We start from the raw sequence: 56,183 nt of genomic DNA, 5'->3' as shown, positions 1-56,183 counted from the left end.
GCCTGCCCGCGATCGAGACCCTGGGTTCCGTCTCGGTGATCTGCTCCGACAAGACCGGCACGCTCACCCGCAACGAGATGATGGTGGCGTCTCTGGCTGCGGCGGGGCATATCTACTCCGTCGGCGGGAATGGCTATGCGCCCGAGGGCGCGGTGCGCTGGCGCGAGGCCGACGTACATCCCGATGACCATGCCGTGCTGATGGAATTCGCGCGGGCTGCGGGGCTTTGCAACGACGCAATGCTGCACGCCCATGAGGCGGGTTGGCGAGTCGAGGGAGATCCCATGGAGGGCGCGCTGATGGCGCTCGCCGGAAAGATCACCCGCGAGGGAGGCGCGCCTTTCCGGCACTGGACCCGCACCGATGCGATCCCATTCGACACCGCCCATCGGTACATGGCCGTCCTCCACCACGACCACGAAGATCGCGCCTGCATCCACGTCAAGGGCGCGCCGGAGGCGGTGCTGGCGCTCTGTGCCGATCAGCGCGCCGCTGATGGCGGGTCCGAGCCACTCGACGCGGATCACTGGACCGAGATGGTGGAGGATCTGGCAGCCGAGGGGCAGAGGGTGATCGCCGTGGCGGCCCGGGCGGTGCCCCAGGAGCACACGATCCTGAACACCGCGGATCTGGAGGGGCGACTTACGCTCATCGGACTGATCGGGCTGATCGACCCGCCGCGCCCCGAGGCCATAGAGGCGGTGGCGGAGTGCCACGCCGCCGGCATCCGCGTGAAGATGATCACCGGCGATCATGCCGCCACCGCGCGGGCGATTGCAGGCATGATCGGCCTCAAAAACCATGACCGCGTCCTGACCGGCGCCGATCTTGAAGCGATGGACGATGCCGCGCTCGCGGAGGCAGCGGTGCAGACCGACATCTTCGCGCGCACCTCTCCCGCTCACAAGCTGCGCCTCGTCACCGCCCTTCAGTCGCGCGGGCTGACCGTCGCGATGACAGGCGACGGCGTGAACGACGCGCCCGCGCTAAAGCGCGCCGATGCCGGCATCGCCATGGGACTCAAGGGGAGTGAGGCGGCGAAGGAGGCTGCCGAGCTCGTGCTCGCGGACGACAACTTCGCCTCGATCGCCGCCGCCGTGCGCGAGGGGCGCACCGTCTATGACAACATCAAGAAGGTCATCAGCTGGACGCTGCCCACAAACGCGGGCGAGGCGATGACGATCATCGTGGCGCTCTTTGCCGGCATGGCCCTGCCGATCACGGCGGTGCAGATCCTGTGGATCAACCTTGTCACGGCGATCACGTTGGGGCTCGCCCTCGCCTTCGAACCGTCCGAGCCCGGCACCATGCGCCGCCCGCCGCGTCCCCGCGATGAGCCATTGCTGACCGGTGGGCTGGTTTGGCACATCGTGCTTGTGTCGACGCTGTTTCTCGTCGCCGTCTTCGGCATGTATTACTATGCGACGGAAAAGGGTTACTCGGTTCCGCTCGCTCAGACCATGGCAATGAACACGCTTGTGGTCCTCGAAATCTTCCACCTCTTCTTCATTCGCAATATTCACGGAACATCTCTCACTTGGGCGGCGGCACGGGGAACGCGGGTGGTCTGGGCCTGCGTTATCGCTGTCACCACGGTCCAATTCGCCGTCACCTATATGCCGCCGCTTCAGGCCGTGTTCGGAACCGAAGCCGTGCCGTTGTTCGACGGGCTGCTTATCGTCGCAATCGGCGTCGTCTTTTTCGGGCTGATCGAGACCGAAAAGCAGATGCGGCTGGCCTTCCGCTCCGCCAATGGTGCCGCGGCAGGATAGCAGCGGAAATGCGCCGGCGACCTTGAACATGTCCGCAGGTCAGATAGCTTTCCGTTCATGACAGCGATGACCTGCACCCCCGCGACCCCTTTCCTTCCCACTGGCCTCGGAGCAGCCGTCGCCAGCCTGCGCGCAGTTTTCCCGCGCCTGCCTTTGAAAGACGCGCTTGTTGCAGCGTGGCTCGTGCTGGCCGCCTCGGCGGTCGTCTACGCCGACGAGCACCTGCAGGACTGGATTCCCGACGTGCTCGCGATCCCGGACGATGCGGAGGTCATCACGGACCGCGCCATCGGCTCGACCGTGCGAATTTTCTCCATCACGACGGGCGCCGATGTGGAGGCACTCTTTGCGGATTGGGAAGAAAGCCTGAGCGGCAACGGATATCCCGTGACGCAGGGCGCCGACGACCTGCTGGACCGGTCGATCGAGTTTTCCGGCCCGGGCATCACCAACGCGAAAATCATCGTCGCGCCGACGACAGACGACGGACGCAGCATCATTGAATTCGACGCGACCCTGGACTGACGTTACCCCGACGTTCGGTCTTCTGGCGGGCGCACGACGTTCGTGCCGTCGAACAGTTGGGCCGGGTCGACCCCGCGTTTCCCGGCGCTCGCGCGGACGGCATCCTGAAGAGCCTCGCTGCGCTCCAGCAGGCGGCGAAATCGCGCTTCGTCGAGCACCAGCAGCGTCGAGGGCGCGATGGCGCGCACCTCGGCGCGGCGGGCCTTTTGCAGCAGGATCGCCATCTGCCCGAACATCTCGCCCCGCCCGAGTCGCCAGGTCTGGCCGGCGGCCTCGATCTCCACCGCGCCCGAGGCGATGAAGAACACGCTTTTCGCAGCACTGTCCTTGCGGATGATGACCTCGCCGGCGTTGACGTAGCGCGTCTGGAGCGCACGACCGAGGCGCTTGAGCACGGCATTGTCGAGTTCGGCAAAGAGCGGGAACTGCCGGACCAGTTCGGCCCGCTGGAGCGCGATGTCGAGATGCGGACGTTCCTCGGCGACCGCCCTGCGCGCATCGAGGTCCTGCATCAACGTGGTGTAGACCTCGGCGCCGATCAGCCCGTCCTCGCGCATCGCGGTGTATTCCCGCTCCTCCAGCCGAAGCGCCGTGCGCCGGATGAACCGGCGTTCCAGTTCCTCGGCATAGCCCGGGTATTGCAGGCGTAGCCCCTCCAAAGAGGTCTCCACCATCTCGATCCGGCGGGCCAGCAACTCGTGCAGCAGCTCCGCCACGCGCTTTCCGTGAATGCGCCGGATGCGACCGTCGATGAAGGCGCCGAGATCCCGCAGGATCAGCCGCTGCGAGAGCAGAAGCTCGAACCGGTCGGCGGTCATGCGCGCCAGCGGCCCCGACAGGCGCAGACGGCCGTTCAGCACGACGGCGATGCGGAACCCCCGGCCGTAGGCGACGCTGCGCCGCGCGGCGCGGTTGTAGCCGCTGCGCCCCTGGCTGCGGGTGCCCTCGATCAGCCGGTCGGCGTCTGACAGGACCTGTTCGGCCATCCGCGCCGAAATCGTCCGCTCCCGCACGCGGGCAAGGATCGTGTCGCGCTCATGGCCGGCCAGTGCGATCAGGCCCAGCGTGACACGATCGCGGTCGAGGATGTCCGCGCTGTCCTCGGCCGACTTCACCGCCGCCTCCAGCCGCTCGCCGAAGCGCTTGGCCTCCGAGCGCACGGTGTCGTGGCTCAGTTCGTAATTCTCGGTCGTGCGCGCCACGTCCTCGCGCACGGTCTGCAGCGCCACGGCGACGACCTGCCGCGACAGCGCCTCGTCGATGGGCGAGAGCCGGTCGAGCCCCAGCCTGCCGATCACCCACCTGAGCGTGGTGCCCTGCACGATCAGCGTGAGGAGCGTGAAGCCGGTGGCCAGGATGGCCACCACGCGCTGGATGCCGTCGGGCACGCGGAAGCTTTCCGTCACGGCGAGGGCCAGCGCCAGCGTCACCGCGCCCCGGAGGCCGCCCCAGAGGATCGCGACGCGGTAGGGGCGCTCGACCGCGGGCGAGAGCCTGAGCGCGGTCAGGAGCGGCAGAAGCCCCCAAAGGATCACCACGCGCGCGGCGATGGCGGCGAGGATCACCACGCCGACCAGAACGAAATCCCCGACGCGCACCTCCTCCAGCAGCCGCGGGATCAGCAGCGCAGCAAGGATGAAGATCAGCGCCCCGGCCCAATGCGCCAGCACGTCCCAGAGCTCGCGCAGGTTCGTCCAGGCCTGCGGCGGCAGGCGCCCCGGTCCGGTCAGGTTCAGCGTCAGTCCAGCGGCCACCACGGCGATGACGCCCGAGGCGCCGATGCTCTGCTCGGCCCCGATATAGGCGAGGTAGGGCAGAGCGACCGAGATCGAGATCTGCGCCAGCTCGTGGCGCGAGAACAGCGCCATGACCCAGACCGCCACCCGTGCCGCCAGCCAGCCCGTGAATGCGCCGCCGACGATCAGGATGGGGAAGCGCGCCAGCGCCGCGCCAAGGTCGGGATCGGGCATCCCCAGCATGACGAAGCCCATGAACAGGCCGAAGAGCGCGATGGCCGCGGCGTCGTTCAGCAGGCTCTCGCCTTCGATGATCCGCGCGAGCCGGCGCGGCGCCGAGATCGAGCGGAAGATGGTGACGACCGCCGAGGGATCAGTCGTGGACACGATCGCGCCGATCAAGAGGCACGCCGCCAGCGGCAGCGCGCTCGCCCAGGACAGCGCGTAGCCGACGCTCAGCGTCCCCACCACCACGGCGACGACGGCGAGCACCAGGATGGGCACCCAGTCGTCGAGCATCCGGCGCAGGTTCATCCCCAGCGTTGCCTGAAAAAGCAGCGTCGGCAGGAAAACATAGAGGAAGACGTTGGACCGGATCGGTAACCCCAGGATCGCCTCGGCCACGGGGTTGAGCGCATCGGTCAGCTCCGTCCGCAGAAAAAAGATCGCCGCCGCCCCGATCAGCACGCCCAGAACGGCGAGGATCACGCTGTAGGGCAACTTCAGGCGCGCGGCGAGCGGCTCCGCCGCCCCGATGACGAGGAACAGGGACGCGATGACAGTGGTGACGAGAACGATATCCATAAACCTGAAATAGCTGGAATTTCAGGCGCGGGGAATCAGTAAGGACGGATGGATGATTTATTACTGGATACTCCTTCGCACTGGAATTCGAGCACCGGCAAATACAACCGGGCAGGTCTGCACATTGCCAATTCGCCGTATGCTCGATCTCGCGCCTGCAGCGAAAGTCCGGTATGAAAGGCCTCGCCGCAGCGGCGCCCTGCGGCCTTAAATGACCGGTCAGGGCCGGAAGCTACGCCCGTCACCTGGGCGGACAGCGGAAGTTCGCTGCAAAGGTGCCTTATTCTGTAATCACCCGGTTGGGACCGCCGACCTGAAAGCGGCTTGATTACTTAAGACACCTGCACAGCGATGTCGCAAACGACGTGTCTGAGATTTAGGCCGCATGCGGGGCGAGGCGTTCGGGGTCGAACGCCGGCGGCTTTGGAATTCTGATGAGGGGCTGCTGTTCGGCCTGTTTCGGCGCTTGTTCCTCGACGGGCTGCTGGCCCTGCGTCGCGATGGGGAGCTTGCCTTCCATGGCGACCACGAACGGTCGGTCCCGGAGGTTTCGTTCGCGCAGTGGATCGTTCCGTTCCGCAGATCCGAATGGCTCGGCTACGCCGAGCCCCCCTCGGCGGTCCCGAGGCCGTACTGGCCGCCGGAACGGTGTGAGGCAGGAGTGTCCAGGTCCACGTAGCGGGACAGTGCACAATATGATGTGCAGCGTTCCGCAAATGTCCTATACTTGGTGCCATGACCAAGATTCTCACTCCAAACCAGATGCTCGGAGAGATCGGCGAGGCGGCGGTGCGTCGCCGCTTTCTGGACATGGGCTTTCAGTTCGACGGCCGCGGAAGACTCGAGGCCGGCATCGACGGCATCGCCGAAGTGATGATCGACGGGAAGCCGCGGGCGCAGATGATTGCCGTGCAGGTCAAGGCGACTGAGGAGGCGAAGTACACGGCCGAGACGGACCAAGGCTTCACCTATCTACTCAGGAGTAAGGACCTTGAATACTGGCGGCCGTCAAACCTGCCTGTCATCATCGTTCTCTACCGCCGCTCCGATGAGACATTCTACTGGAAGGAAGTTCCGCGCGGCGTCAGCGCGGAGGACCGACGGCTGCAGTTCGACAAGCAGCAGGACGTCCTCGACAGGAATGCCATCGACCGCCTCGCCGCGCTGACTGTGCCGAAGGTCGGCGCCGGCTACTACGTACCCCCGCTGGGCGACGGCGAAGAGGCGCTGGTCAACATCTTGCCACTCATTCTGCCGCCGGAAATCTACGTGGCGTCGACCCCGTATTCGGGGCGCAAGGCGACGGCGCTGCTTCTGGACAGCGACGAGCCCGCGCGCTTCGACTGGGTGATCCGCGGCGGTTCGTTCTGGTCGTTCCACGACCCGAGAACATCGCCATGCCGGGAGATCGTCGATCTCGATCAGGTTGAGGCCGTGGAGACGAATTACCTCGCCTTCCATGAGGACCTGAACGAGCAGCATCATTTTGCGTATCTCCTCAAGAACGCGCTCAGGCACCAGGTCCGTGCCGATCTGAACTGGCACAAGGAGAACGCGTTGCTCTATTTCAGAGCACTCGCTGCCGACACGCCGCGACGGTTCTATTACGAGTCAGCGAAGAACAAGACGCATGCCGACGTCGTCAATGTCGTGACCAGTAAGAAGGACGAGGGACAGGTTGCCTATGTCCGTCACCACGCCTTCGTGCCGCGCTTCGAGGTGCTCGGCGATCAGTGGTACCTGGTCATCACCCCGACTTATTACTTCACAACCAACGGCTTTACGCCACACTCGTATCCGCACGCGCTTCTGTCAGGCAAGAAGCGGCTGGATAACAGCGGGTCGCTGCGCGGGCAGGTCATCATGTGGCACAGGTTTCTGACCCAGAACGAGCGGGCCAGCGACGATCTCTTCGCGCCTGAGCAGGCTGAAGAACCGTGCCTCGCATTTACCGAGCCGCCGCAGATCACTCTGGATTCGCGGGTGCCGGAGGACGTTTGGGGCTCTCCGAAAAAGAAGGCGGAGGAGAGCACCGACCAGGAAAGGCTCGCAATATGATGAATTTCGAAAGCAAAATCCTCGCCGAGCCGGAGCTGGAGTTTGGCGACAAGCATCACCATCCGGACCCGCGGCTCGGTCTGGTCGAGGCCGGTCCGCTGCAGGCGCCGCTCGGTGATGTGATCAAGATCGGCGTGGTCGGCAGCGCTAAGACCGTCGAGGACACGGGAAGATTTCTCGCGGGCGCAACGGCAGGCTTTGCGGGCAAGTCGGCCAAACACCCGAACCTGCATCCAGATTTTCCGGGGCTGGGCAACGCCAACCCGTTCAACTGCCGGTTCGAGATCAGCGAGGAGGCATCATTCGCTTTGCCCCAAAGTCGGATCGAAAGGATCAGGAAGGAGCCTGATCACAAGAAAGCCGTCGAGATGGCTGTCGACGACATCATCACGCAACTCGAGACCCTGGATGAGAGCAGTCACAGCCCGGACGTCGCGATTGTCGCCCTGCCGGTCAGCTTGATCGAGCGCGTCTGGAGCGCGAAGGTCGATGCCAAGAGCTCGACCGAAAGAGAGGACAGCAGCGGTTCCGATGCCCCCAACTTTCGGGGCATGCTCAAGGCTCGGGCGATGGGGCTGAGCTTTCCGGTGCAGATTGTCTGGGAGGACGTCATCGACGATAAGGCCAAATTTTCGCAGAAGGTGAAGGAGAGCAAGGCCCGCGATATCCAGGACCAGGCGGGACGGAGCTGGAACCTTCTCACTACGCTTTACTATAAGGGCACGGGGCGCATTCCCTGGCGCCGCAGGGCTCGCGAAGGCGAATTTACGGCCTGCTATGTCGGTATCAGCTTCTACCGTGAGGCCGGCGGCCAGCAGCTCTTCACAAGCGCCGCGCAGATGTTCGATGAGCGCGGGCGCGGCTTCATTCTCAAGGGCAGGCGCGCCCAGACAGAGAGCCGTGGCCGTCACCCTTTCATGACCTTCAACGATGCCTACGATCTTATTTCGAAGGCGCTCTCGCAATACAAGAACCACCACAAGAACTTTCCGGCACGCGTGTTCTTGCTCAAGACATCGCGTTTCCGGGAAGAAGAGGCGGAAGGTGTCCTGAAGGCGCTTGAGGAAGCCGGAACCGAGCTCAGAGATCTGGTCTGGATCCAGGAGTCCGCTTCGGTCAAAATTCTGCGTGACGGGAATTATCCGGTGCTGCGCGGGACGTTCGTCGATTTCGGCGGTCGCGGTCTTCTTTATACGAACGGTAGCATCCCGTACTACGGCACATATCCCGGTCTCTACGACCCGCGGCCGCTACTACTCTGTCCGCACGAAAGCTGCGATAGCACAATCAGCCAGCTCGCCGAGGAGGTCTTTTCCCTGACCAAAATCAACTGGAACTCGACGCAGATGAACCAACGGCTACCCATCCCGATTAGGGCTGCACGCAAGGTCGGCGAGGTCCTCAAATATATCGGTGAAGGGCAGTCCATGAGTTCTGATTACAGGCGATACATCTGATGCCCGGTAACGACCCGCACGCACTCGCCGCAGAACTCTTCAAGACCTTCGCGCGCTTCGAGTATGCTTTGAAGGCTGCTGAATTTCACAAGGGTGAGGGCGAAGCGAAAGCCAACTGGCGCAGGTTTTCCGAGTCCGTTGCCGCGAGCTTCGAAGAGCCGGCAAGCGAGGAATTCGCGGAAGCAATCGCCTATATGCTCGCTAATCCACCGAAAAAGCAGATCGTCGAAGGCGGCGTTCTGGGATGGAGCGCGTCAACACCGCAGACTGATCTTCAGTCCGACAGGCTGCTGATCTATGTGCGCCGCGTGAGGAACAACCTTTTTCATGGCGGTAAGTTTAATGGCCGGTGGTTTGAGCCGGAACGAAGTACCGTGCTTATGCAGCATTCCCTTACTATTTTGAATGCCTGTCTGGCTGCTTCGCCGGCGGTGAGCGAAGCCTATCACAATGAGCCATAGTGCACTGTCTCCCGCTATCTTCAGCGTGCTCGATCGATGTTGCAAGAGCAAGCGACGGCGCACTGCTCCGAGAGAGCTGCAGCCGCACGCGGCCGCTCGTGTCGTGCGGGATATCGTCGTTGATCCAGCCATTCACCTCCGGCATAGCGAACGTCGGGTCCGGCCTTCGTCCTTATCGCCCCAATTGTTGCGGCGTCATCAAAGCACTCACGGCGAACGGCAAAAGGCTAGCACTCCGATTTTCGGACCCGTGAAAATTCTGCGCAATGCACGACTGGACGGTTCGGTTAAGCCGCGCCGCGGCGCCAACCTGTGCCTCGAGTGTCGGCTGTGGGCCGTTCGTGTCTTCGAGCGCGCCACGGGTGCAGTTTACTTGGCCGACTCCCTCTGTCGGTCTGCGCGTCGTGCACATCTCGGCCTTCGTAGCTCTTGACCTGAAGCGATGATGACGCCCCGACCAATGGAATTTCGTCCTCACCGGCCGACTCGCTGAATGTCAGGAGTCCATGAGGACAGAATGGTTTGGCTTGAGAGGCTCGCAGCAACGCTCAGACCTTCGGCTTTCAGAAAACGGCCACCGTTTTTCCTCTTAGAGGAGGCGCATCTGAAATACCCAATAGTATCAGTATTTTGTCACAATTCTGCGCGGTCATACCGATTAACGCTTGACACGGTGTGCAGCAAAAAGCGCCGTTTTGCGCACCCATATGCCCCATCGACACAATTTTGTTAATTGGCGATCCCGGGAGGACTCGAACCCCCAACCTGCTGATTAGAAGTCAGCTGCTCTATCCGGTTGAGCTACGGGACCGCGCGGCGCAAAGCTTTACCCGCGCCGGCCGCCAAGATCAAAGACCAAATTCACACGTCTCGGGCAAACGGGTCGGGATCGTAACAAACTCCGGCGAGGTACAGCCCCTGCGGCGGACAAACCGGCCCGCACGCCGACCGATCGCGCGCTGCAAGCGCCGACTTCACGTCTTGGGGGGTCCATGCACCCGCACCCACACGTTCCAGAGTGCCGACAATACTGCGCACCTGGTTGTGCAGGAAGGACCGCGCCCTCAGGCGGAAATGCAGTTCGCGGCCGGCCAGGGTTTCGGTCTCCGTGATGTCCAGCGCATCAAGGGTCTTCATCGGGCTCGCGGCCTGGCAGATCGACGACCGGAAGGTGGTGAAATCATGATGCCCCACCAAATGGCGGGCCGCGGACCGCATGGCAGCCACATCCAGCGTCCGTGGCACCTGCCAGACGAGGCCACGCATGTGGGTGGCCGGCGCGCGGCGCATCAGCAAACGAAACAGGTAACGCCGCTCCAGCGCCGAGAACCGCGCATGCCAGTCCGGTGCTACTTGCGCACAGTCCGTGATGGCCACCGGATCGGGCTTGAGGTGATGGTTGAGCGCCTCCGACAGGCGGAAGGGTGTCCAGTTCTTGGCCAGGTCGCAATGAGCCACCTGAGCAAGCGCATGTACACCGGCGTCGGTGCGACCCGCTGCGCCAATGCCGTGCGGACCCGGTTCCAGTCGCGCCAGCGCCGACTCGACCGCAGCCTGGACCGAGGGCTGATCGCGCTGGCGCTGCCAACCGGCGAACGGCGCACCATGATACTCGACCTTGAGGGCATAGCGGGGCATGCACGGACGCTTAGCCCGGCGGCTTTCTGCTGGCAAGCCAACGCAGGCAACGCCACGGATCCGGCACGGTACCAGAGGAAATTTTATTTGACCAACCGTTCCAGACGTGCATGATCGAAAGGGAACGAACAGTGTGAACCGCATGCCCTGGGAAAAATCCTACAACGAAACAGAAGTTCTGGACCGCGCCATGCGCGCCTTCTGGGCACGGGGATACAGGGCGACGTCGATGTCGGACCTGGTGGCTGTCACGGGCATCAATCGCGGCAGCATCTATGCCGGCTTCGAAGACAAGCGGGGATTGTTCCTTGGCGCACTGCGTCATTACGATCGCAAGCACCGCCACGAGTTCCTTGAGACTGTGGCCCTGAAGCACGCGCCGAGGGACGCAATCATCGCGGCCTTCGAGACGGCGGCGCACCCGCCGGTGGATGCGCCGGGGGGATGCCTTCTGGTCAACACGGCGCTGGAAGTTTCCCCGCATGACGCGCAGGTCGGCGCCTTTGTTTCAGATGCGCTGCAGGCGGTGGAGGATTTCTTTCGAGACCGGATCGAAGCGGCCCAGGCCGAAGGGTCGATCCGGGCAGACCTTTCGGCCACCGACACCGCGAGCGCGCTACTCGGGCTGTTTCTGGGGCTGCGGGTTCTGATGCGGGGCGGCCCGCCCGGCAAGGACACCCTGCCAGCCCTGATTGCACAGGCACGACTGATGCTGGACTGACTTCATTTGACCATTTTGGAATGGTCGTTCAAAACCCAGGGAGGAAAAGATGAGTGTTTCATATGTGGAAAGAGAAGAGGCCGGGCCGGAAACGGCCGAATTTTATGATGCCGCCGAGGAAAGGTTCCAGGCGCTGCTGAACATCTTCAAGGTTTTCGGACACCAGCCTGAATACGGGCGCGTCTTCACCGAAACGATCATGGCGATCCTCAAGGACGGTGTGCTGGACTGGAACACCAAGGAGCTGCTGATCCTCAAGGCGACCCAGGGCAATGACTGCCAGTATTGCGTTGTCCAGCATGAGCGCCTTTGTGACATGCTGGGCATCCCCGCCGAGAAGGTCGCCGATATCGACGGTGTGAAGTACCGCGACAGCCCTCATTTCACCGAAGGTGAAAAGGCCCTGCTGGATTTCTGCGTCCAGATCGGGGAGGACGCCAACCGGGTCTCGAAATCGCTCTGGGAGCGGCTGCACGCGAACTGGACTGAACCGGAAATCGTCGATGCCGCCTTTGTCATCACCACCTACATTGCTGTCTCGAAGTTCGGAGATGCGCTCGGCGTTAAGCTGGAACCGATGTTCGATGGCGTCACTCCGCAATTGTCCATCAATCACTGAGGGGGCGACATGCCGGAACTGAGCGATATCGAGATATTCACCGGGCCGGGCTGTCGCCACTGCGAGGCGGCAAAGGAGTTGCTTCGCGCCCGCGGCCTGCCCTTCGCCGAGCGGGACGTGAGCGACCCGGAGGTCATGTTGGAACTGCGCGAGAGGCTGCCGCAATCCAAGACCATCCCTCAGGTCTTTGCCAACGGTGACTACCTTGGCAATGAACAGGATCTGCGTGAACACCTCAATGCCTGAGCGCCTGCGCCCCGCCCGTGCCGGGCGGGGTTCCCATCGGGCGGGTTGAGCGGCCGTTCAAGGCAGACGGGAAAGGGCATGACGCCTCCCGCCGGATCAGCGTCCCAATGCCGCCACGGCATCATGCCGCGGACATGTCACGAGATGATCGTTGACCATCCCGACGGCCTGCATGAATGCGTAAACGATGGTCGGCCCGCAGAACCGGAACCCCTCGGCGCGCAGATCCTTCGAGATGCGCGCCGACAAGGCTGTCCGGGCGGGCACCTCGGCCAGCGTGGCAAATCGGTTCTGCACCGGCTTTCCGTCCACGTAACGCCACAGGAATTCGTCGAAGCCCCGGCTGGCCTCGATGCGTTGCCAGGCCCGCGCGTTTCCGATCGTGGCCTCGATCTTGCCTCGATGCCTGACGATGCCGGGATCGTTCAGCAGACGGGCGACCTCGGCTTCGCCCCAGCCGGCGACGGCGTTCGGATCGAAGCCGGAGAAAGCGGCGCGGAAATTGTCGCGTTTGCGCAGGATCGTGATCCAGCTCAGCCCGGCCTGAAACCCGTCGAGAACCAGCTTTTCCCACAACGCCCTGCTGTCATGTTCGGGCACGCCCCATTCCATATCGTGATAGGCCTCGTAAACGGGGTCCTGTCCCACCCATCCGCATCTTTCCATCCATCAGCCCTTTCTGACCGCAGCCGGATCGTTCAATTTCTAGGATTAATCACTCATTAGCCTGCCCGAGTCACCCTCCGCCATCACTCACGGAGGGTATGATGGGCCAGCAGCGCAGGCGAAAATGGGCGGATATCCCGGCCGGGCAGGACAGCCCTCTCAACGCCGCCCTCACACGGCGCGACGACTCCGTCATCGAAATGGTGGAAGCGGCTGTCCGCCATGGCGAGGTGATGCTGGCCTTTCAGCCTGTGGTCGCAGCCGGACACACGGGGCGCACTGCCTTTCACGAGGGGCTGATCCGGGTGCTCGACAGCACCGGGCGCATCATTCCCGCACGCGATTTCATCGACTCGGTTGAAAACCTCGAAACCGGTCGCGTGATCGATTGCCTGGCGCTTGAAAAGGGGTTGAGAACGCTGGCGGACCACCCCGGCCTGCGCCTGTCGGTGAACATGTCGGCACGCTCCATCGGGTATGCGCGATGGATGCGGATACTGCGCCGGGGTCTTGATGCCGATCCGACCGTTGGCGAAAGACTGATTCTCGAGATCACCGAAAGCTCGGCCATGCTGGTGCCGGAACTGGTGACTGGTTTCATGAAAGACCTTCAGAGGAGGGGTATCTGTTTCGCACTGGACGATTTCGGAGCCGGCAACACGTCGTTCCGGTACCTTCGTGACTTCTACTTCGATATTCTCAAGATCGACGGTCAGTTCATCCGCGGCATTGCCGCGGACCCCGACAATCAGGTGCTCACCGGGGCTCTCATGGCGATTGCACGGCAGTTCGACATGCTTTGCGTGGCCGAAAGCGTTGAACGGGCCGACGATGCCGCCCACCTCACCAACGCGGGGATCGACTGCATGCAGGGCTATTATTTCGCAGCTCCGACCGTCAACCCGGACTGGATGTCAGATTCCGCGCGGCGGATCCGGGCCTGAGCGGACCGGCGCGCCAAACCCGGAGTTGTGATCTTCGCCCCATTGCCGCGCTGCAGCATTTCTGCTATGCGTCCGGCAAAGGTAAGGGGGGCATTCCGGGCATGCAAATCTTGTACGCCCCATCCCGGCCCGGAAATCTTGTGGAGGAGATACCATGACCAACGTAGTAATCGCATCGGCGGGCCGGACGGCCGTCGGATCTTTTGGCGGTGCATTCGCAACAACACCGGCGCATGACCTTGGTGCGGCGGTCCTTGAAGCCGTCGTCGAGCGGGCCGGCGTGGACAAATCCGAAGTTTCCGAGACCATTCTTGGCCAGGTTCTGACCGCGGCCCAGGGCCAGAACCCGGCGCGTCAGGCTCATGTCAATGCGGGACTGCCCATTGAAAGCGCCGCTTGGGGCATCAACCAGGTTTGCGGGTCGGGCCTCAGGGCCGTGGCCCTTGGCGCGCAGCATATCCAGCTTGGCGATGCCGATATCGTGGCAGCGGGCGGCCAGGAAAGCATGACACTGAGCCCCCACGCCGCGCATCTGCGTGCCGGACACAAGATGGGCGACATGAAGTATATTGATACGATGATCCGCGATGGCCTCTGGGACGCCTTCAACGGCTATCACATGGGCCAGACCGCAGAAAACGTCGCCGAGAAATGGCAGATCGGACGTGAACAGCAGGATGAATTCGCGGTTGCCAGCCAGAACAAGGCGGAAGCCGCCCAGAAGGCCGGCAAATTCGACGACGAGGTGGTTCCGTTTACTGTCAAGACCCGCAAGGGCGATATCGTCGTCGACAAGGACGAATACATCCGCCACGGCGCGACCCTGGAAGCCATGCAGAAGATGCGCGCGGCTTTCACCAAGGATGGGTCGGTGACGGCGGCGAACGCCTCGGGCCTCAATGACGGCGCCGCGGCCACCCTACTGATGAGCGCGGATCAGGCCGAGAAACGCGGCATTGAGCCGTTGGCGCGCATTGCCTCCTACGCCACCGCGGGCCTTGACCCCTCGATCATGGGCGTGGGGCCGATCCAAGCAAGCCGCAAGGCCCTGGAAAAGGCCGGTTGGTCGGTCGATGACCTTGACCTCGTCGAAGCCAACGAAGCCTTCGCCGCGCAGGCCTGCGCGGTCAACAAGGACATGGGATGGAACCCGGATATCGTGAACGTCAACGGTGGCGCCATCGCCATAGGCCATCCGATCGGCGCCAGCGGTGCGCGCGTTCTCAACACCCTCCTTTTCGAAATGCGGCGGCGCGATGTCAAGCGCGGGCTGGCCACCCTGTGCATCGGCGGTGGCATGGGCGTGGCGATGTGCCTGGAGCGCGGATGAGCCACAGCAGCGCCGCAACGCTGCGGGATCGGTGGGGCGTCGTGACCGACGCCCCGATTTCTTGCCCGACCTGACGATTCCGGCGCGCAATAATATTGCCCGACCATTCATGAAATAGTAACAGCATTACTGAGCCAGTCGGCGATCGCCGTCGACGCAACAAGATGACAGGAGAATTGACATGGCAAGAACCGCACTCGTCACCGGTGGCAGCCGCGGCATAGGCGCGGCAATCTCGAAGGCGCTCAAGGCGGAGGGCTACGATGTTGCAGCAACTTATGCCGGCAATGACGAGAAGGCCGCCGCCTTCACCGAGGAAACCGGCATCAAGACATACAAATGGAACGTCGCCGATTACGCCCAATCCAAGGCCGGGATCGAACAGGTCGAGGCGGATCTCGGACCCGTCGACGTGGTCGTGGCGAATGCCGGAATCACCCGTGATGCGCCTTTCCACAAGATGACCCCCGAGCAGTGGACCGAAGTGATCGACACAAACCTCACCGGCGTTTTCAATACAATTCATCCGGTCTGGCCCGGTATGCGCGAACGGGGTTTCGGCCGGATCGTGGTCATCTCCTCGATCAACGGCCAGAAGGGCCAGTTCGCACAAGCCAACTATGCCGCCACGAAGGCCGGTGATCTGGGTATCGTCAAGACACTTGCCCAGGAAGGGGCGGCCAAGGGCATCACCGCCAACGCCATCTGCCCGGGATATATCGCCACCGAGATGGTGATGGCGGTGCCCGAAAAGGTGCGTGAGGCGATCATTGGCATGATCCCGGCCGGCCGCCTTGGCGAACCCGAGGAAATCGCGCGCTGCGTCACTTTCCTTGCCTCGGATGACGCGAGTTTCATCAACGGCTCCACCATTTCCGCCAATGGCGGGCAGTTCTTCGTCTGAAAAAGTCGACGATCAGGCGGAAACGAAGGGCCGGTCCGCGAACCGGCCCTTTTCAATTGCGGCATCGGGCAATCATCTTCCGGGGGATACCCCCGAAATGACGCGGCGCCATAACCGTCCGAATGCTTTTCCACGTGCAGCATGAGCAGCGGCATAGGCGGCACGGGTGCGGGGTGTCGCGGGGGCTTCGATCATCGTGAATCTCCTTGACGGCATCATCATTTCCGATCTCAATATGCGCTTGCCCGTGCGCCCGAACAAACGAGACTTTCTTACCCTTCACTCAAGTGATACTTAACCGAAATGTCGAAACGCATGCCGCCTCTCACCGCACTCCGGGCCTTTGAAACCGCTGCGCGCCACATGTCGTTCCAGAATGCTGCGGCGGAACTCAATGTCACGCCGGCCGCGCTGTCATTCCAGATCAAGTCCCTTGAGGAACATCTCGGGGCGCCCCTGTTCGTCAGGGGCAACCGTTCGGTTCGACTGACCGAGGCCGGCCGCGTGCTTGCCCCCGGAACCAAGGACGGGTTTGAGGCGCTTGGCGCTGCCTGGAGGGCAGCGTACCGCGTGAACGATCATGCCTCGCTTACTGTGACGGCCGGCCCGGCCTTCACGGCCACATGGCTGGCGCCGCGTTTATACAGTTTCGCGCGCGCGCATCCGGATATTGAATTGCGGCTCAGCGCCGGGCTGGGGCTTGTCGATCTGACCCGGACCGAGGTTGATGTCGCGATCCGCTTCGGGTACGGGCCTGACCCGCCCGAACTCTATTCCGAGAAGCTGCTGGATGACTGGGTCACACCGATGATGACCCCCGAGATGGCCCGACGCCACCCGACCCGGGCCTCCCTTTCAACAGCGCCTCTCATCCATCAGGAGGACATAGATTTCCTCGATCCGCCCTGCGACTGGCCTGCATGGTTCCGTGCCGCCGGCCTTGCCCCCAGGGATTGGACCGGTCAACGTTTTTCCCAGGCCGATCATGCCATCGACGCAACCCTTTCGGGCGCGGGAGTCGTGCTTGCCCGGGTCAGCTTCGCCACCCGTTTCCTGGCCGAGGGGCGCCTGGTCGCACCATTCCGCCCGGCGCTCAGGACACTGGCGCATTATCGTTTTCTATGTGCAAGAGGCTCTGAAACCCGGCCTCAGATCGCCGCGTTCCGTCACTGGCTTGTTGAACAGGTCGCGCAGGCCGCGGATCACGAGTCAGATCATGACCTGATCGACCCGCACGATGTCCACATCACCTAGGCGTTTACAGAAAGCCGTTCTATTTCTTCCTTGAGTCGCAGTTTCTGCTTCTTCAGCTCGGCGATTTCCAGATCGCTGGAGCCCGGAGAGCGTTGCGCTTCTTCCACCTTTTCCGAGAGCGCATGATGTTTCTTCTTCAGTTCCTCGATATGCGAACTCAAGTTCATGGACAGTCTCCTCTCTGATGAAATCCGAACATCATGATTGCATCATAAAACTGTCACGCTGTCACGCTGCATGCGCAGCATCGACGGCTGAAAAATGCCACCAATTGCATATGACCCGAAAATCAGAAATGCAGCGCGGCACCGTCGCGCAGGATCGCGGTGGTCTGTGCGGTATAGTCATCCCGATCGCCATCATGTGTTTCCCCATCGTGAAGCACCCAGGCATCCAGAAGCCTCGGGGCCGCCCGTCCGCCCTTGCGTGTCCGCAGCAGAACCAGCCGGGCCGCCCGTCCCCGCCGGGCAAGGACCGGCAGTATCTCGAAGCTGCCCAATCCGGCCGCGCTGACAGCAGCCATGAGGTCCGGCAGCCTTTCCGCACGCTGGATTACACTCACATGACCGCCAGGCAGGGTGCGACGTGCCGCCGCACACATCCAGTCATGCAATGGCGTCGGTCCGGCAAGGGCCGATTCGCGGCCCGCGTCATGTGCCGTGGTCCCCGCCGCCCGATCAAGATATGGAGGATTGGCAACCACATGATCGAATCGACGCTGTTTGAGCACTTGCGGCATCTCCGCCAGATCGCCGGTGACAACCTCCATCGCGATGTCGTTGCGCTTGGCGTTCCGGCGGGCAAGATCGGCATAAAACGGTTGCAGCTCCAGTCCGGCCAGATCGAGCCCCGGAACCCGGGCCGCAAGACAGAGCGCAGCCGCTCCTGCCCCGCACCCAAGATCCAGCACGGTTTGTCCGGTTCGTGCCGGCACAGCCGCAGCAAGAAGAACCGGATCAATCCCCGCGCGATACCCCTTGCGCGGCTGTGAGAGGCTGATCCGCCCACCCAGGAATTCATCGACACTCAGCCTGGCGGGACCATCATTCATCAATCTCGATCCCGTTATCGGTCAAGGCCCGGCGGGCGCGGGTGTAATCGGCATCGGCGACCATGATCCGGCGGGGCAGAATCCCGATCGACCCTTCCAGCACGCTCATATTTACGTCCATCTCAAAGCAGTCTATATCCTCGCCCTGAAGCAGGACCCTTACGAAAGCCAGCGTTGCCGGATCATTGCTGCGCATCAAGTGTTTCATGGGGATGACTTAAGCACAGGCGCGTCCCTTGTCGAGCCAAGGTCGGGAGTTTGATGGGATTGGACCAAGCCGTTTCTAAGCCACATGAGCGTCTTGCCTCGCATCTTGCGGGAAAACTGGATGCAGTGAACAGCCTCATCGCGGAACGCATGGCGTCGCGTCATGCGCCGCGCATTCCGCAAGTCACGGCCCATCTCATCGACGCCGGCGGCAAGCGCCTGCGCCCTATGCTGACGCTCGCGGCGGCTGACATGTGCGGATATTGCGGCGATCATGACGTGCGCCTTGCCGCGACGGTCGAGTTCATCCATACCGCAACGCTTTTGCATGACGATGTGGTGGACGAAAGCAGCCAGCGGCGCGGGCGACCGGCCGCAAACCTCCTGTGGGACAACAAGTCCAGCGTGCTGGTCGGTGACTACCTTTTTTCCCGTTCCTTTCAACTGATGGTCGAAACCGGGTCGCTTCGCGTGCTGGACATACTTGCCAACGCGTCGGCCACGATCGCCGAAGGCGAGGTTCTGCAATTGAGCGCGGCGCGTGACCTTGCCACGACCGAGGATATCTATCTTCAGGTCGTGCGGGGCAAGACGGCGGCGCTCTTCGCCGCGGCGACCGAGGTCGGCGGTGTCATTTCCAGCGCGACCGATGATCAGGTGCGAGCTCTTTCCACCTATGGTGACGCACTCGGGGTCGCCTTCCAGATCGCGGATGACCTCCTCGATTATCAGGGGGACAGCCGCGCGACCGGCAAGCGCATCGGTGATGATTTCCGGGAACGCAAACTTACCTTGCCTGTGATCAAGGCGGTTGCCGCCGCCGATACCCGGGAGCGCGCCTTCTGGGTCCGCACAATCGAGAAGGGAAAACAGGCAGATACCGACCTCGAAGAGGCACTGTCACTTCTGCACCGCCATGACGCTCTGGAAGCCACCCGCCGCGATGCTCTGGCCTGGGCCGGGCGTGCCCGTGACGCCATTTGCACGCTTCCCGGCCACCCGGTGCGGTCGATGCTCGAAGATCTCGCCGGGTACGTGGTGGCGAGGCTCAACTGATACAGGCCAATGATGGTCAGCCGGACGCGTTCAGGCGGGCTGTCTTCACCCACCAACTCGGAAATTGTTCGCGCAGCCTGCCTTCAGCCGAGGCCGCGGTCTCCGAATCATTGTAGATGCCGAAGCAGGTTCCGCCCGATCCCGACATTCTCGCCAGAAGGCATCCCGGCGTCGCCTCCAGAGTGGAAAAGACCTGCGCGATCACGGGTTCAGCGTCAATCGCGGCCTCCTGCAGATCATTCCGCATCTCCTTGAGCCATCCCGCAAGGCCGGACGCGTCCAGACCTTCGGGAAGGTCGTCGGGCATGGCCGGGTTCCGATGCTTTTCGAGGCGGCGAAAAACTTCGACCGTCAAAACCGGAACATTCGCGTTGACCAGCACAACATGCAGCATCGGCATGCCGTCCACGGGTTCGACCCGATCCCCAAGCCCGCGCATCCGCGCCGTGCGCGACAGCAGGCAAACCGGAACATCAGCCCCGATTTCCAGCGCCGCACCATCGGGCACCGGACGTCCGGAAAGACGCGAGAGCGCTCGCAGGGTCGCTGCCGCGTCACTGGATCCGCCCCCGATACCGGCGGCCGGCGGCAGGTTCTTTTCCAGTCTTATATCGGCGCTGACGCCCATCATCCGCGCCGCGCGCATGACCGTGTTCGTGGCATCGCCCGGCACGCCAGAGGCCATCGGCCCCTCGACGGAAAGCCAGGTCGTCTCGGCAGCCGCGGCCGACACGCGATCCCCGATATCGGCAAACATCACCAGTGAGTCCAGCTCGTGATACTCGTCGTCACGCCGCCCGGTGACATGGAGCGTCAGGTTGATCTTTGCCGAGGCGAAGGATTCAACTGTCGTCATTGGAAACCTTCAGGGGGCCTGCGCCCTCCTCTTCCAGAACCCGGTCAAGCCCGACCTCGAGCTTGCGGCGCATGCGTGCCGGATCCACGTCCGGGGAGGGATCATCCTTGTTCACGAATGAAAGGGCCCGCTTCCACTGAAAGCGGGCTTCGGTCTTGCGTCCGACGGCCCACAGAACATCGCCCAGATGGTCGTTGACCACGGGATCGACTGGCATCAGCTCGGCGGCGCGTTCCATGTGGCTGATCGCCTCGTCGTAGCGGCCCAGCCGGTAGAGCACCCAGCCCAGGCTGTCGACGATATAACCGCTATCGGGGCGCGCGGAGACGGCACGTTCGATCAGCTCCAGCGCCTCATCCAGCTTGGTCTTCTGTTCGACCAGTGAATAGCCAAGGTAATTCAACACTTGCGGCTGGTCCGGCTCCAGCTCGAGCGCGCGACGCAGATCGGTTTCGGCCCGGTCCCATTCACCAAGCCGTTCGAAGCTGATCCCGCGCACGTAATGCACGAACCACTGGTCCGTTCCGCGTTCCTCATAAAGATCCAGAGCCCGGTCATAGGCTTCGACGGCTTCCTCGAACTGCTTGAGCTGGCGGTGCAGATCACCGAGTGACACATGCACCGGCGGCTCATCCGGTTGAACTTGGGCAAGCTGTTCCAGAACCTCGACTGCGGCATGCACCTTGCCCGACCGGCGCAGCGCTTCGGCACGACCCAGCTCTGCGCTCTGAAACTTGGGATGGTCGCGCGGAATGCGCTTGTAAGCCTTGACCGCGAGGTCGAACCTCTCCAGCGCCTCCAGCAGTTCGGCCGACATCATCCGCGCGTCCATGTGCGACTCGCTGAGATATTCCGCAACGCGCGCATAAAGCAGCACGTAATCCTCTCCGGCTTCGGTCATCAGGGCCCGCCCGAGGGAATAATAAACCTCGGCAATTCCTTCGACAGCGCCGGTGATACGAGAGAACGGAATCCGCTCGCCCCGGGCAAGGCGCGCCCGCAACGCCGCAAGCTCGGGGTCAAGGCTGGCCCCGAATGTCTCGTCGATGACCGTGATGGCCTCGTCGTTGCGCTCAAGCTGGCTCAGTACTTCGGCCCATGCCATTGTGCCCCGCCGGGTCGTCTGCATCGGCCCTTCGGCATCGCCGGAAAAAATGGCGTCGGCGGCCTCGAAATCACCAACCGAAGCCAGCGCGAGCGCCTTGTGATAGATCGCGAAACTGTGCAGCCCACGCTGCGTGGCCACGTCGTCGAAACGATCCAGCGCCGTGGTCATGTCACCTTGCCCCAGGGTTGCCCACGCCGCCAGAAGCCCGTCGCCCAGTTGCCCGATGCCGCGGTTGTCGTCGATCCGGCGCAACACAGCGTCGAAGTCGCCTTGCCTGGCTTCCTTGCCCATGAGAACCATATGCCCGACCTGGCTGCGCAATCCGGCCTCCTCGAGACGCCGCGCAACCGGAAGCGCAAGATCGAACCGACCCAGAGAAACCTGTGCCAGAACCGTGCTTTCGAGGATGGCCGGATTCGCCGGATCATCGGCAAGGGCGCGGGTGTAGTATTCAGCCGCGGCTGCGAAATCGTGGACGTAACGGGCCTGCCGGGCGGCAAGATAAGCGCCGGCGGCCGGATCGGCCAGAACCGGCGCGCCGGTGCCCTGCAGCAAGGCGGCCGCTGCGAGAACGGCAAGAGGTCGGAATTTCAAAGCGGCAGCCCCCGGTTTTCAATTGATCACCGGCGGAACCTAAACCGCCACCACCTGCAAGGCAATGCACGCGGGGCATTTCCGCCCTCCCGGGCGCGCCGTTTTCACGCAGGCGTTACATGTTGGGGTAGTTCGGCCCGTCCCCGCCCTGCGGCGTCACCCAATGGATATTCTGGCTGGGATCCTTGATGTCGCAGGTCTTGCAATGCACGCAGTTCTGGAAATTTATGACGAAACGCGGCTCCTTGCCCTCTTCGCGGACGACCTCGTAAACTCCGGCCGGGCAGTATCGCTGCGCGGGCTCCGCATATTCGGGAAGGTTCACCGAAATCGGCACATCCGGATCTTTCAGGGTCAGGTGCACCGGCTGGTTTTCCTCGTGATTGGTCATTGAATAGCTGACATTGGTCAGCCTGTCGAAGCTCAGTGTTCCATCGGGTTTGGGATAGTCGATAACCTTGTGCTTGTCGGCAGGTTCGGTCGCCGCGGCGTCCGATTTGCCGTGCCCAAGAGTGCCGAACAGCGAAAAGCCCATCGTGTTGGTCCACATGTCGAGGCCGCCAAGGGTGAGGCTGGCGGTCAGGCCCCACTTGGACCACATCGGCTTGACGTTGCGGACCTTCCTGAGATCATTGCCGATGGCACCTTCGCGCACCTCGGATTCATAGGCCGCCAGTTCGTCGCTCGCCCGGCCGGCTTCCAGCGCCTCATGCGCCGCCTCCGCTGCGGCCTTGCCCGAGAGCATCGCGTTGTGGTTGCCCTTGATGCGCGGCACGTTGACCATGCCCACCGAACAGCCCAGAAGCGCAACACCCGGTGCAACCATCTTCGGCATCGACTGCCAGCCGCCCTCGGAAATCGCGCGGGCGCCGTAGGCCACGCGTTTACCGCCCTTCAACAGGTCCGCCACCATCGGATGATGCTTGAACCGCTGGAATTCCATGTAGGGATACAGGTGCGGGTTGCGGTAGTTCAGGTGAACCACGAAGCCCACGTAGACCTGATTGTTTTCCAGGTGATAAATGAAGGATCCACCCCCGGCGTTGCCGTTCAGGGGCCATCCCATCGTATGGGTGACACTGCCTTCACGGTGCTTTTCGGGGTCGACCTCCCAGATTTCCTTCATACCGAGGCCGAACTTCTGCGGCTCCTTGCCTTGGGAAAGGTCATATTTCGCGATCAGATCCTTGGCCAGACTGCCGCGCACGCCTTCGCAGATGAACACATACTTGCCGTGCAATTCCATGCCCGGTTCGTAGGACGGCCCCGGCGTGCCATCGGGGTTCAGCCCGAACTCGCCTGCAACCACGCCCTTCACATTCCCGGCCTCGTCATAGACCATCTCGGAACAGGCCATGCCGGGGAAAATCTCGACACCCAGTTCCTCGGCCTGTTCGGCCATCCAGCGGCACACATTGCCCATGCTGACGATGTAGTTGCCGTGATTGTTCATCAGCGGCGGCATCGGGAAATTGGGCACGCGGATCCGCCCCGCCTCGCCCAGCATGTAGAAGTTGTCGTCCTTGACTGGGGTGTTGAGCGGCGCGCCCTTTTCCTTCCAGTCGGGGATGAGCGCATCCAGTCCACAAGGATCAAGCACCGCGCCCGACAGGATATGCGCCCCCACTTCCGAGCCCTTTTCCAGCACCACGACCTCGCGATCGGGATCAAGCTGCTTGAGACGGATCGCGGCGGACAGGCCGGCCGGACCGGCGCCCACGATCACCACATCGTATTCCATCGCTTCACGCGTTGCGTCTGACATTCTGCATCCTTTCCCCGGGCTTTGCGGCTGGCTTTCGGGTTGCGCATCTGGTTAGCGCGGCCTCCACCGGAAGGTCAATTCAAACACGACGTAAAACACCGGCGAAAGCGGCAATTCCAGTCCGCTGACCGACCGCGGACGCATCAGCTATTGCATCGGCACGTGCGCTCGGGGCAATCTGTCGCGACAATCGCGAAACGATGCCGCGCGCGGCGGCTCCCTTGCCCGCGCGCCGCCAGACGAGTGGACGACCAGAATGGAAAAGATCCCGATGACGCGCGGTGGTCACGCCGCGCTCGAGGCAGAATTGAAACAGCTCAAGTCCGAGGAACGCCCGGCGATCATTCGCGCGATTTCCGAGGCGCGTGAGCACGGCGATCTTTCCGAAAACGCCGAATACCATTCCGCCAAGGAAAAGCAGTCCTTCATCGAGGGCCGCATCAAGGAGCTGGAAGGCGCGATCAGCCTCGCCGAAGTCATCGACCCCAAGGCACTTTCGGGGCCGATCAAGTTCGGCGCCACGGTCACGCTGGTTGACGAGGATACCGACGAAGAGAAAACCTGGCAGATCGTCGGCGAATACGAGGCCGATATCGACAAGGGGCTGCTGAACATAAAATCGCCGATTGCACGGGCCCTTATCGGCAAGGAAGAGGGCGACAGCGTCGAGGTGCGCACGCCGGGCGGTGAAAAATCCTATGAAGTGCTGAAGATAGCCTATACCTGACAGGACCCCGCAATGTCCGAGAACGAGGGTTCCCCTCCCACCCCGCTGGGCATCTACGACAAGGCCCGCAAGGACCGGATAACGGCGATCGAGGTCACGGCAATCGTTTTGTCGGTGATCTGGCTGGTCGCTTCGGGGGCGTATTTCATACTGGCCGGGCCCGCGGTTTCCTTCGACGCGCGGGGCTCGACCCTGCAGTTCCTGCTGACGATGCTGGTGGTCTTCATGCCCGTGGCGATGATCTGGGTCGCGGCGATGGCGGCCCGGGCAAGCCGCGTGATGCGCGAGGAAAGCGCGCGCCTTCAGGCCGCGATCGACGCCATCCGCAAATCCTACATTGCCGAACAGCGCAACCGCACCGCCACGGAGGAACTCTCCGTCAACCGGAAGCTGGACGAAATCGCGGCGGCACAGCGCAAAACGGAAACGGCGCTCGCCACCTTCTCGTCAACCCGCCGCCCCGCTCCGATGCGGTCCGCGCCGCCGCCCGCAACGGCAACGACGGACGGCGAGGACCAGGTTGATCTTCCATTGGGAACCCCGTCCGAGGAACTTGGGCCACCACTTGAACGGCCCGATTTCATCCGCGCCTTGAACTTCCCCGAAACCGCCGAAGACAAGGAGGGTTTCGCGGCCCTGCGCCGGGCGCTGCGGGACCGGCCGACCGCGCAGCTCGTCCGCGCGGCGCAGGACATCCTCACGCTCATGTCTCACGATGGCATCTACATGGACGATCTCCGCCCCGATCCGGCCCGTCCCGAAATCTGGCGCCGTTTCGCCAATGGCGAACGCGGGCGCGCCGTGGCCCCTTTGGGGGGGATCCGCGACCGGTCCTCGCTGGCCTTGACCGCGGCGCGGATGAAGAACGATCCCATCTTCCGCGATGCCGCACATCACTTCCTGCGCCGCTTCGACCGAATGATCAGTGAATTCGCCGAGACCGCCACCGATGCCGAAATCGCCGAGCTGTCCGACACCCGCACCGCGCGGGCCTTCATGCTTCTCGGAAGGGTGACCGGAACCTTCTCGTGACCGTGTCGGCAGGTATCGCGATCTACGCCCGGGGTCAGGGCCGGATCAGCGCCGCATAGGGCAGGAACCGAACCGCATCGCCCGGCGCCACGTCCTGCGCGGGTTCGCCCAGTTCCACAAGACCCTCGGCCCAGCTCAACCCGCTGATCCGCCCGGATCCTTCCGAGGCGAAAACCTCGATCCGGCCGTCGCGGAGGCGCGCGCGAAGATACTCGCGACGCCCCGGCTTCTTCGACTTTGCGAAACCCGCGGGTACCGCCAGGGCCTGCGCTGCCCGCCAGCCCTCCCCGGCTAACACCCCGAGTGCGGGGCGCGCGAAGATCAGCGTGCAGACCAGCGCCGCAACCGGGTTGCCCGGCAGGCCGAAGACAGGCGCGCCGTCCCACATTCCAAGCGCCAGCGGACGGCCCGGCTTGATCGCGATGCGCCACTGCGCCATGGCGCCGCGTTCGCGCAGCAGGGCCGATACGTGGTCCTCATCGCCCGCCGACGCGCCACCGGAGGTCAGGATCGCATCAGCATCCTGCGCCGCATGGTCAAGTGCGGCAGCCAGCTGCGCGCGGTCATCGGGGATGCGTCCCATGTCGACGGGTACGAACCCCGCCTGCCGCATCAGCGCCAGAAGCATCGGCCGGTTGGCATCGAAGATCTGCCCCGGTCCGGCCTCGCCGCCCGGTTCGACCAGCTCGTCCCCGGTCGACAGCACAGCGACACGCAATCGCGTTCGCACCCTCACGCGGCCCACGCCAGTGGCCGACAGGAGCGCCAGATCGGCGGGCGTCAGGGCGCGGCCCGCCTCCAGCAGCGGCGCGCCCGCCTCCACGTCCTCGCCAGCCTTGCGGGTGTTGGCGCCCGCCCGGATGCCACTGCGAAAGGCGATCTCGCCCGCGCCGCGGGTCACGTCCTCCTCCAGAACCACGGTATCCACCCCCGCGGGCAGGGCGGCGCCGGTGAGGATGCGGATCGCGTGGCCGGGCGTCACGGTGCCGGCGAAGGGCGCCCCGGCGGCGGCACGCCCCCCGACCAGCGGCAGAACGGGATCCTCCGGCGGCAGGGTGCCATGGGCAAAGCCGTACCCGTCCACAGCGGCATTGGCGGCGGGCGGATTGGCCCGTGCCGCCACCACCTGCCTCGCAAGGACCCGCTCGGCGGCTTGCGTCACCTCGATCTCCTCCACTCCCGTCACCGGGCGCAGCCGTTCGCGCAGCATCGCCAGCGCCTCTTCCACCGGTGTCCAGTCGACCCCTGCGGGCAGCGCGAAGCAATCGTCGCGCAACGGGGGCGGTCTCAAGGGCTCATTGCTGGCTTTCATAAATTCCTCCTCATGCCCGCCGCCCAGCACCCAGGCTTCCTCGGCCGCCTCGGGCGGCAGGTCCGTCATCATGCGCCCGAGCCGCGACGCGGGCAACCGTGCAAGCGCAAGGGCGAGCAGACGCACCTGGTGCGCGTCGCGGATCCCGCCCGCTGCCTCGGCGCGCTTCACCTCCCGCTCGATCAGGCCCGGCCAGGTCTCGGCCAGCACAACGCGCGCGCCCTGCCAATCCTCAAACGGCCATGCAGCGACCCCGTCCATGCGCCGCAGGCGCGACAGCATCGGCAACCCCATCAGGATCTGGCTGCCGACGGTCGGATTATAGCAGAGCTGGAAGCAACTGCTCGAGGTGCGTGCAACGCGGTCGCATGTCCGCTTCTCGGGCACCTCAGCGTAAACGATATCCTGCTTGCGATACGGGATGCCAGGCCAGCGGTCCCCGTGGGTCTTGCCCCAGAGCGGGCCGGGGCCATCAAGGGCCGCATTCATTTCCTCGGCCACGTCGAAGCGGTTGTTCACCCCATCCTCTGAGTCGGTGATGCGCGCGGCAAGCCAGTCCCACAGCAACAGGGGATCGTCCGACCCGGTGAGCCGACGTGCAAAGCCGCGCGGATAACCGAAGGGAAAATCGAAGGTGGCCAGCAATCGCCGCCCGGCTTCCATCTCCTGCCCGAATATCGCGGCAATGCGTGCCTCGGCCTCGATCCGGCTGCGGCAATAGACCGGCGCCTGCGGCTCACCATCCCTGACAAGCCCCATCCAGATCGCATCCCTGGACGGCCTCTCGGGCGCGCGTTTGCCCGCCGCCGACCAATCGACGACCAGAACGCTGTCGAACCCTGTCAAGGCCCCGCCTCGGCCAATACGAAATCGGCGATCCCCGCGGTATCGTTCAGGTCGAAAACCGGGCGATCGAGATCGAGCGGCACATCGCTGGCCACCGCGCGGATCGTCTGATCCCCGGGTGCGATCAGCGCATTGCCCGCCTCGGCGCGGAAGGTTTCGATCTTGGGATGAGGCGCGCGCTTGTAACCCTCGATCAGCACCAGATCGACCGGGGAGAGCCGCGCCAGAAGGGCATCGAGATCGGGCTCGGGGGCATCCCGCAGCTCCTGCATCAGAGCCACCCGCCGCCCCGAGGCGAGGATCACTTCCCGCGCGCCGGCCACGCGGTGGCGGTGGCTGTCGGTTCCGGGCTGGTCCACGTCGAAGGCGTGATGGGCATGCTTGACGGTGGACACCGTGTATCCCCGCGTCGTGATCTCGGCCACCAGCCGTTCCATCAGCCCGGTCTTGCCGGAGTTCTTCCAGCCCGCCACGCCGAAGAGCTTCATGCCTGCGCCTCCAGCCGCCGGCGCGCTTCTTCGAGGTCCTCCGGCGTGTTGACGTTGAAGAAGGGATCGCCACCGTCATCGAACAGTGCCTCGCGCCCGCCATGCGGCTCGGTCCACAGAACGACCTTGCGCAATCCTCCGGTCAGCGCGGTACGCAGGTCTTCACGCAGCGCCACCGGCCACAGCCCGAAGGTGGGGTGCCGGATCAGGCCGTCCCGGCTCATGGATCTGGTCTCTTCCGTGCCGCGCGGTGTAGCCGCCAGGGCCAGCGGATGCGCCATGTCCCCGGCGGCCAGTTGCAGCCGGGGCACCAGATCGCAGGGGAAGAACGGCGTGTCGGCGGCCACCGTCACTACGGCCTCCGCTCCCTCGCCCGCTGCCCAGTCAAGCCCGGCCAGAACGCCGGCCAGCGGTCCGGGATGCTGGCCGACCGAGTCCGGCAGGACGGGCAGTCCGAAGGGTGCGAACCGCTCCGGATCGCCATTCGCATTGATCGCCAGGCCGTTCACCTGGGGCGCCAAACGATCTATCACCTGATCCATGATCGTGCCGTGGCCCAGCGGCAGGAGCCCCTTGTCTCCGCCACCCATCCGGGTTGCCAATCCGCCGGCCAGAATGACGCCAAGCGGTTGGGTCATCCTGCGGCACCGTGCCCTGCCCCGGACGGAAATCCTTTCTCCGGAACCTCTTCCACAACGCGCTTCACGATCCGTGCCGCCCATGATTCGCGACAGTTGCCGGTCTTCGCCTTCATGCTCCTGCCCCCTTGCGGCGGTGTTTGCTGTCCTCTTCGGGCACACCCGACGGATCGACATCGCGAAGCAGCCGATCCTCGCCGCTCAGGCAAATGAACCGTTTGCCGCGCATCCGACCGATCAGCGTCAAGCCGACCTGCCGTGCGATTTCGACCCCCCAGGCGGTGAAGCCCGAACGCGAGGCCAGCACCGGGATGCCCATGAGCGCCGTCTTGATCACCATCTCCGAGGTCAGCCGCCCGGTCGTGTAAAGCGTCTTGTCGGCCGAACCGACCCCTTCGGTCAGCATCCAGCCGGCGATCTTGTCGACCGCGTTGTGGCGCCCCACGTCCTCCATGTAGACCAGAGGTCGTGCGCCGCGGCACAAGACCGTGCCATGGATCGCACCCGCCTCCAGATACAGTGAAGGCGTCCGGTTGATCAGGCTGGCCAGGGTGTAAAGGTCCGATGTCCGCACCTTGAGGTCCGGCAGGCGCACATCCTCCAGCCCTTCCATCATGTCGCCGAACACGGTGCCCACAGCGCAGCCGGAGGTACGGGTCTTCTTCTTCAGTTTCTCCTCGTAACTGGTCTGCCCGTCGGTGCGCACGACCACGGTTTCCAGATCTTCATCATGATCAACCCTCTGAACGGTCTCGCCGTCGCGCAGCATGCCCTGATTGCGCAGAAAACCGACAGCAAGGTATTCGGGATAATCCCCGATGGTCATCGCGGTCACGATCTCCTGCCCGTTGAGGAATATGGTCAGCGGCCGTTCCTCCACCACCGACGCGGAGATCCGCGCGCCCTCATGATCCACACCTTCGACCAAACGGGTCAGGCGTGGCGCCTTTGGATCAGGGGCGATGATGTAGCTGTCGTCGAAATCCTGGCCGGGCAATTGAATCTCCTGAAGCGCGTCGGTATGGAGGCCGCGGGGCGTACCCCCAATCTAGGATCTCCCGATGCCGACCGAAACCGTCAAATCCGTCTACTGGAAAGGCGTGCGCGACGCAGCCCCCTTCGTTCTGGTGGTGGTGCCTTTCGCGCTGCTCTTCGGGGTGGTGGCCACCGAGGCCGGGCTGAACGTGGTCGAGGCTCTCGGGTTTTCGGTAGTGGTGATTGCCGGTGCGGCACAATTCACGGCACTTCAGCTTCTGGTCGATGACGCGCCAACACTGATCGCCATCGTTTCGGCGCTGGCCGTCAACCTGCGCATGGCGATGTATTCGGCCTCACTCACGCCGCATCTCGGGGCCGCTCCGCTCTGGCAAAGGGCGCTCGTGGCCTATTTCACTGTCGATCAGAGTTACGCCTGTTCGGTCTTCGCGTTCGAGGCCAACCCGCATTGGACACTGCGCCACAAGCTGGCCTACTTCTTCGGCTGCGTCTCGCCAATTTGCCCTTTTTGGTATCTGGCCACGCTGGTCGGGGCACTGGCGGGCTCGGCGATGCCGGATTGGCTGGCGCTGGATTTCGCGGTGCCGATCACCTTCCTGGCCCTCACGGCACCGATGTTACGCACGCCGGCCCACATGGCCGCGGCGCTGGTTTCTGTGGTCACGGCCCTGGCCCTGTCGTTTCTTCCCTATAGTCTCGGGCTCTTGGTGGCGGGGCTGGCGGGCATGATGACCGGCGCCGGGACAGAAGTGCTTCTCGAACGCCGGGGGATCCGCACATGATCGAGACACCGACGCTCTGGTTCGTCATCGCCTGCCTCGGTCTGGGGAGTTTCGCGCTGCGGTTCGTCTTTCTCGGCATGATCGGCGACCGGCCGCTGCCGCCCTGGGTACTTCGGCACCTGCGTTACACCGCGGTGGCCGTGTTGCCCGGGCTGGTCGCCCCGATGGTGGCCTGGCCCGCGGCCACCGGCGGGCAACCCGACGCGCCACGCCTTGCCGCCGCGCTGATCACGATCGGGGTCGGCCTGGCGACACGGAATGTCCTCGCGGCCATCGGATCGGGCGCTGCCGGCCTGTATTTCGGGCTTTATCTGGCCGGGTAGCGCCGACAATGGGCGGCAATCATTCCGCCGGAACCGCGGCGCGTGCGACCTTGTCGGGATCCCAGTCCGCGAGCACCTTGCTGTTGTCGTCGCTGTCGTATTCGTAAAGCTCGGAAACACGCACTTCGCCAAGAGTCGCAAACTGTTCCGAAAGGCGCCTTGGATACCAGGTCGGTTTCACCTTGCCGGGATACAGCCCTGCCAGGATCACCGACGTGCTGCGCGAACATTGTGCCGAAGGCACCGCGCCATAGGCCTCGGCCGCAGCGATCGCACGATCTGCCATTTCCGGGGAAACCTCCAGCTCCTGTACGCGCACATGGTATGTCTTGCGCGCGTGATAGCGGGTATAGACATCGGCCACGGGGGGCGTGATCCCGTAAAGCACATCGCCGCTTTCGGGCACGACCTTGGACTGGTTGAACGATCCCGCAGGATCGAAGATGACCCGCTGACGCCCGTTGATCATCAGGGAGGTGTGTGCGCCGGCGCCGGTGCGATTGTTGAGCATCGTGTACAGCGTGAGTTTCGCCGGACCGTCATGGGTGTAAGCGGCGCGCGCCACCTCTTCCGGCGGGGACTCGACAGTCTGTGCCGCGCAACCGGCCAGACCCGCAAGCGCGCAAAGCGCCAGAAACCAGATACGCATGCCGTTCTCCCGTCGAGGCCCGTGGTCAGGCGTTGACCATCGCGATCAGTATCAGCAACAGGATGCAAATGCCGGCGACCCATGCAGAGGCCTTGACGAACCCCTCGAAGGTCTTCTCTTGAGCGGTGGTGTCCATCTCGCCGTGCTTGTGCTCCGCCATGGGATCTCTCCCCTTTCCTGCTGTTCGTCCGAATTGCGCGAGTCGGTTACTGCATTATCCCGTGGCTGTCACGCGCTTTGAGGGCCGCATCGAAGGAACGGCGTCAGGGTGTGTCCTCTTGCCCCGCTTCGGCCCCATCCAGATCCGCGGCCAGCCGGAAACCGATCCGCACAGGCGCCTCGGCCTCGGCCGGTTTGGGCACCGCGCGCAACAGCACGCTGAGCTGGCTCACATGCTGGATCAACTGGGTCCTGGCGCCGGTCGCGTCGCTGCCGTAGAAGGTGACGATATCCGGGTCGAAATACCCCATGCCCTCGATCCTCAGGACCCCGGCATCGCCGCCGGCAAAGCCCATCGCGATTTCATGCGCATTGTCCAGCGTCTTCTCGAAGTTCTGGATGTAGAGGACCAGGCGTTCATAGGCCCATTCCGCGGCGCTTTTCTGGGTCACCTTCCGGGACTTGACGGTTTTCGTGTCGGGGGCGCCCTGCGCCATGTCGGGATCGGAATGAACCTCGTGGCAATGCGGTTCATCGGGGCAGCGGCCCGCCGGCCCATCTTCGTTCCTAGCCATCGGCATCCTCCGTGCTCTGCCACAACCATGCACCATCCGCACGGCGGCGGCGCGACACTTCTCCAGCCTGATGCAGATGGTTGAGATGCGCAACCGCCTCCACCATCGCCAACCCGTAAACACCGTGATTGATCGTGCGTTTGAAAAGCGGGGCGAAACACTCGCACGCGGTTCTCGGCGTGGCAAGATGCGCACGCAGCCGGTTGAGCGCCCCGTGATGGTTGTCGATCAACTGCCGCATCCGCACCGGCAGCCCGGTGAAAGGGCGCTTGTGGCCGCACAGCACAAGATGATCCGCATGTGCCAGTTGCGCCAGACGGTGGCACGCCTCCAACCAGTCCGACAGGGGATCGGCCTCGGGCTCCGTCGGGTGGACGCCGATATTGGGGCTGATCGACGGGAGAATCTGATCACCGGCCAGCACGAGGTTGTCGTCGCGGCTCCACAGCGTCAGATGCTCCGGCGCATGGCCGTTGCCCATATGCACATCCCATTGCCGCCCGCCGGCGGACAGCGTGTCGCCCTGACAAACCCGTCCGTATCCCACCGGCAGGGGGTGGCAGTTGTCGGCGAAATTGTAAGGGCGCTCATGACGGCGGGTTTCCAGGACCGCCGGGTCCATCCCCGCGCTGCGCCAATAGGCCATCGCCTGTTCGGTCGGGCGTTCCTCGACATCCAGGATAAGCATCCGGGCCATCAGCCACGCGGTGCGGCTGGTCACCAGTTCGGCGCCGAAACGCGCTATCAGCCATCCGGCCATGCCAACGTGATCCGGGTGATGATGGGTCAGGATGACCCTGCCCACCGGCCGGCCTGCCAATGGTCCGTCGAGGATGGCCTCCCAGAGCCGCACCGACCGCCCGGTATGGAGGCCCGTATCGACGATGGTCCAGCTGTCGCCCTCGTCAAGCGCATAGACATTCACATGGTCCAGCGCCATCGGCAGCGGCAGACGGATCCACAACACACCCTCGGCCACCTCTGTCGCCTCGCCGGGGCCGGGCGGATCCTCCCAGGGGTGTCGCATTACGGCGCTCGATCCGTCCATCAGGCCCCCAGGTCTTCAAGTGTAAGGGCATAGAGGTCATCAGCCCCGGATGTGGCATGAGCCAGAAGCGATACATGCTCGGGCAGCAGCCGCGTGATGTAGAACCGCGCCAGACGCGTGCGTGCGCCTTCTCGCGCCTCGGCCATGGCCGCAAGCAGGTGATAATGCCCTCCCAGCACCCGCGCGAAACCGCGCAGGTAAGGGACCGCGCCGGCAAAGCGCTGGTTCATGTCCTTTTGCGCCAGCATCCAGTCCACCGTCTCGCGCAGCGTCTCGCCGGCCTGCCAGACAGGCTCGGCCAGGTCGGGAAACCGTTCGCGCGCCGCCTCGGCCTGCGCCTCGATCTCGTCCAGGATCGCGTGGGCGGCCTCGCCCCCGTCCGACAGTTTCCGCGCAACGAAGTCCATCGCCTGAATGCCGTTGGTGCCCTCGTATATCGCCGTCACCCGGACGTCGCGGAGGTACTGTGCCGCGCCGGTCTCCTCGATATAGCCCATGCCGCCGTGAAGCTGCATGCCGGTATTGGCCACCGCGATCCCGGTATCGGTGCCGAACGCCTTGGTGATCGGTGTCAGGAACGCGGCGCGCGCGGCCCATTTCGCGTCGCCGGTGGCGGTCTCCATGTCGATCGACGCCGCACATGCCAGAGCGATTGACCGCGCCGCGGTGATCTCGGCCCGCATCGTCGCCAGCATGCGCCTTACATTGGCATGGTCGATGATCGTCCCGGTGCCCTTCTCGATCAGGCTGCGGCCCTGCTTGCGGTCCATCGCGTAGGCCAGCGCGTGCTGATAGGCGCCCTCGGCCACGCCGATCCCCTGCACGCCAACCCCGAGGCGCGCATTGTTCATCATCGTGAACATGGCGCGCATCCCGTCATGTTCCTCACCCACCAGCCAGCCGGTCGCACCGTCATACTGCATCACAGCCGTGGGCGATCCGTGCAGCCCCATCTTGTGTTCGAGGCTGACCACCCTGAGGTCATTGGCCCGGCCCGGCGCGCCGTCCTCGTCAGGCAGATACTTCGGCACCAGAAACAGGCTGATCCCTTTTGTGCCCGGCACCCCGTCCGGGAGACGCGCCAGCACCAGGTGGCAGACATTGGTGGTGAAATCGTTGTCACCCCAACTGATATAGATCTTCTGACCGCTGATCGCGTAGGTGCCGTCTCCGTTGGGTTCTGCCTTGGTGCGCAACGCGCCCACATCGCTGCCGGCTTGCGATTCGGTCAGGTTCATCGTCCCGCACCATTCGCCGCTGACCAGCTTGGGCAGGTAAAGCGCCTTGATCTCGTCGGACGCGTGATGTTCCAGAGCCTCGATCTGACCCTGCGTCATCAGCGGGTTGAGCTGGATCGACAGGCAGGCGCCGCTCATCATCTCGTTGACCGCCGTGGTCAGGGTCATCGGAAGGCCCATGCCGCCATGCGACGGATCGGCACCGATCGACACCCAGCCGCCATCCGCGATTGCGCGGTACCCCTCGTCAAAGCCCGGCGGCGTGCGCACCACGCCGTTCTCAAGCCGGGCGGGATGCGTGTCACCCACCCGCTGCAGCGGGTCGAGCACCTCTTCGCACATGCGCCCGGCCTCGGTAAGGATCGCGGCGGTGACATCCGGTGTCGCCTCGGCGAAACGGTCGGTGCCTGACACCGTGGCAAGATCCGCCACGTGGTCGAACAGGAACCGGAACTCCTCTACCGGTGCTTTGTAGGGCATTTCTTCCTCCCGGGGCGCCGTGCGGACAGCACACGGCTTGGATTCGCTGGCCGCCCCTAGTATGTGTGCCTTCTGTCCCTAACCTAGACAGCCGTGCCCTTCCAGCAACGAAAACGTAACGTAAGACAAGCCCGTGCCACCGACCGCCGAAATCCTGCGCCCGGATGCCCCGGGCCTTGCCCGCGCAACCGCTGTCCTGACGGGGGGTGGGCGCGTGGCCTTCCCCACCGAAACGGTCTATGGTCTGGGCGCGGACGCGCGGCAGGGGCAGGCCGTGGCCGGCATCTTCGCGGCCAAGGATCGGCCGCGCTTCAATCCCCTCATCGTGCATGTCGAAACCGTCGCGGCCGCGCGGAATCTGGTGGAATGGTCCGGAGCGGCCGATATCCTCGCGCAGGCCTTCTGGCCCGGTCCGCTGACACTGGTGCTGCCGGTGCGGCCCGGGGGCGGGCTTTCGGAACTTGTCACGGCAGGGCTGCCCTCGCTGGCGGTGCGGGTGCCCGCCCACCCTGTGGCGCGGGCGCTGCTCGGGGCGTTCGGCGGGCCGGTCGCGGCACCGTCGGCCAATCCATCGGGGCGGATCAGCCCCACCACCGCGGCCCATGTGCTGGCCGGGCTTGATGGGCGGGTCGAAGCGGTCATGGATGGCGGCGCCTGCGACGTCGGAGTCGAATCCACCATTGTCGGACTGACCGGTGCGCCGGTGCTGCTGCGCCCCGGCGGCCTGCCGGCCGAGGCGGTCGAGGCGGCACTCGGCCATCCGCTGACGCGGCGCGCGGCCACCGCACCGCTTGACGCGCCCGGACAGATGGCTTCGCACTACGCGCCCGGCGCCACGCTGCGCCTCGATGCCACGACGCGGCAGCCCGGTGAGCTGTTGCTGGGGTTCGGAGCAACGGATTGCGATCTCAACCTGTCCGACACGGGCGACCTGACCGAAGCCGCGGCCAATCTTTTCGGGCATCTGCACACTCTGGATCGGCGTGGCGCGGCGCGGATCGCCGTGGCCCCGGTTCCTCAGAACGGACTCGGCCTTGCGATCAATGACCGGCTGCAACGCGCGGCGGCGCCGCGCCCCAGGGCCGACTCCGAAGTCTGACCACGCGAGAGCCCGCTTGCGACCGGATCGGGCCCTGATCAGGCCCTGCCGCCATCGGCCGAAAGCGCCAGCGCGCTCACCCCGATCGCCGAAAGCGCGGCCTCCCACTTGTCCCTGTCGGGCCGGTCGAAAACCAGGTCCGGCGAGGCATCCGCCGTCAACCACCCGTTCTGCGCGATTTCCGCCTCCAACTGCCCCGGCCCCCAGCCGGCATAGCCAAGTGCCACAAGGGCCCGGGCCGGCCCCCGGCCCGCGGCCATTTCCTCGAGTATGTCCAACGTCGCGGTCATGGCGAAGGTTTCGTTCACCTCCAGCGTCGAAATGGCCGAACTGTAATCGCCCCCGTGCAACACGAAGCCGCGCGCATGCTCGACCGGACCACCGAAATGGACCGGCAATTCGCGCGCTCCGGGTCCGCGCTCCAGCGACAGCTGCTCCAGAAGCTCGCGCAGCGTCAGATCGGTGCTCGGCTTGTTGACGATCAGCCCCATCGCCCCGTCCGGGGAATGGGCACAGACGAATACGACGGCATTTCCGAATCGCGGATCGCCCATGCCCGGCATCGCGATCAGCAGCTTTCCGGTCAGATCGAGATCCTGCGTCACGCGCATCTCCGGTTCGGCGTTTCCATCCCCCCGAACATGGGGCGCAAAGCGGTCCAGTGCAAGCACGCCGTCGTCGCATGTACCCGGGTCAAAGTCTGACGTGATCGTGGGAAAGTGAATTGGCATTTCAGGTCGGATGCGCCATGTCGGGATCATGATACGACGACTGATCGCGACCTGCCTGGCGCTCGGCGCCCTTTTTGCCACCCCTGTACAGGCCAACGCGCCGCCGGGCATGCTGGAGGCACGGATACTGCCGGGCTGGCGTATGGCGGACGGGCGGCACATGGCCGCCATACACATCACCCTCAAGGACGGATGGAAAACCTACTGGCGGGCGCCGGGCGATGCGGGGATTCCGCCGGCCTTCGACTGGCGCGGCTCGCGCAATCTCGACGGTACCGCCATCACCTGGCCCGCGCCGCGGCGCATCGACCAGGGTGGACTCCTCACGTTCGGCTACCATGACGCGGTCACGCTTCCGCTCACCGTGACCCCGTCCCGCACGGGGCGCCCCGTGCGCCTTGAAGGGGTGCTGGAAATGGGAGTGTGCAAGGATATCTGCGTGCCGGTGCGCCTGACGGTGGCCGCCGATCTCCCGCGTGATGTCACCCGGCCCGACCCGCGCATCGTCGCGGCACTGGCTGAACGTCCGCTTTCAGCCGGCGAGGCCGGGGTCTCAAGGGTTTCCTGCCGGCTGCGCCCCATCGAGGACGGCCTTGGCCTGGTCGCCGAAATCACCATGCCGTCGGCCGGCGGGGACGAACTGGCGGTGATCGAAACCGCTGATCCCCGCGTCTGGGTGGCACGGACCACGGCCATGCGGCAGGGTCCGCGCCTGATCGCCGAAACCGAGCTTGTCCATGTCGAGGGCCGGTCCTTCATGCTGGACCGGTCGGGCCTGAGGATCACGGTGCTGGGCCGCGATCACGCGGTCGATATCCGCGGCTGCGCCTCGTCCGGCTGATCGGGCTCATGATGCCGACGCACGACCCCGCCCCGACCGCCGTCGCCGTGCGGAAAGCACCTGCGCGCCCGCCAGCACCACATAGAGCAACAGGATCAGGATCACCGCCCCGGCGGCAAACAGCACCAGCGCCGCCGGCATCGCGGGCCAGCCCGCAACCATCGGCAAGGCCGTCAGAGTGACCGCCGGCAGGGCGCCGGTGGCAATCGTCACACCCATCGTAGCCCCCAGCCACACCAGGATGACGGCGAGCCCGAGCAACATCGTACCGCGCACATGCCGGACCCGGAATCCAAGCCCCCGGCGCAACGCCACACGCAGCCGGAACAGGTCATGCCCCAAGGCCATCAGTGCCGGCACTACCAGAAGCACCACGAACATCCCGAACCCGAGGCCGTAGACCAGCGTTATCACCGTCGGCTTGAGGAACTGCGCCTGCTGGCTGCGCTCGAACAGCAGCGGCGTCAAACCCAGAACCGTCGTCGCCGTTGTCAGCATCACGGGGCGCAGGCGGTCCACCGCCCCGTCGATGATCGACGGGATCAGGCCGCGCTCCCGCGCGTGGTCGTCGATCGTGGTCACCAGCACGATCGAGTCGTTGATGATGATCCCCGTCATGCCCATCAGACCGACCACAGTGAACATGCTCAGCGGCACGTCCCACGCATGATGCCCCCATATCGTTCCGACAAGGCCGAACGGGACGATCGCCATCACCACCATCGGCCGCGTCCAGCTCGAGAAGACCCAGGCCAGCACAAGGTAGATCCCGGTCAGCACCAGGATCAGGCCGGTGCGGGCGTCGTTGAGGAAATCGTCCTCCTGCTCGCTCAGGCCCGAAAGGCGCCATTCCACCTGCGTCTCACCGGCGATGCGGGGCAGAATCTCCTCTTCCAGCGCCGTCTGCACGGCCGCGGCGCGCGCGGGATCGTCCTCGGCGATGTCACCGGTCACGTTGATCAGTCGCAGCCCGTTCTCGCGCCGCACGGTTGAAAAGCCGACACGCTGCTCGACACTCACTATATCGGCCAGCGGCACATAGGTGCCGTCCGGGGTGCGCAACTGCATCCGTTCGAGGAAATCGGCCGTCAGCTCTCCTTCCGGCAGTTCCACCCGGATCTCGGCGCTGCGCGGTCCCGACGGATAGGTCGCCGCCTCCAGCCCGCCAAGCCGGTGGCGCAGGACACGGCCAAGCCCGTCGATCGAGAAACCGAGCGCCTGCCCCTGCGGAGTCAGATCGAGGATCAGTTCCTGTTTGTCATAGGCGAGGTTGTCCTCCACCGCCGAAACCTCGGGGAAGCGCAGAAGCGCCTCCTTCAGCGCCTCCGACGCGGCCTTCAGTGTATCCGCCGACGCCCCGTAGAATTCGACATCCAGGGCATCTCCCCCCGGTCCCGAACGCCACGAGCGGAAGCTGACCGTTTCAGCCAGCGGATGCTGTTCGACCCGTTGCTGAAGTTCGCCCACGAACGCAAAACTCGAATAGGGCCGCAGATCCGCGTCGATCAGTTCGATCGCGATGCCGCCAAGCTGATCCGGCTCCTTGGTGTCCTCCCCCGACAGCCCCCGTCCGGTGGTTCCGCCAACCTGTGCGAGAACGTATTTCAGCGGGTTGCGGCCGTGCCGTTCTGCGTATTCAGCGCCCAGTTCCTCGGTGGCGCGCTGCGTCTCGCGCATCATCTCGCGCGAATCCGCACGGGTGGCGCCCGGCGCCATGGCGAAATTGCCGGTCACACTGCTGCGTTCCGGCGCGTTGAAAAAGCGCCATGTCACATCCCCGTTGATGAACAGGGTCACCTGCGAGGCAAGGATCGCCACGACCCCGGCCAATACCGGATATCGCAGCCGGATGACCACTGCCATAAGCGGCCGGAAGGCCCGCTCACGCAGCCATACGAAGCCCGCGTTCACCACCCGGCTCGGGGCGTCGTACCAATGGTGCCGCACACTGTGCTTGAGGGCGTGCGACATATGGTTGGGCAGGATCAGGAAACACTCGATCAGCGATGCGGCCAGCACCGCGATAACGGTAAACGGGATATCGGCGATCAGGTCGCCGAACCGGCCACCGACGGCCACCAGCCCGAAAAAGGCAATGATCGTGGTCAGTGTCGCCGCGAAGACAGGCATCGCCATCCGCCGCGCGGCGTTCTCGGCGGCCACCACCGGCGGCTCGCCCAGCTTGCGGGTTCGCGCATCGGCATGTTCGCCCACCACGATCGCATCGTCCACGACGATCCCCAGCGTGATGATCAAGGCGAAAAGCGACACCACGTTGATCGTCAGCCCGCCGGCATACATCAGTGCGACGGCAGTGAGCAAAGCCACCGGGATGCCCGCGGCCACCCAGAAGGCGACCCGGGCGTTGAGGAAAAGGAACAGCAGTGCCACCACCAGCGCCAGCCCGGTGGCGGCATTGTCCAGCAGCACCTGCAATCGCCCCGAAATGTAATCCGACCGGGTCCGGATCAGGTCGATCGTGACGCCTTCGGGCAGGGTGCGCTCCATCCGCGCGGCCACGTCCTCGACCTGCTCCTGTATGCCGATGGCATCGCCCCGGGCCGACCGCTCGACCCGGATGGTCATCGCCGGGTCGTCGCCCACGAAATAGCTTCGCTCGCGGTCGATGCCCTCGACACGCACGGTGGCGACATCCCCGATCCTCAGCTTCGATCCGTCCGGGTTTGAGCGCAGGGCGATGGCCGCAATCTGGCGCGTATCACGCTTTTCGACCCCGGTACGGACCCGCGTGTTGGCGCCGGTGACATCGCCCGCCGGATCAGCATCGACCTCTTGCGCCACCGCCGCAGCAATCTCGGATATGGAGATGTCATGCGCCATCAGCGCGGTCGAGGGCACCTCGATCACCGTTCGGGGCGCCGCGACGCCGCGGACCGTGGCACGGGTCACCCCGGCCTCGAAAAGCCGCGCCACAAGTTCATCGGCGAACAGGCCCAGTTGATCGGCGTCCACCGGCCCGGTGATGACCACGTCCGTCACCCGGTCGCGCCAAGCGCCGCGCCGCACCGTGGGCTCCTCTGCCTCCTCGGGCAGGGTGGTGACCCCGTCCACCGCCGCCTGCACCTCGTCGGCGGCGCGCCCCATATCCCAGTCGGGTTCGAATTCGAGGCTGATCGTGGCGCGCTCCTCACGGCTGGTGGCGCTGCTGCTCTCGACCCCCTCGACAGACAGAAGAACCGGTTCCAGAAGCTGCACGACGGCCGAATCCACATCCTCGGCGCTGGCCCCCTCCCAGATCACCGAAACACTGACGGAATCGACGATCACGTCGGGGAAGAATTGCGCGCGCATCCGGGGAACCGCGGCGACACCCAGAACGATCAGCACCACCAGCAGCAGGTTGGCCGCGGTGCGGTGCCGGGTGAAATAGGACAGCAGCCCGCCGGCCGCCTGCGGCATCGGGCGCGCCACTGCCCTATCCTCCCATCCGGGTTTCAAGGCGCTCTATCACACGCGCCGAAACGCGCCCGCTCTCGATCTGGCCCAGCAACCGCGAGCGCACCGCTTCGGGCATGTCCGTCTGCCCGCGCACGAAGGCCAGAAGACGCGCCCGCCGGTCGGCGCTCAGTTCGACCAGCTGTTCATCCTTGCCGGCGTTCGTGCGCGCCGCCCCGCCGCGCAGCGGCCGCACCTTGATCCCGGCCCCCAGCAGCGGCGTGCGTTCGGCCACCACCTCGCGCCCGTCCAGTGCCGCGGCCCGCACCAGGATGTCATCCCCCTGCCGACGCATCAGCGTCACGGGGATCGATTGCAGCCGCTCCTCCGCGTCGATCACCAGGACATCGCCATCCGGCCCCAGTGCCGAGGCCGGCAGCCGGATCACCCGCTCCAGCGGCGGCTCCTCGACCCGAACGGTGACGAAATCGCCCGGCTTCAGGCCGGGTGCCGCTTCCAGCCGTGCAAAGATCACCCGCCCGGTGCGCCCTTCGCCCACCGCCGCGCCGGCTCTTGTAATGCGGCCTTGCGCCTCAAGGTCCATGCCATAGGATTCCAGAACCGCCGTCACCGGCGCGGTCAGCAGGTCGCCAGTCCCGTCCAGCAGCCGTGCATATTGCGGCGTGGACACCCGGAAAGCCACTTCCAGGGCCTGCGAATCGATCAGGTCGGCCAGCCGTTCATTGGCCGAAACCAACCCGCCCTCGACAACCGCGACATCGCTCAGCGTGCCGGTGAAGCCGGCGGTGATGCGTGTGTCCTCCAGCCGCCGCCGCGCTTCGGCCAGGGCGATTGCAGCGCGCTTCAGCCGCGTGCGCGCCTGATCCGTCCGCGCTTCGGCCGCTGTCAGGGCCTGGCGCCGGGCAAGCACCGTCTGCCGCGCCTGCGCATAGGCCAGCTCGGCCGTTTCGACCGTCGCCGCAGTGGTAACGCCGCGCTCTTCGAGATCGCGCTGACGCGTCAGCGCTTTCGCACGCAGCTCTTCCTGGGACTGAGCGGCGGCCAGTTCATCGCGCGCCAGTGCCAACGCCCGTTTCGCATCGCGCACTTCGGCTTCGGCATCCATGCGATCGCTGCGCGCCCGCTCCAGCGCCGATTGTGCATCCGCCGGGTCGATCCGCGCCAGAAGCTGCCCCGCGGATACGGATGCACCCTCCTCGAAGGTCTCCGCCAACTCGACCAGGGTGCCACCGGTCTTGGCCCGGATCTCAAGCGTGCGGCGGCTGCTGATCTCGCCGAAGGCTTTCAGGACCGGCATGGCCGTGCCTTCGGATGCCTTCACAAGGTTGACGGCGAAAACGCGTTCGCGCCGCTGCGGCACCTGTGGCTCCTTCGCCATACGTTCGGAAACGGCGGAAAAAATCATCTGTCCGGCATAGGCCAGCAGCCCCAGTGTAAGGGACAACATGAGCAGACCGGTCAGACTCTGGCGCAAAAATCGCATCGGGCCCAAATCCTTGTCGCGCCCGTGCCGGGCGCATGGTGCGAATGTAAGCGAATCACCCGGAAAACCAAGCTCAGCGCACTGTTTGAACGCACCGCGCCATCCTTTCCGTCGGACTGCCCCATCGATACGGGGCGGAAATAACCCGGCGGCGCTCTACTTGCGCCGCTGATGCTCGGCCAGCCGCGGCATGATCTCGACGAAATTGCAGGGCCGGTGCCGGTAATCGAACTGCGGCGCCAGAATCTCGTCCCATGCATCCTTGCAGGCGCCCGGGCTTCCGGGCAGCGCGAACAGGTAGGTACCTCCCGCAACCCCGCCGGTGGCACGCGACTGCACCGCGCTTGTGCCTATCTTGGCGAGGCTAACATGCGTGAAAACGGTGCCGAACGCGTCGATCTCCTTTTCGTAGACATCGCGATGCGCCTCCACGGTCACATCACGCCCGGTCAGGCCTGTGCCGCCGGTCGAAATCACGACATCCACGTCAGGGTCCGCGATCCAGTCGCGCAAATGCCCGGCGATCTGGTCACGCTCGTCACGCACGATCATCCGGTCGGCCAGAACGTGGCCCGCCGCCTCGATCCGCGCCACCAGCACCTCGCCGGAACGGTCCTCCTCCATTCCGCGGCTGTCGCTGACGGTCAGGACAGCGATCCGCACGGGGATGAAATCCTTGCTTTCGTCGATCCGGCTCATGATGGATCAGCTCCTTTGCATGAAGGCCAGCCGCAGGGCCAGTGCCGCGAATATCAGCGCACTGGCATAGCCCAGTCCACGTGTAAACCGTGCCGATCCCGCGATGCGCCGCGCCGCACCGCCAGCGGACAGTCCGACCGCCGCGTTGATCACCAGGCCACCAAGGCTCAGGATCGCGCCGAAGATCAGGAACTGGACCAGAACCGCGCCGCGTGCCGGCTCCACGAATTGCGGCACGAAGGCCAGCACGAAAAGGATCACCTTGGGATTGAGCAGGTTGACCAAAAGCCCCTCGCGGAACGCCCGCCCCCCCCTGATCGCCGGCGCGGCCATCTCCGCCGGCGAAGCCCGCCGCAGCGCGAAGACCGCAAGCCACAGCAGGTAGGCCACCCCGATCCAACGGATCACATCCAGCAGCCAAGGCAGCGCCGACACCGCTGCACCAAGGCCCAGCCCGGCGAGGCTGACATGCACCATGCCGCCCACCGCGATGCCCGCACTCGCCGCCACCGCAGCCCGCGGCCCCGAGCGCAGGCCGAGCCCGAGGCAGAACATCATGTCCGCCCCCGGCGTGAGGTTCAGCGCCAGCGCGGCCGGGACGAACGCCAGAAGCAGCACCGGGTCGATCACGGCGCCACCTCGAACCGGTTGGGCGCCGGCCCGAGGTTGATCACCTCGGTGCGCCCGATCCGGCCGGCCGTGCCCCAGCTGTCATGGACATGACCGCAGACGGCGAAACGGGGCTGGATGCGCTCGATCGCCGCGCGGATCGCCTCCGAACCCACGGATTGCCCACCCGAGGTCACGTCCGCGACGCCGCGGGGCGGGGAATGCAGGATCATGATATCCGCTTGGACGCAGGGCGCCAGCAGCGCCGCCGCCTCGGCTTCGGAAAGATCACAGGACCACGCGCCGAACGGCGTCACCGGCACGCCGCACCCCAGCCCGAACAGGTGCAGCCCACCGAACTCGATCCCCTCGCCATGCAGGACCGTTGTCCCGGCATGGGCCGCGTCCCGAAGCTCGTCCGTACTTTCGGCGTTGCCGGGCACCGCCACCATGGGCGCCACCAGCCCGGACAGAAGATTCATCGCCCCGGGCAATCCCCGGCGCATGTTGCAGAAGTCGCCAGCACCGATCACCAGATCCGCATCCCGGCTTGCCGCGACGATTGCTTCTGCCCGATGCCGCACCGCGTGAAGATCGGAGAACGCCAGTATCCTCATTTCATGTTTTCCCTCAGCCTTGCCTGCAGCTCCAGTAGGTCCGCCCACGCCTCGCGCTTGGCCGCCGGGTTGCGCAGCAGGTAGGCGGGGTGGAACATCGGCAGCGCCGGTTTGCCATAGGCCTGCGCCCAGTGGCCGCGCAGCCGGGTGATGCCGCGCTGACCCATTCCCGCCTGACAGCTGATGTTGCCCATCAGAACCACGATTTCGGGCGCCACCAGTGTCACATGCCGCTCCACGAACGGCAAAAGCATGGCGATCTCTTCCGGTTTCGGATCGCGGTTCTGCGGAGGACGCCACGGAAGCACATTGCTGATATAGACCGATTTGCCGCACGCTTCCGCATGACGGGCCAGTCCGATCGCCTCCAGCATACGGTCCAGCAACCGCCCGGCCCGTCCCACGAAGGGCAGCCCCTGCCGGTCTTCATCGCGGCCGGGCGCCTCGCCCAGGATCATCACCCGCGCCGCCGGATCGCCATCGGCGAAGACCAGGTTGCGCGCGCCCCTCTTGAGCTCGCAATGTTCGAAATCCGCCATCGCGGCGCGCAGCGCCGCCAGGTCGCCTGCCGCCTCCGCCGCCGCGCGGGCCGCGGCCACGGGATCTTCCGCTTTCCCGATCACGGGCGGTGACGCCCGCGGCTCAAGGCGCCCGGTGGCGCGTGGCGCCGGTTCCCTGCCGGCCAGCTCGTAGCGATTTACCGGCGCATCGCCGATCGCCTCGGTCGCGCCGAGTTCCAGTTGCCATTCCAGAAGCGCCTTCGCGGCGTGAAAATCGGGCTGCGAATCCATGCCCGGAGGGTACCCTGCCCCGCCGCCACGGAAAAGGCACCATCGCGCGCGGCGCCTTGCCCCCCGCGCGCAGCATTCCTATAAGCGGCGTTGGACCGGCCCGGGAGACACAGCGCATGAGTTTCACACAAGCCCACCTTCTCGGGATCGAGCCGCTTTCGCCGCCCGAGATCACGGCGGTGCTGGACCTCGCCGACCAGTATGTCGATCTCAACCGCCGGAATCAGAAACATGCCGGCGCGCTGGCCGGGCTGACCCAGATCAACATGTTCTTCGAGAACTCCACCCGCACCCAGGCCAGTTTCGAACTCGCCGGAATGCGCCTCGGTGCCGACGTGATGAACATGGCCATGCAGGCCAGCTCGATCCGCAAGGGCGAAACCCTGATCGACACCGCAACCACTCTCAACGCCATGCACCCTGACCTTCTGGTCGTGCGCCACCCGCAATCGGGCGCCGTGGACCTGCTGGCGCAAAAGGTGAACTGCGCGGTGATCAACGCCGGTGACGGACGGCACGAACACCCCACCCAGGCCCTTCTCGATGCGCTCACGATCCGCCGCGCCAAGGGGCGTCTGCACCGGCTGACGGTGGCGATCTGCGGTGACATCGCCCATAGCCGCGTGGCGCGGTCCAACATCCTTCTGTTGGGCAAGATGGAAAACCGAATCCGCCTCGTCGGCCCGCCCACGCTGATGCCCGCCCGGATCGCGGATTTCGGCGTCGAGGTATGCCACGACATGGAAAGCGGACTGGTCGGCGCCGACGTTGTGATGATGCTGCGCCTGCAGCGCGAACGGATGGACGGCGGCTTCATCCCCTCGGAACGCGAGTACTATTTCCGCTACGGTCTCGACGCCGACAAGCTGTCGCACGCCGCGCCCGACGCGATCGTGATGCATCCCGGCCCGATGAACCGCGGTGTCGAGATCGACGGGGAAGTCGCCGACGATCCGGCGCGCAGCGTCATCCAGGAACAGGTCGAGATGGGAGTAGCGGTACGCATGGCGGCGATGGACCTTCTGGCACGCAACATGCGCGCGGCGCCGGACACGGTGATGGCATGAGCGAACGAATCACGATCCAGCCGCACGAAACCGGCACCGTCCGGGTCTTCCGGATCGACCTGCCACCGACCGGGATCTCCGGTTTCGATCCCGCCGCGGCGCTCGGGGCGGGGCATCTCGATGCCGCCGAGGCCGAAGTCTTCGACGTCGCCGATCTGGCGGGCCTCGGCCTTTCGGGGTACCTGTCCGAGGGCATGGGCATCCCGGAGCAGGAGCTGGCACCGATGCGCGCCCGCCTCGACGCGATCACCGGCCATGTCCTGGTGCTGCCGTCGCGCGCCGTTGCCGGGGGCACGGGCCAGACGCTCGCGCCTCGCGCGCCGCTGATCCATGTCGGCACCTTCCACGAGGACCGCCCGCCCGTGTCCTTCGATCCGTTGCCCGACGCGGCCGCGCGTGGCAATGCCGGCGCCACCGGTCCCCCCTCGTCCGAGGATCGGCGGGGCGGCGGCCGGGGCATGTTCCTGCTCATCGGCGCGGCGCTGCTGGCGATGGCGCTTTTCATTCTCGGAGTGCTGGAATGACCGATGGCGCCACCGGTTCCGCGATGACCCCGACAACCGCTCTGGAAGACGGAGAGTGCTTGATCGCCAGTTTTCATCCCGACCGGGCGACCTACTGGCGCGATCACGCTTGGCTGGCCGCGGGCGCTATGGCGGTCGGCATGGCTGTGCTTTGGATGATCGGCAACCCTCATCTCTGGACCGGCGCCGTGGGCGGGCTGGCCGCGGTGGCGGTCCGGGCCTTCTACGTCGCCTCGGACGAGCTCGCGGCCCGCTGGGACCTGACCGACCGGCGCCTTCTCGGTCCCCAGACCCGCGCCTTGCGCCTGTCGGAGATCGAGAGGCTCCGCGGCCTCGGCAGTGCCGTACAGGTGGTCACGCGCTCAGGCGACAAGCATCTCATCAAGTACCAGGCTGATCGCGCGGGCGTCGAGGCGCGACTTCGCAGCGCCGCCGGCCTGACATCGGGAGAACCGCAATGAAGGAACCCAGGGATCCGAGGATGTCGGGCCGCATCGCGATGATTGCACTTCTGGTCATCGCGGCTCTGACGGCCGTCATGGTCTGGGTGGCGGCATGAGCGGGCTGGGGCGGCTGGAGCGGGTGGATCTGCGCGACATCTGGCAGAGCGAGGCACAGCATTTCACTCCGTGGCTTGCGCGCGAGGACAATCTGGTACTTCTTGGCGAAACGCTAGGCATCGATCTGGAACTGGAAGCGGTGGAACAAAACGTCGGCCCGTTCCGCGCCGATATCCTGTGCAAAGACACGCTCTCCGACCGCTGGGTGCTGGTGGAGAACCAGCTCGAGCGCACCGATCACACGCACCTGGGGCAGTTGATGACGTATGCCGCCGGACTCGATGCGGTCACCATCGTCTGGATCGCCGCGCGGGTGGCGGATGAGCACCGCGCGGCGATGGACTGGCTTAACGAGATCACCGACAGCGAGGTGCGCTTCTTCGCGCTCGAGGTGGAGCTTTGGCGTATCGGCGGTAGCCCCGCCGCCCCCAAGTTCAACGTGGTGAGTAAGCCGAATGACTGGTCGCGGAGTACGAATGAGGCCAAACGAGCCGCATCTGGAGATGAAGTCACTGAAACAAAAGCCTTGCAATTGGAGTACTGGCAAACGCTCAATACCCTCATCGAGCGGCGTAACGGTCCATTGAAAACTAGGTCTGGAAGGCCGCAGCACTGGCAGAATTACTCCGTGGGAAGAACCGGCTTCCGTATCACAGCCTCGGTTAACAGCCGTGAAAACAGAATCCGGGCTGAACTGTTCATGTACTCAGATGATGCAAAACAGTTCTTTCACCTACTGTTTGAAAAGCGTGCGGAAATTGAATCCGCGTTCGGGCAAAAACTAGACTGGGACGAACTTCCGGGAAGAAAGGGCGCCCGTATCAGTCTCAGCAAAGATGGAGTGGATTTCTCGCGGATAGGCGATTGGGAACGGCAACACGAATGGCTGGCAGAACATCTTGAGCAGTTTCATCGCGTGTTTTCGAAACGAGTAACCGTTCTGAATGCTGAGCACTGGAACGAGGAACCCGGTTCGAATGAGGCCGAGGAATGACCACGACGCTTTTCACCAACGCCCGCTTGATCGATCCAGAACAGGGCACCGATGCGCCGGGCTGGCTTCTGGTTGAAGGCCGCACCATCCGCGCCATCGGCAGCGAGACCGCCACGCCAGAGGCGGACGAGCGGGTCGATTGCGGCGGCCATTACCTTGCACCCGGCATTGTCGATATCGGCGTCAAGGTGTGCGAACCCGGCGAACGGCACAAGGAAAGTTTCCGCTCTGCGGGCCTGGCCGCGGCGGCGGGCGGTGTCACCACGATGGCCACCCGCCCCGATACCCTGCCCGCCATCGACACGCCCGAGGCGCTGGAATTCGTCGCCCGCCGTGCCAATGCGGCCGCGCCGGTGAATGTCCTGCCCATGGCCGCGCTCACCAAGGGCCGGGAAGGCCGCGAGATGACTGAGATCGGGTTTCTCATGGATGCCGGGGCCGTGGCCTTTACCGATTGCGACCATGTCACCGCGGACACTCGGGTGCTGTCGCGGGCCCTCACATATGCCGCCGCGCTCGGCGCGCTGGTCATCGCGCATCCGCAGGAACCGGGGCTGTCGCGCGGGGCCGCGGCCACATCGGGCAAGTTCGCCTCGCTCAGGGGCCTGCCGGCCGTGACCCCTATGGCCGAGCGGATGGGGCTGGACCGCGACATCGCCCTGCTGGAGATGACCGGCGCGCGGTACCACGCCGACCAGATCACCACCGCCCGCGCCCTTCCCGCTCTGGAACGGGCCAGGCGCAACGGGCTCGACATTACCGCCGGCACCTCGATCCATCACCTTACACTCAACGATCGCGACATCGCCGATTACCGCACCTTCTTCAAGGTCAAGCCGCCGTTGCGCTCCGAGGATGACCGGCAAGCCGTCGTCACGGCACTGCGCGAGGGGCTGATCGATATCATCAGTTCGATGCACACGCCCCAGGACGAGGAAAGCAAGCGCCTGCCATTCGAGGAGGCGGCCAGCGGGGCCGTGGCGCTCGAGACCCTGCTGCCCGCCGCGCTCCGGCTCTATCACGCCGGCGATCTGGACATGCCAACGCTCTTTCGGGCGCTGTCGCTCAACCCGGCCCGGCGGCTCGGGCTTGCGGCGGGGCGTCTCTCGCCCGGCGCCCCGGCGGACCTTGTGCGCTTCGATGCAGGCCGCCCGTTCATACTGCACCGCGAAACGCTGCGCTCTAAATCCAAGAACACCCCGTTTGACGGCGCCCGCCTTCAGGGTAGAGTCGCGGCGACCTACGTCGCTGGACGTCCCGTATACGAGGCCTGCTGATGCCCGATATCGAAAGCACAGGCGCGATCCTCCTGCTCTGGGCCATACTGGGTTACGTCCTGGGTTCCATCCCTTTCGGCCTGCTCATTGCGCAAGGGCTGGGGCTGGGAAACCTGCGCAACATCGGGTCGGGCAATATCGGCGCCACCAACGTGCTTCGCACCGGGTCCAGGGGCGCCGCGGCCGCGACCCTGCTGCTCGATGCCGCCAAGGGCGCGGTGGCGGTGCTGATGGCGCGCTGGATGGCGGGCGCCGACGCGGCACAGCTGGCCGGCCTCACGGCCTTCCTCGGGCATTGTTTCCCGGTCTGGCTTGGTTTTCGTGGCGGCAAGGGGGTTGCTACATTCCTGGGGATCATGCTGGCCGTCGCATGGCCGGCCGGGATCGCCTGCTGCCTGACGTGGCTTGCCACTGCAGGACTCGGGCGCATCTCGTCGCTGGCCGCGATCACGGCAGCGGCAAGCTCGACCATCTGGCTGGTGCTGCTGGGACACGGAACCGCCTTTCTTCTGGGTGCGGTGCTGACCTTGCTGGTCTTTCTGCGCCACCGCCAGAATGTCGAACGTCTGCGGGCCGGGACAGAGCCCCGGATCGGACAGAAATAGGATTGGCTCCGGTGCCGCCGCGGGCAGGGACAACGCGTCGCATCGGGGTGTCACCGGCCTGTCATGCGGGTGCTGCCGGATGATTGCGGACAGCCGCCGCGCCGATCCGGCCGCGGCACCCGCACAGAAAAACGGAAAGGTCGCCCGAACGTGAAGATAGAAAACCGCCCCTTCGACGAGCTTGAACCCGGAAGCAGCGAAAGCCTGCGCCGGCTCTGCACGCAGGACGATCTGCTCGCTTTCGCCAACATATCGGGCAATCACAACCCGATGCACATCTTCGATGCCGACGGCGATGGCGACGGAACCCCCGAAGCGGTGGCGCCCGGAATGTTCGTTGGCGCCCTCGTTTCGGCGGTGATCGGCAACCTGCTGCCCGGCGCAGGCACGCTTTACCGTGCCCAGAGCCTCGTGTTCCACAACCGCGCCCATGCGGGTGACGAACTTGAAAGCCGGGTCACCGTCACCGGCATGAACGAGAAGGACTACACGCTAACGCTTGCAACAGAGGTGCGCCGCCTTTCCGACGACGCGCTGATCCTTTCGGGCGTTGCCGAGGTCGAGGCCCCGCGCCGCAAGCTCAGCTATTCCAGCCACGATCTGCCCGGTCTCGTGGTGCAGCGGCACCGCCATTTCGAGAAGTTCCTTGCGCGCGCCGCACCGCTGCCCGCGCTGGTCACGGCCGTGGTCTGCCCCGAGGAGCGGAACGCTCTGGCCGGTGCTCTTCTGGCACGGCGGCACACCCTGATCGAACCGATCCTGATCGGAAATGCCACGAAGATCAGGGAGGTGGCCGAGGCGCTGGAGGAAGACCTCGACGGGATCGAGATCCTGGACGAGCCGGCCCATGACGCCGCCGCCCGCCGTGCCGTGGCACTGGTCAACGAGGGCCGCGCCGAGGCGCTGATGAAGGGCCACCTGCACACCGATCAACTGCTGCGCGCCACGCTCGACAAGGCACGGGGATTGCGGGCCGGGCGGCGGCTGACACATGTCTTCGTGATGGACGTGCCGGGGCTGGCCCACCCCCTGCTGGTCAGTGACGCGGCCATCAACATCGCCCCTGACCTCAGGACCAAGGTCGACATCGTCCAGAACGCCATCGAACTGGCTGTCAGCCTCGGGATAGAATCTCCGAAGGTGGGCGTGCTGTCGGCTGTCGAGACCGTCAACCCCGATATACCCTCATCGGTCGATGCCGCGCTCCTGTCGAAAATGGCGGAGCGCGGGCAGATCACCGGCGGGCTGGTGGACGGGCCGCTGGCGATGGACAATGCCGTGGATATCGCCGCCGCCCGAGCCAAGGGCATTACCTCGCCCGTGGCTGGCCATGCCGAGGTTCTGGTGGTGCCAAATCTCGACGCCGGCAACATGCTGGCCAAGCAGCTCACCTATATCAGCCACGCCGAGGGCGCGGGGCTGGTACTGGGGGCGAAGGTGCCGATCATCCTGAATTCCCGCGCCGATGACGATATGTCCCGACTCGCCTCCTGCGCGGTCGCGGCGCTGCATCACAACTGGCAGCGGGAGGACGGCGAATGACCCATGTTCTGGTGCTCAACGCGGGATCGTCATCGCTCAAGTTCGGACTCTTCGCGCAGGCCAACGACCCCGAGGTGCTGGCAACCGGCCTGATCGACAGGATCGGCGGAACGGCGACATTGCGCCTGCGCGGCGCCGATGACTCCACCCTGTCGGAATGCGAACTGCCCCCCGAGAGGGCGCGGGATCATGCGGGCGCGCTGGATGCCGCCCTTGCGGCCATCCGCGAAGCCTTCCCCGAGGCCGATGTCATGTCGGTCGGTCATCGGGTGGTGCATGGCGGCATGGATTTCTCCGCCCCCGTCGCCATCACTCCAGACATCCTGTCGCGTCTGGAGGCGTTCGTGCCCTTCGCGCCACTGCACCAGCCGCACAATCTTGCCGGTATCCGCGCAGCCCTCGCCGCCTTTCCCGACGCAGCCCAGATCGCCTGTTTCGATACCGCCTTTCACCGCCGGCACCCGTTCGTGAACGATACCTTCGCCCTGCCGCGCGCCTATTACGAGAAGGGCGTTCGCCGCTACGGGTTCCACGGGCTGAGCTACGAATACATCTCGGGTGCTCTGGCCACGATGGACCCGGCGCTTCATGACGGCCGCGTGGCGGTGGCTCATCTCGGCAATGGCGCGTCGATGTGCGGGCTTCACGGAGGGCGGTCGATCGCGTCGTCGATGGGGTTTTCCGCGCTGGACGGGCTGCCGATGGGCACCCGCTGCGGTCAGCTCGATCCCGGCGTCGTCCTTTACCTGATGCAGGAGGAAGGGCTGGACGCCGGGGCGATTTCCGACCTGCTCTACAAACAATCCGGACTCCTTGGCATGTCGGGGCTCAGCCACGACATGCGCACGCTTCTGGCCTCCGATGATCGGCGGGCGGGCGAGGCGATCGATTATTTCTGCTTCCGCATCCGCCGTGAACTGGGCGGGCTGGCCGCAGCCCTGGACGGTCTGGACGGGGTCGTTTTTACCGGCGGCATCGGAGAGAACGCAGCGCCGATACGCGCCCGTGCCTGCGACGGTCTGGGCTGGATCGGGGTGGAGATTGACGCAGACCGCAACGCGGCGGGCGAGACGGTGATAAGCAGCAGCACCTCGCGGGTACGCGTGATGGTGATCCCCACCAACGAGGAACTGGTGATCGCCCGCGCGGCCATGCGGCCGGGCACGGGTTGAGACGCGTCACGCGTTGCGCGCCGCCCGACCGGCTCAAGAGGTCCGCGCCGCCTTTTCCAGCAACGTGGCATGGTCCGCGCGAAGGGTATGGGCGGCGCGGCGCACCGCCTCGGAAACTTCGTTGATCTGTGATGCCAACGGGCTTGTCCGCCGCCACACCATGCCCACCGTACGGGTCGGCCGCGGCGCATCGAAACCCGTCACCGAAACCGCCGCGGAGCGGGTTTCGACCGCCACGGCCATTTCAGGGATCAGCGTGACGCCGATACCCGCCCCGACCATCTGAACCAGCGTCGAAAGCGAGCTTCCGTCCAGCCCGTCCCGTGGCAGCGCCGGGGTGAGGTTGCAGAATGAAAGCGCCTGGTCGCGGAAGCAATGCCCCTCTTCCAGCAACAGCAGGCGCATCCCGCGCAAACCCTCCGCCTCCGGCACCGGCTTGCCGGCATCCGCCAGCGGACGCACCAGCAGGAAGTCCTCCTCGAAAAGCGGCACCTCCTCAAGCGCCGGCTCCCCCACGGGCAGCGCCACGATTGCGGTGTCCAGCCGTCCCTCCTCCAGTTCCGCGATAAGTTTCGGCGTAAGCGTTTCGCGCACCCGGATGTCCAGCCCTTCGTGGTTCCGGCCCAGTTCCCCGATCAACGTCGGCAGCAGATAGGGCGCGATCGTCGGAATCACGCCCAGCCGCAACCGCCCCATGAGCCGCCCCTGCGACGCCCGCGCCAGATCGCCCATCTCGTCCACCGACCGCAATACGCCGCGCGCCCGGTCGGCGAACTCCTCGCCGAACATCGTCAGCCGCACCTGTCGTGCGCCCCGCTCGAAAAGGACCGCGCCCAGCGTTTCCTCAAGGTCACGGATCTGCATCGACAAGGCCGGCTGAGAGATCGCGCAGGCCGAGGCCGCCCGCCCGAAATGCTCGTGCCGCGCAAGTGCCTCGAAATATCTGAGCTGCTTGAGGGTAAAATCTGCCATAAGGAAAAATTATCCAAAGTATCAGAAAATTCAACTTAAACTAATCGAAACCATTTGTTACAACCGAGTCAGCGCGACAGGGCGGCGTGCGCGGGTATCCGCGCGCGCCGAGTAACGCACAGGTCCCACCCGGACCGCAGCATTCAGCCAGAACGGGAGAAAGACATGGACGGAAACGATATCGAAACGAAAGGCAAATGCCCGGTCATGCATGGGGCGATCACGACCGGCGAGACCGACGTCATGGACTGGTGGCCCAATGCGCTCAACCTCGACATCCTGCATCAGCATGACCGCAAGACCGATCCGCTCGCGCCGGAGTTCGACTACCGTGAGGAACTCAAGGCGCTCGACGTGGAGGCGCTCAAGGCCGATCTTACCGCTCTGATGACCGACAGCCAGGATTGGTGGCCGGCCGACTGGGGCCATTATGGCGGCCTTATGATCCGCATGGCATGGCACGCGGCAGGATCCTATCGTCTGGCGGATGGCCGCGGCGGTGGCGGCACCGGCAACCAGCGTTTCGCACCGCTCAATTCCTGGCCCGACAACACCAACCTCGACAAGTCGCGCCGCCTGCTGTGGCCGATCAAGAAGAAATACGGCAACAAGATCAGCTGGGCCGATCTGTTCATCCTCGCCGGAAACGTCGCCTACGAGTCTATGGGCTTCAAGACTTTCGGATTCTCCTTCGGCCGCGAGGATATCTGGCACCCGGAAAAGGACACCTACTGGGGCGCCGAAAAGGAATGGCTCGCCCCGTCCGACAACCGCTATGACGATGTCGAGAACCCGGCCACGATGGAGAACCCGCTGGCCGCGGTGCAAATGGGCCTGATCTACGTGAACCCGGAAGGCGTGAACGGCAATCCGGACCCCCTGAAGACGGCCGGTCAGGTTCGCGAAACCTTCGCACGCATGGCGATGGACGATTACGAAACGGTGGCGCTCACTGCCGGCGGACACACCGTGGGCAAGACCCACGGCAACGGCGACGCCGAGGAACTGGGCCCCGAGCCCGAAGCGGCGGACGTCTTCGAACAGGGTCTGGGCTGGAACAATCACAAATCGCGCGGCGTGGGGCGCAATACCGTGACCTCCGGCATCGAGGGCGCCTGGACGACACATCCGACCAAGTGGGACAACGGCTATTTCCACCTGCTTCTCAATTATGACTGGGAACTCCGGAAATCGCCCGCCGGGGCCAACCAGTGGGAGCCGGTCGACATCAAGGAAGAAGACAAGCCCGTCGATGTGGAGGATCCCTCCATCCGCCTGAACCCAATCATGACCGATGCGGACATGGCGATGAAGATGGACCCGGAATACCGCAAGATCTCCGAACGGTTCTACAACAACCCCGAGGAGTTCGACGAGGCGTTCGCGCGCGCATGGTTCAAGCTGACCCACAGGGACATGGGGCCGAAGGCCCGTTATTTCGGTCCCGAGGTGCCGCAGGAGGACTTGATCTGGCAGGATCCGGTTCCCGCCGGCCCCACCAATTACGATATCGGCGGGGTCAAGCGCCAGATCGCCGAAACCGGCCTGCCGGTGGGCGAACTGGTCGCCACCGCATGGGATAGTGCCCGCACCTTCCGCGGTTCCGACATGCGCGGCGGCGCCAACGGCGCACGTATCCGTCTCGCCCCCCAGATCGACTGGGAAGGCAACGAACCCGCACGCCTGCGCAAGGTGCTCAAGGCGCTCGAACCCATCGCCGCTCAGTCCGGCGCCTCGCTTGCCGACGTGATCGTGCTGGCCGGCAATGTGGGCGTCGAGCAGGCAGCAAGGGCCGCCGGGTTCGACGTGATCGTGCCGTTCAATCCCGGTCGTGGCGACGCCACCGAGGAGATGACCGACGCCGAAAGCTTCGACGTGCTGGAGCCTCTGGCCGACGGCTACCGCAACTGGCTCAAGAAGGACTACGCGGTCAGCCCCGAGGAACTTCTGCTCGACCGGACGCAACTCATGGGCCTCACCGCGCCGGAAATGACTGTCCTCATGGGCGGAATGCGGGTGATGGGCACCAACCACGGTGGCACCGGGCACGGTGTTTTCACCGATTCGCCCGGCGCGCTGAGCACGGATTTCTTCGTCAACCTCACCGACATGGCCAAC

53 protein-coding genes, 1 tRNA gene and 1 pseudogene (2 of these 55 only partly in view) are annotated in these 56,183 nt (G+C 64.9%); 28 read left to right on the top strand and 27 right to left on the bottom strand.

Annotated elements, in window-relative coordinates:
- A pseudogene (locus DQW77_RS03510) lies at positions 1–1,772 on the top strand (HAD-IC family P-type ATPase) (its annotated part extends 109 nt beyond the left edge of the window); the annotation flags it as partial.
- 57 nt (positions 1,773–1,829) lie between these two features.
- Positions 1,830–2,297 (top strand): hypothetical protein, encoded by a 468-nt coding sequence (locus DQW77_RS03505; RefSeq protein WP_113256789.1) that lies wholly within the window; start codon positions 1,830–1,832, stop codon positions 2,295–2,297.
- Between the two features lie 2 nt (positions 2,298–2,299).
- On the opposite strand, the gene DQW77_RS03500 is transcribed toward DQW77_RS03505, so the two are convergent.
- The gene (locus tag DQW77_RS03500; protein WP_113256788.1) at positions 2,300–4,837 is read right to left on the bottom strand and encodes a cation:proton antiporter; all 2,538 of its coding nucleotides are present in this window, start codon (positions 4,835–4,837) and stop codon (positions 2,300–2,302) included.
- A gap of 735 nt (positions 4,838–5,572) precedes the next feature.
- On the opposite strand from DQW77_RS03500, the gene DQW77_RS03490 reads away from it, so the two are divergent.
- The 3 genes from DQW77_RS03490 to DQW77_RS03480 are packed head-to-tail and all read left to right on the top strand — an operon-like array spanning position 5,573 to position 8,813.
- Positions 5,573–6,895 carry a DUF4365 domain-containing protein gene (locus DQW77_RS03490; RefSeq protein ID WP_113256786.1) on the top strand — a complete coding sequence of 441 codons (1,323 nt, stop codon included), beginning with the start codon at positions 5,573–5,575 and terminating at the stop codon, positions 6,893–6,895.
- Positions 6,892–8,352 (top strand): hypothetical protein, encoded by a 1,461-nt coding sequence (locus tag DQW77_RS03485; RefSeq protein ID WP_258523654.1) that lies wholly within the window; start codon positions 6,892–6,894, stop codon positions 8,350–8,352. The genes DQW77_RS03490 and DQW77_RS03485 overlap by 4 nt, the downstream gene beginning before the upstream one ends.
- Positions 8,352–8,813 carry a hypothetical protein gene (locus DQW77_RS03480; RefSeq protein ID WP_113256785.1) on the top strand — a complete coding sequence of 154 codons (462 nt, stop codon included), beginning with the start codon at positions 8,352–8,354 and terminating at the stop codon, positions 8,811–8,813. Before DQW77_RS03485 ends, DQW77_RS03480 begins: the two co-directional genes overlap by 1 nt.
- Before the next feature lie 734 nt (positions 8,814–9,547).
- Here the strand turns inward: DQW77_RS03480 and DQW77_RS03475 are convergent.
- Together DQW77_RS03475 and truA are read right to left on the bottom strand one after the other, a co-directional pair.
- A tRNA-Arg gene (locus DQW77_RS03475) sits at positions 9,548–9,624 on the bottom strand.
- 50 nt (positions 9,625–9,674) lie between these two features.
- Positions 9,675–10,451, bottom strand: a complete 777-nt coding sequence (gene truA, locus DQW77_RS03470; protein ID WP_113256784.1) for a tRNA pseudouridine(38-40) synthase TruA — start codon at positions 10,449–10,451, stop codon at positions 9,675–9,677.
- Positions 10,452–10,593: 142 nt separating this feature from the next.
- On the opposite strand from truA, the gene DQW77_RS03465 reads away from it, so the two are divergent.
- From DQW77_RS03465 to DQW77_RS03455, 3 genes are read left to right on the top strand one after another with little or no spacing between them, the layout of a single operon-like run.
- Positions 10,594–11,172, top strand: a complete 579-nt coding sequence (locus tag DQW77_RS03465; RefSeq protein WP_113256783.1) for a TetR/AcrR family transcriptional regulator — start codon at positions 10,594–10,596, stop codon at positions 11,170–11,172.
- A gap of 49 nt (positions 11,173–11,221) precedes the next feature.
- Positions 11,222–11,791 carry a carboxymuconolactone decarboxylase family protein gene (locus DQW77_RS03460; protein WP_113256782.1) on the top strand — a complete coding sequence of 190 codons (570 nt, stop codon included), beginning with the start codon at positions 11,222–11,224 and terminating at the stop codon, positions 11,789–11,791.
- A 9-nt stretch (positions 11,792–11,800) separates the two neighbouring features.
- Positions 11,801–12,037 carry a glutaredoxin gene (locus DQW77_RS03455; RefSeq protein ID WP_113256781.1) on the top strand — a complete coding sequence of 79 codons (237 nt, stop codon included), beginning with the start codon at positions 11,801–11,803 and terminating at the stop codon, positions 12,035–12,037.
- A 96-nt stretch (positions 12,038–12,133) separates the two neighbouring features.
- On the opposite strand, the gene DQW77_RS03450 is transcribed toward DQW77_RS03455, so the two are convergent.
- Positions 12,134–12,703 carry a DNA-3-methyladenine glycosylase I gene (locus DQW77_RS03450; protein WP_113256780.1) on the bottom strand — a complete coding sequence of 190 codons (570 nt, stop codon included), beginning with the start codon at positions 12,701–12,703 and terminating at the stop codon, positions 12,134–12,136.
- A 101-nt stretch (positions 12,704–12,804) separates the two neighbouring features.
- On the opposite strand from DQW77_RS03450, the gene DQW77_RS03445 reads away from it, so the two are divergent.
- From DQW77_RS03445 to gcvA, 4 genes are all read left to right on the top strand, one after another.
- Complete coding sequence (locus tag DQW77_RS03445) at positions 12,805–13,647, top strand: EAL domain-containing protein (RefSeq protein WP_113256816.1); 843 nt, start codon at positions 12,805–12,807, stop codon at positions 13,645–13,647.
- Positions 13,648–13,801: 154 nt separating this feature from the next.
- Positions 13,802–14,977, top strand: coding sequence for an acetyl-CoA C-acetyltransferase (locus tag DQW77_RS03435; protein WP_113256778.1), 1,176 nt, complete (start codon positions 13,802–13,804; stop codon positions 14,975–14,977).
- A 181-nt stretch (positions 14,978–15,158) separates the two neighbouring features.
- Complete coding sequence (gene phbB, locus DQW77_RS03430) at positions 15,159–15,881, top strand: acetoacetyl-CoA reductase (protein WP_113256777.1); 723 nt, start codon at positions 15,159–15,161, stop codon at positions 15,879–15,881.
- Between the two features lie 303 nt (positions 15,882–16,184).
- Positions 16,185–17,135, top strand: coding sequence for a transcriptional regulator GcvA (gene gcvA, locus DQW77_RS03425; protein ID WP_113256776.1), 951 nt, complete (start codon positions 16,185–16,187; stop codon positions 17,133–17,135).
- On the opposite strand, the gene DQW77_RS03420 is transcribed toward gcvA, so the two are convergent.
- From DQW77_RS03420 to DQW77_RS03410, 3 genes are all read right to left on the bottom strand, one after another.
- Positions 17,132–17,302: a YdcH family protein gene (locus DQW77_RS03420; protein ID WP_113256775.1), complete on the bottom strand. Its 171-nt coding sequence runs from the start codon at positions 17,300–17,302 to the stop codon at positions 17,132–17,134. The genes gcvA and DQW77_RS03420 overlap by 4 nt on opposite strands.
- A 122-nt stretch (positions 17,303–17,424) precedes the next feature.
- Entirely contained in the window at positions 17,425–18,186 is a 762-nt protein-coding gene (locus tag DQW77_RS03415) for a tRNA1(Val) (adenine(37)-N6)-methyltransferase (RefSeq protein ID WP_113256774.1), read from the bottom strand.
- Positions 18,179–18,394 carry a DUF2007 domain-containing protein gene (locus tag DQW77_RS03410; protein ID WP_113256773.1) on the bottom strand — a complete coding sequence of 72 codons (216 nt, stop codon included), beginning with the start codon at positions 18,392–18,394 and terminating at the stop codon, positions 18,179–18,181. The genes DQW77_RS03415 and DQW77_RS03410 overlap by 8 nt, the downstream gene beginning before the upstream one ends.
- A 53-nt stretch (positions 18,395–18,447) precedes the next feature.
- Here DQW77_RS03410 and DQW77_RS03405 point away from each other — a divergent pair, with 53 nt between their 5' ends.
- Entirely contained in the window at positions 18,448–19,449 is a 1,002-nt protein-coding gene (locus DQW77_RS03405; RefSeq protein WP_113256772.1) for a polyprenyl synthetase family protein, read from the top strand.
- Positions 19,450–19,465: 16 nt separating this feature from the next.
- On the opposite strand, the gene DQW77_RS03400 is transcribed toward DQW77_RS03405, so the two are convergent.
- From DQW77_RS03400 to DQW77_RS03390, 3 genes are all read right to left on the bottom strand, one after another.
- Positions 19,466–20,305, bottom strand: coding sequence for a 4-(cytidine 5'-diphospho)-2-C-methyl-D-erythritol kinase (locus DQW77_RS03400; protein WP_113256771.1), 840 nt, complete (start codon positions 20,303–20,305; stop codon positions 19,466–19,468).
- Positions 20,292–22,007, bottom strand: a complete 1,716-nt coding sequence (locus tag DQW77_RS03395) for a tetratricopeptide repeat protein (RefSeq protein ID WP_113256770.1) — start codon at positions 22,005–22,007, stop codon at positions 20,292–20,294. Before DQW77_RS03395 ends, DQW77_RS03400 begins: the two co-directional genes overlap by 14 nt.
- 115 nt (positions 22,008–22,122) lie before the next feature.
- A complete protein-coding gene (locus tag DQW77_RS03390) occupies positions 22,123–23,772 on the bottom strand; it encodes an electron transfer flavoprotein-ubiquinone oxidoreductase (protein ID WP_113256769.1) in 1,650 nt (549 codons plus the stop codon).
- Positions 23,773–24,028: 256 nt separating this feature from the next.
- Between DQW77_RS03390 and greA the strand changes: the two genes are divergently transcribed.
- Both greA and DQW77_RS03380 read left to right on the top strand, forming a co-directional pair.
- Positions 24,029–24,499 (top strand): transcription elongation factor GreA, encoded by a 471-nt coding sequence (gene greA / locus DQW77_RS03385; protein ID WP_113256768.1) that lies wholly within the window; start codon positions 24,029–24,031, stop codon positions 24,497–24,499.
- A gap of 12 nt (positions 24,500–24,511) precedes the next feature.
- Complete coding sequence (locus DQW77_RS03380) at positions 24,512–25,531, top strand: hypothetical protein (RefSeq protein ID WP_113256767.1); 1,020 nt, start codon at positions 24,512–24,514, stop codon at positions 25,529–25,531.
- 34 nt (positions 25,532–25,565) lie between these two features.
- On the opposite strand, the gene glp is transcribed toward DQW77_RS03380, so the two are convergent.
- The 4 genes from glp to fdhD form a co-directional block, all read right to left on the bottom strand.
- The gene (gene glp / locus DQW77_RS03375; protein ID WP_113256766.1) at positions 25,566–27,689 is read right to left on the bottom strand and encodes a gephyrin-like molybdotransferase Glp; all 2,124 of its coding nucleotides are present in this window, start codon (positions 27,687–27,689) and stop codon (positions 25,566–25,568) included.
- The gene (mobB, locus tag DQW77_RS03370) at positions 27,686–28,177 is read right to left on the bottom strand and encodes a molybdopterin-guanine dinucleotide biosynthesis protein B (protein WP_113256765.1); all 492 of its coding nucleotides are present in this window, start codon (positions 28,175–28,177) and stop codon (positions 27,686–27,688) included. The genes glp and mobB overlap by 4 nt, the downstream gene beginning before the upstream one ends.
- Positions 28,174–28,815 carry a molybdenum cofactor guanylyltransferase MobA gene (gene mobA, locus DQW77_RS03365; protein WP_113256764.1) on the bottom strand — a complete coding sequence of 214 codons (642 nt, stop codon included), beginning with the start codon at positions 28,813–28,815 and terminating at the stop codon, positions 28,174–28,176. The genes mobB and mobA overlap by 4 nt, the downstream gene beginning before the upstream one ends.
- Positions 28,816–28,927: 112 nt before the next feature.
- A complete protein-coding gene (fdhD, locus tag DQW77_RS03360) occupies positions 28,928–29,818 on the bottom strand; it encodes a formate dehydrogenase accessory sulfurtransferase FdhD (protein ID WP_404947922.1) in 891 nt (296 codons plus the stop codon).
- 58 nt (positions 29,819–29,876) lie between these two features.
- Here fdhD and DQW77_RS03355 point away from each other — a divergent pair, with 58 nt between their 5' ends.
- A complete protein-coding gene (locus DQW77_RS03355; RefSeq protein WP_113256762.1) occupies positions 29,877–30,593 on the top strand; it encodes an AzlC family ABC transporter permease in 717 nt (238 codons plus the stop codon).
- Complete coding sequence (locus DQW77_RS03350; RefSeq protein WP_113256761.1) at positions 30,590–30,916, top strand: AzlD domain-containing protein; 327 nt, start codon at positions 30,590–30,592, stop codon at positions 30,914–30,916. The genes DQW77_RS03355 and DQW77_RS03350 overlap by 4 nt, the downstream gene beginning before the upstream one ends.
- Before the next feature lie 19 nt (positions 30,917–30,935).
- Here the strand turns inward: DQW77_RS03350 and DQW77_RS03345 are convergent, their stop codons facing one another.
- The 5 genes from DQW77_RS03345 to DQW77_RS03325 form a co-directional block, all read right to left on the bottom strand.
- Positions 30,936–31,565 carry a hypothetical protein gene (locus DQW77_RS03345; protein WP_113256760.1) on the bottom strand — a complete coding sequence of 210 codons (630 nt, stop codon included), beginning with the start codon at positions 31,563–31,565 and terminating at the stop codon, positions 30,936–30,938.
- Between the two features lie 25 nt (positions 31,566–31,590).
- Positions 31,591–31,725: an aa3-type cytochrome c oxidase subunit IV gene (locus tag DQW77_RS03340; protein ID WP_113256759.1), complete on the bottom strand. Its 135-nt coding sequence runs from the start codon at positions 31,723–31,725 to the stop codon at positions 31,591–31,593.
- 103 nt (positions 31,726–31,828) lie between these two features.
- On the bottom strand, positions 31,829–32,299 hold the full coding sequence (locus DQW77_RS03335; RefSeq protein WP_113256815.1) for a DUF6173 family protein: 471 nt from the start codon (positions 32,297–32,299) through the stop codon (positions 31,829–31,831).
- Positions 32,292–33,347, bottom strand: coding sequence for an MBL fold metallo-hydrolase (locus tag DQW77_RS03330; protein WP_113256758.1), 1,056 nt, complete (start codon positions 33,345–33,347; stop codon positions 32,292–32,294). The genes DQW77_RS03335 and DQW77_RS03330 overlap by 8 nt, the downstream gene beginning before the upstream one ends.
- Positions 33,347–35,065 (bottom strand): acyl-CoA dehydrogenase, encoded by a 1,719-nt coding sequence (locus tag DQW77_RS03325; protein ID WP_113256757.1) that lies wholly within the window; start codon positions 35,063–35,065, stop codon positions 33,347–33,349. Before DQW77_RS03325 ends, DQW77_RS03330 begins: the two co-directional genes overlap by 1 nt.
- Before the next feature lie 133 nt (positions 35,066–35,198).
- Here DQW77_RS03325 and DQW77_RS03320 point away from each other — a divergent pair, with 133 nt between their 5' ends.
- Entirely contained in the window at positions 35,199–36,164 is a 966-nt protein-coding gene (locus tag DQW77_RS03320) for an L-threonylcarbamoyladenylate synthase (protein ID WP_113256756.1), read from the top strand.
- A gap of 38 nt (positions 36,165–36,202) precedes the next feature.
- Here DQW77_RS03320 and DQW77_RS03315 read toward each other — a convergent pair whose 3' ends face one another.
- Entirely contained in the window at positions 36,203–36,775 is a 573-nt protein-coding gene (locus DQW77_RS03315; protein ID WP_113256814.1) for a YqgE/AlgH family protein, read from the bottom strand.
- A gap of 148 nt (positions 36,776–36,923) precedes the next feature.
- On the opposite strand from DQW77_RS03315, the gene DQW77_RS03310 reads away from it, so the two are divergent.
- Positions 36,924–37,736, top strand: coding sequence for a protein-disulfide reductase DsbD domain-containing protein (locus tag DQW77_RS03310; protein WP_113256813.1), 813 nt, complete (start codon positions 36,924–36,926; stop codon positions 37,734–37,736).
- Positions 37,737–37,742: 6 nt separating this feature from the next.
- Here the strand turns inward: DQW77_RS03310 and DQW77_RS03305 are convergent, their stop codons facing one another.
- From DQW77_RS03305 to DQW77_RS03280, 6 genes are all read right to left on the bottom strand, one after another.
- On the bottom strand, positions 37,743–41,168 hold the full coding sequence (locus tag DQW77_RS03305; RefSeq protein ID WP_113256755.1) for an efflux RND transporter permease subunit: 3,426 nt from the start codon (positions 41,166–41,168) through the stop codon (positions 37,743–37,745).
- A 4-nt stretch (positions 41,169–41,172) separates the two neighbouring features.
- Positions 41,173–42,636 (bottom strand): efflux RND transporter periplasmic adaptor subunit, encoded by a 1,464-nt coding sequence (locus tag DQW77_RS03300; RefSeq protein ID WP_113256754.1) that lies wholly within the window; start codon positions 42,634–42,636, stop codon positions 41,173–41,175.
- Positions 42,637–42,792: 156 nt separating this feature from the next.
- Positions 42,793–43,335, bottom strand: a complete 543-nt coding sequence (gene moaB / locus DQW77_RS03295) for a molybdenum cofactor biosynthesis protein B (RefSeq protein WP_113256753.1) — start codon at positions 43,333–43,335, stop codon at positions 42,793–42,795.
- Positions 43,336–43,341: 6 nt separating this feature from the next.
- Positions 43,342–43,965, bottom strand: coding sequence for a LysE family translocator (locus tag DQW77_RS03290; protein WP_113256752.1), 624 nt, complete (start codon positions 43,963–43,965; stop codon positions 43,342–43,344).
- Positions 43,962–44,561, bottom strand: a complete 600-nt coding sequence (locus tag DQW77_RS03285; protein ID WP_113256751.1) for a metallophosphoesterase family protein — start codon at positions 44,559–44,561, stop codon at positions 43,962–43,964. Before DQW77_RS03285 ends, DQW77_RS03290 begins: the two co-directional genes overlap by 4 nt.
- Positions 44,558–45,352, bottom strand: coding sequence for a uracil-DNA glycosylase family protein (locus DQW77_RS03280; protein ID WP_113256750.1), 795 nt, complete (start codon positions 45,350–45,352; stop codon positions 44,558–44,560). The genes DQW77_RS03285 and DQW77_RS03280 overlap by 4 nt, the downstream gene beginning before the upstream one ends.
- 116 nt (positions 45,353–45,468) lie before the next feature.
- Between DQW77_RS03280 and DQW77_RS03275 the strand changes: the two genes are divergently transcribed.
- The 8 genes from DQW77_RS03275 (at position 45,469) to DQW77_RS03240 (ending at position 53,093) form a co-directional block, all read left to right on the top strand.
- The gene (locus DQW77_RS03275) at positions 45,469–46,419 is read left to right on the top strand and encodes an aspartate carbamoyltransferase catalytic subunit (protein WP_113256749.1); all 951 of its coding nucleotides are present in this window, start codon (positions 45,469–45,471) and stop codon (positions 46,417–46,419) included.
- On the top strand, positions 46,416–46,943 hold the full coding sequence (locus DQW77_RS03270) for a hypothetical protein (RefSeq protein ID WP_113256748.1): 528 nt from the start codon (positions 46,416–46,418) through the stop codon (positions 46,941–46,943). The genes DQW77_RS03275 and DQW77_RS03270 overlap by 4 nt, the downstream gene beginning before the upstream one ends.
- Entirely contained in the window at positions 46,940–47,404 is a 465-nt protein-coding gene (locus DQW77_RS03265) for a hypothetical protein (protein ID WP_113256747.1), read from the top strand. The genes DQW77_RS03270 and DQW77_RS03265 overlap by 4 nt, the downstream gene beginning before the upstream one ends.
- A 94-nt stretch (positions 47,405–47,498) precedes the next feature.
- The gene (locus DQW77_RS03260) at positions 47,499–48,497 is read left to right on the top strand and encodes a DUF4268 domain-containing protein (protein WP_113256746.1); all 999 of its coding nucleotides are present in this window, start codon (positions 47,499–47,501) and stop codon (positions 48,495–48,497) included.
- Positions 48,494–49,774, top strand: a complete 1,281-nt coding sequence (pyrC, locus tag DQW77_RS03255) for a dihydroorotase (protein WP_113256745.1) — start codon at positions 48,494–48,496, stop codon at positions 49,772–49,774. Before DQW77_RS03260 ends, pyrC begins: the two co-directional genes overlap by 4 nt.
- Complete coding sequence (plsY, locus tag DQW77_RS03250) at positions 49,774–50,379, top strand: glycerol-3-phosphate 1-O-acyltransferase PlsY (RefSeq protein WP_113256744.1); 606 nt, start codon at positions 49,774–49,776, stop codon at positions 50,377–50,379. The genes pyrC and plsY overlap by 1 nt, the downstream gene beginning before the upstream one ends.
- A gap of 150 nt (positions 50,380–50,529) precedes the next feature.
- Positions 50,530–51,921: a bifunctional enoyl-CoA hydratase/phosphate acetyltransferase gene (locus DQW77_RS03245; RefSeq protein ID WP_113256812.1), complete on the top strand. Its 1,392-nt coding sequence runs from the start codon at positions 50,530–50,532 to the stop codon at positions 51,919–51,921.
- Positions 51,918–53,093 (top strand): acetate/propionate family kinase, encoded by a 1,176-nt coding sequence (locus tag DQW77_RS03240; protein WP_113256743.1) that lies wholly within the window; start codon positions 51,918–51,920, stop codon positions 53,091–53,093. The genes DQW77_RS03245 and DQW77_RS03240 overlap by 4 nt, the downstream gene beginning before the upstream one ends.
- Positions 53,094–53,126: 33 nt before the next feature.
- Here DQW77_RS03240 and DQW77_RS03235 read toward each other — a convergent pair whose 3' ends face one another.
- Positions 53,127–54,065, bottom strand: coding sequence for a hydrogen peroxide-inducible genes activator (locus tag DQW77_RS03235; RefSeq protein WP_113256742.1), 939 nt, complete (start codon positions 54,063–54,065; stop codon positions 53,127–53,129).
- A gap of 165 nt (positions 54,066–54,230) precedes the next feature.
- On the opposite strand from DQW77_RS03235, the gene katG reads away from it, so the two are divergent.
- Positions 54,231–56,183, top strand: partial view of a catalase/peroxidase HPI gene (gene katG / locus DQW77_RS03230; protein ID WP_113256741.1) — the 5' portion only. It continues 222 nt past the right edge of the window; 1,953 of the gene's 2,175 nt are visible here — the first part of the coding sequence; the start codon lies at positions 54,231–54,233; its stop codon lies off the right edge, out of view.

The sequence above is a fragment of the Roseovarius sp. TE539 genome, assembly GCF_003298505.1.
Classification (GTDB): domain Bacteria; phylum Pseudomonadota; class Alphaproteobacteria; order Rhodobacterales; family Rhodobacteraceae; genus Roseovarius.
Note: the sequence above shows the minus strand (reverse complement) of the source record. Positions and strands in the feature narration are given on the sequence as shown.

What these genes read in the sequence shown, in the direction of transcription:
- DQW77_RS03505 (WP_113256789.1), top strand. Translation starts at nt 1,830, where the DNA reads ATGACAGCGATGACCTGCACCCCCGCGACCCCTTTCCTTCCCACTGGC.
- DQW77_RS03500 (WP_113256788.1), bottom strand. Translation starts at nt 4,837, where the DNA reads ATGGATATCGTTCTCGTCACCACTGTCATCGCGTCCCTGTTCCTCGTC.
- DQW77_RS03490 (WP_113256786.1), top strand. Translation starts at nt 5,573, where the DNA reads ATGACCAAGATTCTCACTCCAAACCAGATGCTCGGAGAGATCGGCGAG.
- DQW77_RS03485 (WP_258523654.1), top strand. Translation starts at nt 6,892, where the DNA reads ATGATGAATTTCGAAAGCAAAATCCTCGCCGAGCCGGAGCTGGAGTTT.
- DQW77_RS03480 (WP_113256785.1), top strand. Translation starts at nt 8,352, where the DNA reads ATGCCCGGTAACGACCCGCACGCACTCGCCGCAGAACTCTTCAAGACC.
- truA (WP_113256784.1), bottom strand. Translation starts at nt 10,451, where the DNA reads ATGCCCCGCTATGCCCTCAAGGTCGAGTATCATGGTGCGCCGTTCGCC.
- DQW77_RS03465 (WP_113256783.1), top strand. Translation starts at nt 10,594, where the DNA reads ATGCCCTGGGAAAAATCCTACAACGAAACAGAAGTTCTGGACCGCGCC.
- DQW77_RS03460 (WP_113256782.1), top strand. Translation starts at nt 11,222, where the DNA reads ATGAGTGTTTCATATGTGGAAAGAGAAGAGGCCGGGCCGGAAACGGCC.
- DQW77_RS03455 (WP_113256781.1), top strand. Translation starts at nt 11,801, where the DNA reads ATGCCGGAACTGAGCGATATCGAGATATTCACCGGGCCGGGCTGTCGC.
- DQW77_RS03450 (WP_113256780.1), bottom strand. Translation starts at nt 12,703, where the DNA reads ATGGAAAGATGCGGATGGGTGGGACAGGACCCCGTTTACGAGGCCTAT.
- DQW77_RS03445 (WP_113256816.1), top strand. Translation starts at nt 12,805, where the DNA reads ATGGGCCAGCAGCGCAGGCGAAAATGGGCGGATATCCCGGCCGGGCAG.
- DQW77_RS03435 (WP_113256778.1), top strand. Translation starts at nt 13,802, where the DNA reads ATGACCAACGTAGTAATCGCATCGGCGGGCCGGACGGCCGTCGGATCT.
- phbB (WP_113256777.1), top strand. Translation starts at nt 15,159, where the DNA reads ATGGCAAGAACCGCACTCGTCACCGGTGGCAGCCGCGGCATAGGCGCG.
- gcvA (WP_113256776.1), top strand. Translation starts at nt 16,185, where the DNA reads ATGTCGAAACGCATGCCGCCTCTCACCGCACTCCGGGCCTTTGAAACC.
- DQW77_RS03420 (WP_113256775.1), bottom strand. Translation starts at nt 17,302, where the DNA reads ATGAACTTGAGTTCGCATATCGAGGAACTGAAGAAGAAACATCATGCG.
- DQW77_RS03415 (WP_113256774.1), bottom strand. Translation starts at nt 18,186, where the DNA reads ATGAATGATGGTCCCGCCAGGCTGAGTGTCGATGAATTCCTGGGTGGG.
- DQW77_RS03410 (WP_113256773.1), bottom strand. Translation starts at nt 18,394, where the DNA reads ATGAAACACTTGATGCGCAGCAATGATCCGGCAACGCTGGCTTTCGTA.
- DQW77_RS03405 (WP_113256772.1), top strand. Translation starts at nt 18,448, where the DNA reads ATGGGATTGGACCAAGCCGTTTCTAAGCCACATGAGCGTCTTGCCTCG.
- DQW77_RS03400 (WP_113256771.1), bottom strand. Translation starts at nt 20,305, where the DNA reads ATGACGACAGTTGAATCCTTCGCCTCGGCAAAGATCAACCTGACGCTC.
- DQW77_RS03390 (WP_113256769.1), bottom strand. Translation starts at nt 23,772, where the DNA reads ATGTCAGACGCAACGCGTGAAGCGATGGAATACGATGTGGTGATCGTG.
- greA (WP_113256768.1), top strand. Translation starts at nt 24,029, where the DNA reads ATGGAAAAGATCCCGATGACGCGCGGTGGTCACGCCGCGCTCGAGGCA.
- DQW77_RS03380 (WP_113256767.1), top strand. Translation starts at nt 24,512, where the DNA reads ATGTCCGAGAACGAGGGTTCCCCTCCCACCCCGCTGGGCATCTACGAC.
- mobB (WP_113256765.1), bottom strand. Translation starts at nt 28,177, where the DNA reads ATGAAGCTCTTCGGCGTGGCGGGCTGGAAGAACTCCGGCAAGACCGGG.
- mobA (WP_113256764.1), bottom strand. Translation starts at nt 28,815, where the DNA reads ATGACCCAACCGCTTGGCGTCATTCTGGCCGGCGGATTGGCAACCCGG.
- DQW77_RS03355 (WP_113256762.1), top strand. Translation starts at nt 29,877, where the DNA reads ATGCCGACCGAAACCGTCAAATCCGTCTACTGGAAAGGCGTGCGCGAC.
- DQW77_RS03350 (WP_113256761.1), top strand. Translation starts at nt 30,590, where the DNA reads ATGATCGAGACACCGACGCTCTGGTTCGTCATCGCCTGCCTCGGTCTG.
- DQW77_RS03345 (WP_113256760.1), bottom strand. Translation starts at nt 31,565, where the DNA reads ATGCGTATCTGGTTTCTGGCGCTTTGCGCGCTTGCGGGTCTGGCCGGT.
- DQW77_RS03340 (WP_113256759.1), bottom strand. Translation starts at nt 31,725, where the DNA reads ATGGCGGAGCACAAGCACGGCGAGATGGACACCACCGCTCAAGAGAAG.
- DQW77_RS03335 (WP_113256815.1), bottom strand. Translation starts at nt 32,299, where the DNA reads ATGGCTAGGAACGAAGATGGGCCGGCGGGCCGCTGCCCCGATGAACCG.
- DQW77_RS03330 (WP_113256758.1), bottom strand. Translation starts at nt 33,347, where the DNA reads ATGGACGGATCGAGCGCCGTAATGCGACACCCCTGGGAGGATCCGCCC.
- DQW77_RS03325 (WP_113256757.1), bottom strand. Translation starts at nt 35,065, where the DNA reads ATGCCCTACAAAGCACCGGTAGAGGAGTTCCGGTTCCTGTTCGACCAC.
- DQW77_RS03315 (WP_113256814.1), bottom strand. Translation starts at nt 36,775, where the DNA reads ATGCGCGTGACGCAGGATCTCGATCTGACCGGAAAGCTGCTGATCGCG.
- DQW77_RS03310 (WP_113256813.1), top strand. Translation starts at nt 36,924, where the DNA reads ATGATACGACGACTGATCGCGACCTGCCTGGCGCTCGGCGCCCTTTTT.
- DQW77_RS03300 (WP_113256754.1), bottom strand. Translation starts at nt 42,636, where the DNA reads ATGCGATTTTTGCGCCAGAGTCTGACCGGTCTGCTCATGTTGTCCCTT.
- moaB (WP_113256753.1), bottom strand. Translation starts at nt 43,335, where the DNA reads ATGAGCCGGATCGACGAAAGCAAGGATTTCATCCCCGTGCGGATCGCT.
- DQW77_RS03285 (WP_113256751.1), bottom strand. Translation starts at nt 44,561, where the DNA reads ATGAGGATACTGGCGTTCTCCGATCTTCACGCGGTGCGGCATCGGGCA.
- DQW77_RS03280 (WP_113256750.1), bottom strand. Translation starts at nt 45,352, where the DNA reads ATGGATTCGCAGCCCGATTTTCACGCCGCGAAGGCGCTTCTGGAATGG.
- DQW77_RS03275 (WP_113256749.1), top strand. Translation starts at nt 45,469, where the DNA reads ATGAGTTTCACACAAGCCCACCTTCTCGGGATCGAGCCGCTTTCGCCG.
- DQW77_RS03270 (WP_113256748.1), top strand. Translation starts at nt 46,416, where the DNA reads ATGAGCGAACGAATCACGATCCAGCCGCACGAAACCGGCACCGTCCGG.
- DQW77_RS03265 (WP_113256747.1), top strand. Translation starts at nt 46,940, where the DNA reads ATGACCGATGGCGCCACCGGTTCCGCGATGACCCCGACAACCGCTCTG.
- DQW77_RS03260 (WP_113256746.1), top strand. Translation starts at nt 47,499, where the DNA reads ATGAGCGGGCTGGGGCGGCTGGAGCGGGTGGATCTGCGCGACATCTGG.
- pyrC (WP_113256745.1), top strand. Translation starts at nt 48,494, where the DNA reads ATGACCACGACGCTTTTCACCAACGCCCGCTTGATCGATCCAGAACAG.
- plsY (WP_113256744.1), top strand. Translation starts at nt 49,774, where the DNA reads ATGCCCGATATCGAAAGCACAGGCGCGATCCTCCTGCTCTGGGCCATA.
- DQW77_RS03240 (WP_113256743.1), top strand. Translation starts at nt 51,918, where the DNA reads ATGACCCATGTTCTGGTGCTCAACGCGGGATCGTCATCGCTCAAGTTC.
- DQW77_RS03235 (WP_113256742.1), bottom strand. Translation starts at nt 54,065, where the DNA reads ATGGCAGATTTTACCCTCAAGCAGCTCAGATATTTCGAGGCACTTGCG.